Genomic DNA, 57082 nt, shown 5'->3' on the forward strand with positions numbered 1-57082 from the left:
TTCGAAACCATTTCACCGGTTTCTCCGGGCGCTTCCCTTCGGTGTTTCCAACCTTACCAGATCCGTTTTCCAGTCCGTTTCCGAACCGAATTCCGATTCCGGCCCCCTGTTGGAGCGGGGTTCCGCGCCTTCCGGCGTGATCACTACTTTAGCGGATTCCCCCCGATGCTCATAATCAAGCTTTCGAACCGAATTTCGGCATGCCGAAATCCATCCCGATCAGGGGCCGTGCAGTAGTGGTTTGCCGCCGGTGCGGCGCAAGTGCGTACCGGAGAACCGTTACGGCTCCGTGGCAGCTCGGAGAACATTACGGATCGGCCTGGGCAGTGTCAACCTCCGTCAGCCGAATGCCTCAGCCGAGGTCGTTGAGCCGTCCACCGGCGTCGGGTTGGTCCTCCTCCACCCGGCGGAGCACCCGCGTGAGCATCTCGCCGAGGGCGCCGCGCTCCGCGCTGGAGAGGTCCTGGAGCAGGTCCTCCTCGAAGACCGTGGCGCGGCGCATCGCTTCGAGCCACTTCTCCCGGCCGTCGTCGGTCAGCTCGACGATGACCCGGACCCGATTGGTCTCATCACGCTCACGGGTGACGAGCCCTTCGTTCACCATGCGGTCGATCCGGTGGGTCATGGCGGCGGGGGTGAGGCCGAGCCGCTTGGCCAGGTCGCCGGGGCCGAGTTGGTAGGGGGAGCCGGAGAGCACGAGGGCCTTCAGGACCTCCCACTCGGCGCTGGTCAGGCCGAGGGTCGCGGACTGACGGCCGTAGGCCACGTTCATCCGCCGGGTGAGCCGACTGAGGGCGCTGACCACCTGCTCGACCTGGGGGTCCAGGTCCTGGAATTCGCGCTGGTAGGCCGCGATCTGCTCATCGAGGCTCAGCAGGTCGTCCTGGTCAGGGGTCTCAGCCATGCCGCGCAGTATGGCACGAAACTCATTGGCCTCGAAGTCCTTCGATGTGTACTCTTAATCATCGAAGTTTAGCTTCGAAGTCTTCATGCTTCGACTGTCCGGGCTTCCTCCCTGTTCATCCGTCATCCCTGGGGCCCCCGTGGGCCCTCTTCGACCTAGGTAGGTGAGTGTGACCACCGCGATGGGCGCCGCGCTGCGCCGGATCCAGCTGGGCAACGCGCTGAGCGCGTTCGGCAATGGCTTCACTGTTCCGTTCCTCTTCGTCTATGTGGCACAGGTGCGGGACCTTGGTGCGAATACGGCGGGCCTGGTGCTCGCCACGTTCGCGGTGGCCGCGCTCGTCGTGCTGCCCTTCACCGGTCGGGTGATCGACCGGCGGGGGCCGCTGCCCGTCGCCGTCGCGGGTGCGGTCGCCGCCGCCTTGGGATCGATGGGGCTCGGGCTCGCGCAGAGCGAGCCGCTGGTCATCGCGGCGGCCGGAGTGCTCGGTGCGGGGATGGCGGTGATCCAGCCCGCGCTGGCCACGCTGATCGTGTGGTGCTCGACCCCGGCCACCCGGTCGCGCGCGTTCGCCATGCAGTTCTTCCTCAGCAACCTCGGCCTCGGCGTCGGCGGGCTCTTCGGCGGACTGCTGGTGGACACCTCCGCGCCGTCCAGCTTCGTCCGGCTCTTCGCGATCGACGCGGCGATGTTCCTGGTGCTGGGCGCGGCGGTGGCCACGGTGCGGCTGGCGAAGGGGCCGGTGTTCGAGGACGCGGTGCCGACGGACGAGAGTCCGGCCGCCAAGGGCGGCTGGCGCGCCCTGTTCCGCGACCGCGCCATGGTGCAGCTCTCTGTGCTGGGCTTCGTGATGTTCTTCGCCTGCTACGGGCAGTTCGAGTCCGGGCTGTCGGCGTTCGCGGTCGAGGTCGCGCATGTCTCGCCCGCCCTGCTGGGTGTGGCCCTGGCCGCGAACACGGCCGTCATCGTGGTGGCGCAGTTCGTGGTGCTCAAGCTGGTCGAGCGGCGCCGCCGCAGCCGGGTGATCGCGCTGGTCGGTCTGGTGTGGACGGCCGCGTGGGTGGTCGCCGGGGTCGCCGGGCTGGTGCCGGGGAGCCAGGTGCTGGGCACCGCCGCGATCATCTCGGCGTACGCGCTCTTCGGGCTCGGCGAGTCGATGCTGTCGCCCACGGTCGCCCCGCTGGTCGCGGATCTGGCGCCGCCGTCCCTGCTCGGGCAGTACAACTCGGCGTTCTCGCTGGTGAAGCAGTTGGCGCTGGCGGTCGGCCCGGCGGTCGGCGGGCTGATGGCCGGGGCCGGTCTGTACGGCACGTACATCGCGTCGCTGATCGTCTGCTCGCTCGGCGTGACGGCGCTGGGGCTGCGATTGGGCCGTGGGCTCACGGCCAGGCAGGACAATCCGCTGCGGACCCCCGCCGGTGTCCCGGTACCCGCGCCCCGTAAGGCCGAGACGGCGGAGCCGTCCGAGACGGTGACCGCCGCGGTCTGAGGCGCTCGGCCACGGGCCGCGGCCCGGATATCGCCCTGGTGGGAGTGGTGTTGCTCCCCACCAGGGCGATGTCATGCGCCGTACCGCCCGCCCTTGTGGTGGGCTAACCCGCCGGAAGGGCGAATTCGCACCACACCGCCTTACCGCCGCCCGGTGTACGGCGGCAGCCCCAGGACGAGGCGATGGTCGCCACGATCGAGATACCGCGCCCGGCCTCGTCCACCGGCTCGGCCCGGCGGCGGCGCGGCAGATGCTCATCGCCGTCCGTCACCTCGATGATCAGGCGGCGGTCGGTACGGCGCAGCCGCAGCCGCATCGGGGGTGTGCCGTGCTGGAGGGAGTTGGCGACCAGCTCACTGGCGGCCAGCACACCCAGATCGCGCAGCTCGGTGGGGAAGCGCCAGCTCGCCAGAACGCCCGAGGCGAAGGCGCGGGCGCGGGGCGCGGCTTCCACCCCGCCGAGCAGCTCCAGCGCCGCGTTGTGGAAGAGCTCCGCGTCATGGCCGGTGCGGGCCGGGTGCTGGAGGACCAGCACCGCCACATCGTCATCGTGCTCCGCGGTGATGCCCAGCGCCCGGATCAGGCGGTCGCACATCACCTGGGGTGAGCCGGTCGCCCCCGCGAAGACCCGCTCGAGCGCGGCCACACCGTCGTAGATGTCCTTGTCGCGGCGCTCGACCAGGCCGTCGGTATAGAGGACGGCGCTGGCGCCGGGGCCGAACGGGACGGATCCCGAGGTGTGCAGCCAGCCTCCCGTGCCGAGCGGTGGACCGGTCGGTTCGGCCGCGCGGCGCACCGTGCCGTCCTCATCGCGGACCAGGATCGGCAGATGCCCCGCGGAGGCGTAGACGAGGCGGCCCTCGTTGGGGTCGTGGACGGCGTAGACGCAGGTGGCGATCTGGTTGGCGTCGATCTCGGCGGCCAGGCCGTCGAGCAGTTGCAGCACCTCGTGCGGGGGCAGGTCCAGCCGGGCGTAGGCCCGGACGGCGGTGCGCAGCTGGCCCATGACGGCGGCGGCCCGCACACCGCGGCCCATGACATCGCCGATGACCAGGGCGGTGCGCCCGGCGCCGAGGGTGATGACGTCATACCAGTCGCCGCCGACGGCGGCTTCGGTGCCGCCCGGCTGGTAGGTGGCGGCGATCCTGAGGTCGTCGGGCTGCTCCAGCTCCTGGGGCAGCAGGCTGCGTTGGAGGGTGACGGCGGCCTCACGCTGGAGCCGCTCGCTGGCGCGCAGCCGCTCTGCGGCCTCGACCTGGTCGGTGACGTCCGCGCCGAAGACGAGGACTCCGCGGACGGGGGCGCCTGCTGTCTCTGCCACGGCGGTGGTGTCGGAGGAGACGGCTACCGCCGTGCCGTCGGCCGGGACGGGCGCGGTCGGCTGGGCGACGGGCTCCCGGTCGGGGGTGGCGGGCTCCCGGTCGGGGGTGGCGGCGGCCGGGAGCGCCATCTCGATCGGCGAGCAGGTGAAGGTGTAGTAGCCGTGGCGGGACCGTCCGCCCGCGGGCGCCGCTTCCGCCTCGGGGCCGCCCGGCGCGGCGCCGGACCCGGCCGCGGACACCCGTCGGGACTTGACCGTCCGTGGCTTACCGCTGCGCAGGACCTGGTCCATCAGCGGCAGCAGCCCCAGCTCCCGCAGCTCGGGCAGGGCCTGCCGGGCGGGCGCGCCGGGCGCGCGGCGGCCGAAGAGGTCGGCATAGGCGTCATTGGTGTACGCGATGCGGTGGTCGGGGCCGTAGACGACCGCGACCAGGGCCGGGACCTGGCCGAGGATGTCGTGGACGGACAGCCCGTCGAGGGTCGGGACGGCGGTGGGGGCCCCGGCCTCCGGCGCGGACACCGCCGCCGGGGCCGGTGCGCCGCGACCCGCGGGGTCGGCGCGCTCGCCCCGGGCCGCGGGAACGGACCCGCCGCCCGGTGTGGGCGCGGGCTGCGGGCGCCGCGCGCCGCGGTCGGCACGCGACCCGGTGCGTCGCTGGGTTCGGGGGAGCCGGGCGCTCCAGCGCGTGAAGTTCACTGCGGATTACCTCGCGGGGTGGGGGCTGAGCAGCGCGCCGGCGCGGGATCGGGGAGATGGGTGCGGAGACGGGGGACGGCCCCCGGGGGAATGCAGCAAACTTCCAAATCCTCGCGATTGTCACTCTTTGCAGATACGAGCCCACCCATGGTCACACGTCCAGTGTGACCGACCGGACTGACATCCGTCAGACGCTGATCGTGGGAGGGGAGTTCCCGGACCCGCCGACGGGATCAACTGGCTTCGGGATGGCGACCGGTGTCCGCGGCGAGTTTGAACTCGGCGCGCGGGTTCTCCAGCGACCCGAGCGAGACGATCTCGCGCTTGAACAGCCCCGACAGGATCCACTCGGCCAGGACGCGCGCCTTACGGTTGAAGGTCGGCACCCGGCTGAGGTGATAGGCACGGTGCATGAACCAGGCCGGATAGCCCTTCAGCTTCCGTCCGTAGACATGCGCGACACCTCTGTGGAGACCCAGGGACGCCACCGAGCCGACGTACTTGTGCTCGTAGTCCTGGAGCGGTCGGCCGTGCATCGAGGCGATGAGGTTCTCGGCGAGCGCCTTGGCCTGGCGGACGGCGTGCTGCGCGTTGGGCGCGCACTCGGTGCCGGGCTCCTGCGCCGTACGGTCCGGGACGGCCGCGGCGTCCCCGGCCGCCCAGGCGTGCTCCACTCCGTCCACCTGGAGCGTCGGGGTGCACTTGAGGCGGCCGCGCATGTTCCGCGGCAGGTCGGTGGAGGCCAGGATCGGGTGGGGTTTGACGCCCGCGGTCCACACCAGGGTGCGGGTGGGGAAACGGGAGCCGTCGCTGAGGGCCGCGACACGGTTCTCGCACGAGTCGAGCCGGGTCTCCAGGCGTACGTCGATATTGCGGCCGCGCAGCTCGCGTACGGCGTACTGGCCCATCTCCTCACCGACCTCGGGGAGGATCCGCCCGGTGGCCTCGACGAGGATCCACTTCAGGTCCTCGGGCTCGATGTTGTGGTAATAGCGGACGGCGAACCGGGCCATGTCCTCCAGCTCGCCGAGCGCCTCGACGCCCGCGTACCCGCCGCCGACGAATACGAAGGTCAGCGCCGCGTCGCGGACGTCGGGATCCCGGGTCGAGGAGGCGATGTCCAGCTGCCCCAGCACATGGTTGCGCAGGCCGATGGCCTCCTCGACGGTCTTGAAGCCGATGCCGAACTCGGCGAGGCCGGGGACCGGGAGGGTGCGGGAGACGGATCCGGGGGCGAGGACCAGCTCGTCGTAGTGGATCTCGATCGAGCCGGTGCCCTCCTCCTCGGTGGCGAGGGTTCTGACGGTCGCCGTGCGTTTGCCGTGATGGATCATGGTGGCCTCGCCGATGACGACCTTGCACTCGGGGAGGATGCGCCGCAACGGCACCACCACATGGCGAGGGGAGATCGACCCGGCCGCCGCTTCGGGGAGGAACGGCTGATAGGTCATATACGGCTCGGGGTCGACCACGATGACCTGTACGTCGCCTTGCCTCAGCTCTCGCTTCAGCTTCCGCTGGAGGCGCAGCGCGGTGTACATCCCGACGTAGCCACCGCCGACAACGAGAATGCGCGCAGGTTCCTTCACCCTCCCATGAGGCACGCACAGCCGCAGTTTGTCCACAGCCCCGACGAATTGTGTGACCGGAGGGCGTGGCGCGGCCGCAGGCCGGAATTCGGCTTGGCGTGCGAAAGGTACGCAGGTCAGCCTGGGGGCGCGCGGCGGGAGGCGCACGGAGTGGCAGGAAATGGCGGTTCGTTGCTCCGACCGGGGGGCGGTCTGTCCGGACCTACCCCCTTCTTTCTTGACCGGGGCTCAACTATGTTCGTACTTCGTCGGGGTTGTGACTGCCCCGGCAGTCTGGGCGGGGAGTCTCCGGGGGGAGACGTCATTACCGGGGGATCACTTATGCACCTTCAGGGTTCGTCATGGTCCGCAGCCGTCGCTTCTACCGACGGCAATGGGGGCCGGAGTACACCGCTGCGCGTGGACGCGCAGCGCAATCTCGAGCATGTTCTACGCGCGGCACGCGAAGTCTTCGGGGAGCTGGGGTACGGGGCTCCCATGGAGGACGTGGCGCGCCGGGCGCGGGTCGGAGTGGGCACCGTCTACCGGCGGTTCCCCAGCAAGGACGTCCTGGTGCGTCGGATAGCCGAGGAGGAGACGGCCCGGCTGACGGACCAGGCTCGCTCGGCGCTGGGGCAGGAGAACGAACCGTGGTCCGCGCTGGCCCGGTTCCTGCGCACCTCGGTGGCGTCCGGCGCGGGCCGGCTGCTGCCGCCGCAGGTGCTGCGGGTCGGGGTCGACGCGGAGACCGAGATCCGGGTGCCGCAGCAGCGGCAGGCGGCCTTAGCCGCTACGACCACCACGGCCACCACCGCAGCCATCCCCTCGCAGCCGGATCTCCGGCTGGTCGAGGAGCCGTCCGCACCACAGGACGGGCCGGACGACGCCGGGGCGGCGACGCTGCTCGAGGTCGTCGGGCAGCTGGTGGAGCGGGCGCGGGCCGCGGGCGAGCTGCGCCCGGATGTGACGGTCGCGGATGTGCTGTTGGTCATCGCCACGGCGGCGCCTTCGCTGCCGGACGCGGCACACCAGGCCGCGGCGTCGGCACGGCTGCTGGACATCCTGCTGGACGGGCTGCGGTCGCGTCCCGTCAGGTGACCGGTTGACCAGGTGACAGGTGGATTGACGGGTCAGGTGGCACCGCGGCACGCCGTGACATGACCCGTTGCCGGGCCGTCCCGTGTACGCGCGGGACGGCCGTGCCGTGCGGTGTGTGGTGCGGCGGTTCGGTCAGGTGCGGGTCTCTTCATGGCTGATGACGGCCGGGCGAGTGGTTCCCGGCCGTCGTGCCGCGATGCCTCTCCTGGCGCTGCGCCGTTCCGCGCTCCTGCCTGTGCGTACTGCTGGGTGCCGGGTGTGGTGTGGTCTCACCGCGTCCGGCGGGGGCGTCGCGGTTCCGGCGGTCGGGGGCCCGCACGGTTTCGCGTTCGCCCGTAGGTTTCGGGTTCGTGGGCCACGCCTTCCCCGTACGGGTGAAGGTACGCCTGGCCCATCCCGGGAAATTCCGAGCGCACGGGGACGCCGGAGGCCGGTGGTGTTCCGGCCGGTGGCCGGGGGCCGGTCAGCCGGTGGCGGAGCTCCGGCCCGGGGCGTCGGCCGGGGTGTCGGAGGGGCTGGTGTCGGCCGGGTGGCCCAGGTCGCTCAGGGCGTCGTCGAGCAGGGCGATGGCCTGCTCGACGGCCAGGGCCGCGCCCTCCGCGCGCAGTTCCCCGGCCACCCGCTGTCCCAGCGCCTCGGCGACCCGTGCCGCGGTCCGGTCGGTCTCCTCCAGGGCCAGCGGTGAGCGCGGCAGCCTGCCGCGCCAGCTGTCGGCCGCGCCCAGCAGCCGTGCGGCCGGGCGTTCCTGGCCACAGCCGGTGAGGAGATCCGCCGCGCACTCGGCCTGCTGGGCCATCAGCGCCTCCGTGCAGCCCACCTCGGCGCCATGCGCCAGGGTGTCGCGCAGCACCCGCAGTCCGGCGGGCAGATCGCCCTCCGCCGCGAGGATCCGGCCGCCCAGACCGCGGGCGACGACCCAGAACTGCGGTGGCGGGCTGCGACGCTCGGCCCAGGCCGTCGACTTGTCGTAGTACGCCCTGGCCTCGGCCGCATCACCGCGGGTCAGATGGATGAGGCCGCGCAGCAGCTGGTTGATGGCCCGCACGTCCAGCCCGCCGCGGCGCTCGGCCTCCTCCTCGGAGCGGTCGAGCAGTTTGGTGGCGGTGTCGAGGTCGCTCTCGTGCATGCAGACCTCGGCGAGGCGGGTGTAGAGGAAGGGCACCTCGGTGTGCGCGCCGATCTCCCGCGCGAGCCGCTGCGCCTCCTCGTAGGCGGCCCGTGCCTCGGCGAACCGGCCGCGCATCGTGGCGATCTCGCCGTAGGCGCCCTCCACCTGGGCGAGCATCCAGCGGTCGCCGACGCGTGCGCTCAGCTCGCGCAGCTCGGCCCAGTGGCCATCGGCGTTCTCTATACCGCCGGGCATGTCGATCGCCACATGGGTGCGGAACATGAGCGTCACGCCGAGCGCCCAGTCGTCGCCGTGCTCCCGGCAGTTGGACACCACCCGGTCCATCAGCGGCATCACTCCGGCGTGGCCGTCGATGAAAAAACCGACGAACGGCCAGAGCATCGCGGGGAAGCGGGCGCTCCGGGGGCTGGGATGGGTGCTGTAGGCGTCGCGTATCCGCTCGGCACCGCGCCGTGCCTGCTCGTCGTCCATATCGGGTCCGACATGCTCGTCGAGCAGGAAGAAGTGGAGCAGCCGCAGATCCATGAACTGCCAGTACCGCGTGGCGACGGGGTCGACGCCGTCGGTGCCGTCGGGGACGGCGGCGGGGACGGGGCTCGGCCCGCCGGTCGGAGCCGATCCGTCCGCGTCGTCCCGGGGGTTCCCGTCCTCCGGGAGATTCGCGTCGTCCGGGGAATTCGCGTCGTCCGGGGGGTTCTCCAGGGTCAGCGCGGCCCTGGTCCAGGCGGCGCCCTCGTCACGGTAGTTGCGCAGCCACCAGAACCAGCCGAGGCCAAAGATGAGCGCGAGGAGGGTGTCCTCGTCACGCGCGGTCAGGGAACGCTGAAGAGCGGCCCGGATGTTGTCGAGATCGGTCTCGACATGGCGCAGCCACGGCAGCTGTTCGGCCGAGCGCAGACGTGGTTCGGCGGCGCGGACGAAGTCCCGGAACCAGGCGGTGTGGCGGCCGAGGGCGGCGGTGTGGTCGGCACGGGCCGCCGCGTCCTCAGCGGCACGTTCCGTCGCGTATTCGTGGATCGTCTCCAGCATGCGGTAGCGGGCCTCGCCCGTCGGGCCGGACGGATCGGCGGCCGGGGGCGCTGTCGGGTGGTCGACGGCCAGAAGCGACTTGTCGGCCAGCGCCCCGAGCAGCTCCAGGACATCGTGGGGCGCGATCTCCGCGCCGGGGGGTGTCCGGGGGCTCGAGGGAGCGTGCGCGTCGGCGCACACCACCTCCGCCGCCGCCAGGCCCCATCCACCCGCGAACACCGACGCCCGGCGCAGCACGGTGCGTTCGCGCTCGTCGAGGAGGTCCCAGGACCAGTCGACGACCGCTCTCAGGGTCTGCTGGCGCGGCAGGACGGTTCTGCTGCCGCTGGTGAGCAGCCGAAAGCGGTCGTCGAGCCGGTCGGCGATCTGGCGCGGGGTGAGCAGCCGCAGCCGGGCCGCGGCCAGTTCGATCGCCAGCGGCAGACCGTCCAGGCGGCGGCAGATCTCCGCGACCGCCTCCGCCGTCGCCGGGTCGGCGGCCGGGTCGAAGCCGGGACGTACGCTTCCGGCGCGCTCCACGAACAGCTGGTGGGCGGGGACCGGCGGCAGCGGTTCCAGCGGCCGTACCGCCTCGCCGGGCACCCCCAGCGGCTCACGGCTGGTGGCGAGCACGGTCACGCCCGGACAGTGCGCGAGCAGGGTCTCGGTGAGCCGCGCGGCGGTGTCGATGACGTGCTCGCAGTTGTCGAGCAGGAGCAGCAGGGTGCGGTCGGCGCAGTACTCGACCAGCCGACCGGTCGGGTCCACGGCGTCCGCACCGCTCGTACGGCTCTCGAGACCGGAGGCGAGCAGCGCGGTCTCGCGGCGGCCGACCGCGCTCAGCACGGCGCCGGGGACGGCGGCGGGGTGGTCGAGCGGAGCGAGTTCGGCGACCCACACCCCGTCCGGATAGCCGTCCGTCACGGACGCGGCGATCTCCTCGGACAGCCGGGTCTTACCGGACCCGCCCGGGCCGGTGAGGGTGACCAGCCGCGCGCCGCCCAGGTCCCGGCGCAGCGCGCCGATCTCGCTCTGACGGCCGACGAAGCTGGTGAGACGGGCCCGGATGTTGCTGTGCGGGGGCGGCGGGGCGGCTCCCGGTGCCTCTCCCGGTGCCGGTGCCCCTCCCGGGGGCGGTATCGGTCGCCGGGGCGGAAGCGGAACGTGTCGCGGGCCCTCGTGCTGGCCGTCGGCGCGTGGCGCGCCCTCGACGGCGGGTGTGGCGGCGCCCACGGCTTCGGGCTCCCAGGCGCCGGGCGCCGCGTCCGCGAGCAGCATCCGCCGGTGGAGTTCCTTCAGCTCGGCGCCCGGATCCGTACCGAGCCGGTCGGCGAGGGCCACGCGCACCTGCTCATACGCGGCGAGGGCGTCGGCGTGGTGACCTGCCGCGCGCAGCGCCCGGATCAGTTGAGCGTGGAACGTCTCGTCCAGCGGGTGGTCCGCGACCAGCTCCCGCAACTCGGGTATCAGGTCCACGGCGCGGCCGAGCGCGAGGTCGGCGTCGATCCGGCGGCGCAGGGCGGTCAGCCGCAGCGCCTGGGGGCGGGCGGCGGCCGCGTCCCGGTCCGGGAGGTCCGCAAGGGCGGGGCCGCGCCACAGGGCGAGCGCCTGACGGAGGGCGGTGGCGGCCGTCGCGGGGTCGCCCGCGTCCTGGGCCCGCTTGCCGTCCTGGGTCAGCCGCTCGAAGCGGAGCAGGTCGACGTCGTCGTGGGGGGCGGCCGTGGCGAGGCGGTAGCCGCCGGGCGAGGAGAGCACGGCGTCCTTGCCGATGGCCCGGCGCAGTCGGCCGACGAGCGCCTGGAGCGCGGCGGGTGCGTCGTGCGGGGGCTCGTCGGCCCACACCTCGTCGATGAGCACGTCGACGGGGACCGGCGCGGTGCGTGCGGCGCGGAGGGCGAGCGCGGCGAGCAGCGCGCGGATCCGGGGGCCGCCGAGGGACAGGGCGTTCCCCTGCGCGTCGCGCGCTTCGCTGGTGCCGAGGATCAGATACCGCACGGGGGCCATTCTCCTAGGTTGCCGGTCGCGGAGCGGGGTGACGGGGCGGGCGGGAGCGGGCCCGGCACTGTGGGGCGCGCCACATGGCCGTGCGCCAGGTGGCCGCGTCCACCGCCGGTGGGCGTGGGCCGTGGGCTGTCGGCCATGGACCGTGGGCCAGTGGGCCGGGTGGCCCTGGACCGCGGACTCGTGGCCGATGACCTGTGGGCGGTGGCCTGCGGACCGTGGCCCGATAAGCCCCTGGCCCGTTGGCCGTAGACCTGTGGCCCGTCGCCGATCGCCCGCGCCGTCCGCGGACCGCAGGCCCGTCGCCCGTAGGCCGGTATCCGCAGGACCTGTGGGCCGTGACTCACGGAACGATCCCCTTCGGCGGCTGGACCGGACGTACGGCGACCGGAGCATCGCGTCGCACTGCCGGTCTGCCCCTTTCGAGCAGCCCACCGGGACGGCCATCGCCCGCGCGTCCCGCCCCCCGAACCCAACCAGCCAACACCCGGCGGCGCACGCCCGCACCCCAATTACCCACGGGCGAGGAGAGGCCGTCGGCCGTGGCGCCGCGGGCCCCGGTGGGTGGCCCCTGCCGCGGAGCCGCCGTGGAGAGCCGCTCGGAGCCGGTCCGTCCGAGGGGAGCCACCCTCACAGGCTCGGGCGCGGCACCCCTCCCGCCACCGCGCGCTGGCGTGGGGCCGCCGTACCCGTCCAGCAGGTGCCGCGCCGGGACACCAGCCGCCGCAGCCACACCTCCGTGGAGACGAGCTCGGCCAGCCCGTCCAAGGGCAGCCGCTCGCCCTGGGATGCCGCGCGCAGGGCCTTGCGGACGACGTGGGCCTCGATCAGACCCGCGTCGGCCAGGAGTGGGGCGTCGAAGAGGGCCAGCAGATCACCGACCCAGGCGCGCATTCCGGTCCGTACGGCGGCGGTGTGGGCGGCGTGGGAGGTGGCGCCCCATCCGGCGGGGAGGTCCCGGATACCTGTTCCGGCGAGGACCGCGCGCAGGACGGCGGCGCGCGCCCCCGGTTGCACCCGAAGCGCTTCGGGGAGCGCGCGGCAGGCCCGTACGACCTGGTTGTCGAGGAAGGGTGCGTGCAGGCGCTGGCTGCGGACCTCCACCGCCTGCTCGAAGACGCGGTGGTCCGAGGCGTAACGGGCGAGGGCGGCGTCGGCGCGGCGCTCCCCGGGGCGGCGCAGCAGGACGGGGCGCACGGCGGCTTCCACCAGCCGGACGGAGACTTCCGCCAGCGCCTCTCCGGTCATCCAGCGGGCGGCGGGGCCGGGGCGGCACCAGGTCAGGGCGGCGAGGGAGGCGGACACCGCGCCGGGGCCGCCGGCCGCCTGGTCGTCGGTGAAGTGCCGCTCCAGCAGGCGCGCGGCGGCCTCCTCGACGCCGTCCCTATAGGACGTACGGGCCAGCCTGCGCGCCGCGCGGTAGACGGTGAACGGTACGAAGAAGGAGTGCGCGGAGGGCCCGTCGGCCTTGGCGAGCGCGGTCGCCGGACGCAGCAGATGGCGTCTGCGGCGGTCGAGCAGCAGGTCGGCGAGGCGTGCGGGATGGGCGTCGAGCACCTGGCGGGCCCCATGGCCGACGAAGTGGTCGGCGCTGCCCGCGGCGAGGCGGCGCCGGTGGCGTTCGGCGATGACGAGGGAGGGGCCGGGCTCGTCGGTGAGCGCGCCGCTGTCGAGCGCGGCGTAGGGCAGGGCCTCCTCCCCCGCGGCGACGACCACATGGTGCAGCCGCGGGTTGGCGGCGATGGTTCCGGCGCGCTCCAGCTCGGCCTCGCGGACCCGGGCCCCGCCCGCCGTGGCGAGGTCGTTGAAGGTGACGGCCAGGAGGCGTTCGCCCGCTTCGGTGCCGTGACCGAGGAGGGTGCCGGGCATCCCGGGGAGTCCGGCGGCGAGCAGGGCGAGGGTGGCGGAGGCGCTGCCGCCGGAGAGATCGGCGCCGATGCCGGGGGCCGGGGCGCCGCGTGCGGCACGGCGCTCGGCCGGGCCCATACCGGGGACGGGGCCGGGGTCGAGGCCGCCGCTCTCGGGGGCGTGGCGCGGTGCGGTGAGCCGGGCCCGTACGGCGTCCACCAGGGCGTCCCGTACGCCGTCCACGGCCTTTTCCTGGTCGAGTTGGGGCGCGGCGACGACGAGCGAGGCGGTGGGCTCGTAGCCGGTGACGTCGCGGGCGCCGTCGCGCAGGATCAGCGCATGGCCGGGCGGGACGCGTCTGACGCCTCGGTAGGGCGTGCTGTCGCCGACGGCTTCCGGGGAGTCGGGGCAGGCCAGGAGGGCGCCGAGGTGGCTGACGTCGAGCTGCGCCTCGATGAGGTCGGCGAGCGGGAGGGCGGCGGTGGCGTAGGCGGTGCCGCCCGCCCAGTCGGTGTGGAAGACCGACCGGGCGCCCGCCAGATCACCGGCGATGGTGACGCGGCGGCCGACCTGGGCGACGGCGGTGTAGCTGCCGGGCCAGGCGGTGAGATGGCGCAGGGCGCCGCCGCGGGCGGCGAAGAGACCCACCCTCAGCGCCTCGTCGGAGGCGCCGCAGCAGCCGAAGACGGCGAGCCGGGTGAAGGGGTCGGCCTGGACGACGCGCACCTCGTCGGGGCGCCAGTCACCCACCGCCCAGAGCGGATCGGGGTCGGCCCACAGGAGTTGGGCGCCGACCGGTTGGATCGCACGGCCTTCCGGGGGGACCGGGCCGGATGCGGTACTGCTCCACCCCACCAACCACCGCATCGCCGCCTCCACAGGCTGTGGGCATCCAGGGCAACCAAGAAGTAGGTGCCATCATGCACAGCATGTTGACGGTTTCGGCATCGAACCGGACAACTACGTGGACCTCCTGGATGTCCAGTGACCACGGATGACCGCCGGAATCGCCAGGGTTGATCACACCTCGTGTGCTTCCCGCGTCGGGGCCTCCCCCGGCTCCCTTGGAGGAGTCCAGGAGGGAACACCGCCGGTCGCGACGCACCGTTCCGCCGTGGCCCATGCTGCCACGGTTGAGGCGTACTGGAGCGCAAGGACGCCGACGAGTGTGCGAAGGCACGCGAGCGCGAGCGGGCGCCCCACCGCGGCCAGGACCCACCCCCGGGGGCGCCGGACCGCCCCAACTCCCCCGAGTGGAAGCGGGCTTCCGGCATCCGGGAGCCCGCGGAATGGGGGCGTCCCGTGTCGGGCCTCCCCCTCCGCGGCCCGACACGGGAAACCCCGGCCATGGTGGATGACGGTGACGGTGACGCGCGTTGGCGCGCGTTGACGGATCGCGGCGGTGCCGGACGGATGCCGCTGGACATCGAAGGCATCACCGGCAACGAGGGGCGCTATTCAGCCAAAGTTGCGATAGCTTTCTCAACGCCCTTGCGGATGCCCTGTACTGACCCGGCCCTTCGCCGCCCGCCCTCCGCTCGCCCGCCTCGCCCTCGGTCAACACGACAGTCCGGGAGGCGCTGTTCGCCTCCCGGACCGTTCCGCCACCCGCGGGGAATGAGGCGGCGGCGTCCCCCAGCCCACTGGATCCAGTACAGCGGGCCGACCCACGCAGGATCCATCGAAACGTCCTGGCCGCAACTGAGACAGAGCGCACACACGGGCGCACGGCCACACACAGCCGGAGCACACGTACCGCCCCGCACGCCCGTTCGTACAAGAATCTCGCCATCCGGCACACCACCTCTTAACGGTCGGGATGCGGCGAACTACGCTGGGTTTACGAATGCCCCGCGCCTATGCCGGGGCGGCCGTCGGTGCTGTCGAGGGGTGCGCATGTCCAGGGAGCCACGCGGGCCGAACGAGAAGCTCGGCACCGTTCTCGCCCTCGCTGGGATCAGCAATGCCGGGCTCGCGCGCAGAGTCAACGACCTCGGCGCCCAGCGGGGCCTGACGCTTCGCTACGACAAGACGTCCGTGGCGCGCTGGGTGTCCAAGGGGATGGTTCCCCAGGGCGCGGCGCCCCATCTGATTGCTGCTGCGATCGGCAGCAAACTCGGCCGCCCGGTCCCGCTGCACGAGATCGGTCTGGCCGATGCCGATCCGGCTCCCGAAGTGGGGCTCGCCTTTCCGCGCGACATCGGCCAGGCGGTCCGTTCCGCGACCGAGTTGTACCGGCTGGATCTCGCGGGTCGCCGCGGAGGTGTCGGTATCTGGCAGAGTCTGGCCGGTTCCTTCGCCGTCAGCGCCTATGCCACTCCCGCGTCCCGCTGGCTCATATCTCCCGCCGACAGCTCGGTGGCGCGTGAGCCCGAGGACGCCGAGACCACGGCGAGCGCCGCCAACGGCGGGAGCGCCGAGGCCCTACCGCAGCGCGTCGGTCACAGTGACGTCACCAAGCTGCGCGAGGCCGCCGAGGACGCGCGCCGCTGGGACTCCAAGTACGGCGGTGGCGACTGGCGTTCGTCGATGGTTCCCGAGTGTCTGCGGGTGGACGCGGCCCCGCTGCTGCTCGGCTCCTACAGCGACGAGGTCGGCCGCTCGCTCTTCGGCGCCACCGCCGAACTGACCAGGCTCGCCGGGTGGATGGCCTTCGACACCGGGCAACAGGAGGCCGCGCAGCGCTACTACATCCAGGCGCTGCGCCTGGCGCGCGCCGCCGCCGACGTCCCCCTGGGCGGCTACGTCCTGGCGTCCATGAGCCTCCAGGCCACCTACCGGGGCTTCGCCGACGAGGGCGTGGACCTCGCCCAGGCCGCCCTGGAGCGCAACCGCGGCCTGGCCACCGCCCGCACCATGAGCTTCTTCCGGCTGGTGGAGGCCCGCGCCCAGGCCAAGTCCGGCGACGGCCCCGCGTGCGGGGCGGCGCTGAAGTCCGCCGAGGGCTGGCTGGAGCGGGCCCGCGCGGGCGATCCCGATCCCTCCTGGCTCGACTTCTACAGCCAGGAGCGGTTCGCCGCCGACGCCGCCGAGTGCTACCGCGACCTCCGGCTGCCGCGCCAGGTGCGGCGCTTCACCGAGCAGGCGCTCGCCCGGCCGACGGAGGAGTTCGTACGCTCCCATGGGCTCCGGCTCGTCGTCTCCGCCGTGGCCGAACTGGAGTCCGGCAACCTGGACGCGGCCTGCGCCGCGGGGGCCCGCGCCGTGGAGGTCGCCAACCGCATCTCCTCCGCCCGCACCACGGAGTACGTACGCGACCTGATGAACCGCCTCGAGGCATACCGGGACGAGCCCCGCGTCGCCGAGCTGCGGGAGCAGGCCCGTCCGCTGCTGGTGGCACCCGCGTGACCTGGGCCGGGCCCCTCCACAGGCGTCCGGCCGGTGTCGGTGGCGAAGGTCATGATAGGGATCGACGGTCGGGCGACTGGACAGTGCTGCGGGTGGGGAGGTGTATGACGTGACGGCGTTGGACTGCGACGTGCTGGTGATCGGGGGCGGCATCGTCGGCCTGTCGACGGCGTACGCGCTCACGCGTGCCGCACCCGGCACCCGGGTGACCGTCCTGGAGAAGGAGGCCGGTCCGGCCCGCCACCAGACCGGGCGGAACAGCGGCGTGATCCACAGCGGGATCTACTACCGCCCGGGATCGCTGAAGGCGCGGTTCGCGGTGCGCGGCGCGACGGAGATGGTGAAGTTCTGCGCCGAGCACGGCATCGCCCATGAGGTGACCGGCAAGCTGATCGTCGCCACCGAGCGGTCGGAGCTGCCCCGGCTGCACTCCCTGGTCCAGCGCGGCCGGGAGAACGGCATTCCGGTCCGCGAGCTGGGCCCCGCCCAGATCTCGGAGTACGAGCCCTCGGTGCGGGGCCTCGCGGCGATCCATGTGGGCTCCACGGGCATCTGCGACTTCGGCGCGGTGGCGGCCCGGCTGGCCGCCCTCGCGCGGGACGCGGGCGCCTCGGTGCGGTACGGGGCCGAGGTGCGCACCATCGGGCGACGCCCCTCGGCGGTCGCGGTGCGCACCGCGGACGGCACGGTGCTGCGCGCCCGCGCCCTGGTCAACTGCGCGGGGCTGCACTGCGACCGGATGGCCCGGCTGGCCGGTGATGACCCCGGGATGCGGATCGTGCCCTTCCGCGGTGAGTACTACGAGCTGGTGCCCGACCGCGCCTCCCTGGTCAACGGGCTGGTGTACCCCGTGCCCGACCCGGCGTTCCCGTTCCTCGGCGTCCATCTGACCCGCGGCATCGACGGCGGGGTCCACGTCGGGCCCAACGCGGTGCCCGCGCTCGCCCGCGAGGGCTACGCCTGGCATACGGTCCGCCCGGGCGAGCTGGCGGCCACGCTGGCGTTCCCGGGCTCCTGGCGGATAGCCCGCCGCCACTGGCGGTACGGGGCCGGTGAGCTGCACCGCTCCCTGTCCAAGCGCGCCTTCACCGACGCCGTGCGCCGACTGCTGCCGGAGGTGTCCGCCGACGATCTGACGGCGGCCCCGGCGGGAGTGCGCGCCCAGGCGGTGCTGCGCGACGGCACTCTGGTGGACGACTTCCTGATCTCGGAATCGCCCCGTGTCGTCCATGTGCTCAACGCGCCCTCACCGGCGGCCACGGCCTCGCTGCCGATCGGCCGCGAGGTGGCGCGGCGGGTGCTGGACACCCTCCGGGTGGGGTGACCGGAGCGGAGCGGAGCGGGGCCGGGGTGTGGCGGGGTGTGGCGGGGTGTGGTCCTCCTCACGGCCCGGTCGGCGTGATGCGGCGCACCTGCCGTTCGGGCCTGGTGAGGGGCCTGGTGGGGGCGACGCTCGGGCCCTCCCCCGGCGTGCCCCGTGTTCCCCGCCGGTGGAAGTCCCGCCCGTAGAATCGGAAGCACTGTGTCCGAGAACCCCACTGCCCCCGAGTCCCCGGCGGAGCCGCGCCTCCTGCCGACGCCCCGCGACCGCGGCGAGCCGATGTTCCCCGGCGGCCCCGTCGCCGATCCGGCGGGCTCGCACCACGAGCGCCGGATCCGTTCCTTCCGCCCGCGCCGCGGCCGTGTCACCGTCGGCCAGGGCGAGGCACTGCGCCGTCTGTGGCCGCAGTGGGGCCTGGACATCGACGGGCTGCGCCGTATCGACCTCGGTGAGCTGTTCCGTACCGAGGAGACCGGAGGCGGCGGAACCGGGGCGACCGGCGGAACCGGGAACGGCGGAACCGGGGGCGCCGAAGAGGGCGCCACGGGGGCGCCGCGCCCCGACCTCCCCGTCGTACTGGAGATCGGCTTCGGCATGGGCGAGGCCACCGTGCAGATGGCCGCCGCCGACCCCGGCACCGGCATCCTCGCCGCCGATGTCCACACCCCCGGCCAGGGCAATCTGCTCGCGCTCGCGGAGCGGAACGGGCTGACCAACATCCGGGTGGCCAATGGCGACGCGATCATCCTGCTGCGCGAGATGCTGGCGCCCGCCGCCCTCTCCGGACTGCGGATCTTCTTCCCCGACCCCTGGCCGAAGAAGCGCCACCACAAGCGCCGGCTGATCCAGCCCGAGTTCATCGAGCTCGTCGCCACCCGGCTGAGGCCCGGCGCGCTGCTGCACTGCGCGACCGACTGGGAGCCGTACGCCGAGCAGATGCTCGAGGTCCTCACCGCGAGCACCGCCTTCGACAACACCCGGCCCGACGGCGGCTACAGCCCCCGCCCGGACTTCCGGCCGCTCACCAAGTTCGAGAGCCAGGGGCTGGACAAGGGCCATCTCGTCCACGACCTGATCTTCCGTCGCAACGACACATAACGACCCCACGGGGTTGGGCATAATCCCTCAGTCCGCCACTCCCCCTTTCGTTAGGGTCGGTTGAGTGCATCAGTCTCCGTCCCCTCAGCAGCCGCCCGAGCCGCCCCCGGCCGCACCGTCGGCGCCGCCGACGGAGCCGCCGACGGAGCCGCCGTCCGACGGCGCGTACGACGCGGCCTACGGCACGGCGTACGGCCAGCAGCCCTGGTTCCACGGAGCGACCGCTCCGGAGGGGTGGCCGCATCCACAGCGCCGTCGGCTGTGGGGCAGGCACGGCCGCCTCGGCGGCCTCTGGGACAACAGGCAGCTGCGCGCCACCGCGCTGGTGCTGCTGCTCTCCGTCTCCGGCCTGGTCATCCTGGCGCTGGTGCGTGAGCAGACCGGCACCAAGGGGTTCCTGGTGGGGCTCGGCCTCGCCGTACTGCCCGTACCGCTGATCGTCGCGGCGTTCCGCTGGGTGGACCGCGTCGAGCCGAAACCCTGGCGGAACCTCCTCTTCGCCTTCGCCTGGGGCGCGTGCGCCGCGACGCTGGTCGCCCTGATCGCCAACGGCTTCGCGACCGAGTGGCTGATGACCACCATCGACTCCTCGTCCGCCTCCCGCCGGGCCGACGCGGACGCCTGGGGGGCCACCCTCGTCGCGCCGTTCGTGGAGGAGAGCGCCAAGGCCGCCGCCGTGCTGCTGCTCTTCCTCTTCCGCCGCCGTGACTTCAACGGGATCGTGGACGGCGTCGTCATCGCCGGAATCACCGCCACCGGTTTCGCCTTCACCGAGAACATCCTCTATCTCGGCTCAGCCTTCGTCAGCGACCAGGAGTTCGGCTACTCCGGCATACGGTCCACCACCGCGGCGACCTTCTTCATCCGCGGCGTGGTCTCCCCCTTCGCGCACCCGCTCTTCACCGCCATGACCGGGGTGGGCTTCGGTATCGCCGCGGCGGCCGCACGCCGTCAGCGCGCCCGCCGCGCCCTGGTGCCGATCGCGGCGCTGCTGGCGGCGATGGTGCTGCACGGCATGTGGAACGGTTCGGCGACGCTCGGCGGATACGGCTTCATCACCGTCTACGCCCTGTTCATGGTCCCGGTCTTCGGGCTGCTGACCTGGCTCACCATCTGGTCCCGCGGCAAGGAGCTGCGCGACGTACGGGAACAGCTCTGCGCGTACCAGGCGACGGGCTGGCTCACCCCGCCCGAGCCGGTCGCCCTGGGGTCGATGCGGGCCCGCGGCATAGCGCGGGACCTCGCTCGGCGCACCCGTGGCACGGCGGCGGCCCGTACGGTCGCCGAGTACACCGCCTACGCGACCTCCCTGGCCTTCCTGCGGCGGCGTGCCCACCGGGGCCTGGCGGGGCCGGACTTCACGGCCCAGGAGAAGGAGCTGCTGGACCGGCTGTGGGAGCGGCGTGAGGTGGCGCAGCCCGCGCTGGCGCACGCGGCGCTGGCCGTGCCGATCCGGCGGCCGCGCCCGGTGCACCGGCCGGTGCCGGGTGCGGTGCCCCCGCCGTTCTGGCCCGCGTCGGCGCCGTACGGCGGGTACGGGGCCGCGGGATATGGGGCCGCGGGATATGGGGGTCCCGGCTACGCCTACGGGCCGGGATACGGCTACGGGGGCTACGGGCAGGGGGCGCGGCAGACGTACGCGGGGCAGCCGCAGCCCGGCACACCGCGGAACGCCCCTCCGCCGTACGTTCCGCAGGGGCGTCCGACCTGGTCGATTCCCTATGGATCCGGCGGTCCGCAAAGTCAGGTGTAACCTTCCGCCCCTTTTTGACGTGCTTCTAAGTAGAAACGGGGAGCACGCGGGGGGCGCGGGGGACATATGTCGGCACCGACACAGCGATCACGACCAGCACATCCACCGATACACGCGGACGTGGACCAGTTCCGCGCGGCGCAGGATGCGTATGCCCGCGCCCGGCGGCGCCGGGACCGTCTGACCGCCGACGGCGCTCTGCCCCTTGAGCAGCCTGAGCAGCTTGAGCAGGTGACCGCCCGGCGCTCCGGATCCCCACAGCGGCACGCGCGGATCGTCCTGATGCGCCCACTCGTCCTGATGCGCCCAGGTGCCGATGTCGCCGTCCTCCGGACCAAGGGTCCGGGCAGTCCGGCCGCTCGTCGCCCCGACGGCCCGTCGACCCACCGCATCTCGGTCCCGCTTCGGCGGCTCGCCCCGCCCGCGGCCACTTCTCCACGTCCCTATGAGCAGAACCCCGAGGAAGCGCAGCGGCGTTGCTGACTCACCCTCCCCACCACACCCATAAGAGGTTTGTCTTGAACTCCGTACGCATACTCCGCAACGTCGCGGTGCCGTCGCTCGCCGTCGCGCTCCTCGCCGCCTGCCAGGCCAGTTCGTCCGAAACGGTGGACCCGGCCAAGGCCAAGCCCGCCCGCATATCCATCACCCCGGGCAGCGACTCCGCCGCGATAGCCCCGGACGCCAAGGTCAAGGTGACCGCCTCCCACGGCACCCTCACCAAGGTCCGCATCACCCCGGACGGCGCGGGCTCCAAGGCCGTCGCGGTGACCGGCTCGCTCTCCTCCGGCAAGGACACGTGGGGCTCCAACCGCACCATGACGCCGGGCACCACCTACACGGTGGAGGCCACCGCCACCAACGACGCGGGCCGCACCGCCACCAAGCGCTCCACCTTCCGCACCCGCGCCGCCCAGCAGGTCAACGGGGTCACCGTCACCCCCTCCAACAACACCACGGTCGGTGTGGGCCAGCCGGTCTCCGTGGCCTTCGACCACCCGGTCACCGACAAGGCCGCGGTCGAGCGTCAGCTCTCCGTCTCCACCTCGCCCAAGACCGAGGGCTCCTGGGGCTGGACGAAGGACCCGCTCACCGGCACCGAGCGCGTCGACTGGCGCCCCAAGTCCTACTGGCAGAAGGGCACCAAGGTGAGCCTCCGCGCCCGCCTCAGCGGTGTGAACACCGGTGACTCCCGCTACCTCCGCCGCGATGTCTCCAGCACCTTCACCATCGGCACGGCCCGCGTCTCCAAGGTCGACCTCAACAAGCACACCATGACCGTCAGCGAGGACGGCAAGCAGCAGAAGTCCATCCCCATCTCCGCCGGCCAGCCCTCCTACCCCACCTGGAACGGCAAGATGGTCGTCCTGGACAAGGCCCCCATGGTCCATATGACCAGCGACTCCGTCGGCATAGCCGACCCCTACAACAAGGACGTCCCCTGGGCCGTCCACCTCACCACCTCCGGCACCTACGCCCACGCCGCCCCCTGGAACGAGGGCCTCGGCTACTTCGGCCGCACCAACATGTCCCACGGCTGCGTCGGCATGTCCGAAGCCGACGGCAAGTGGTTCTACGACCGCGCCACCCGCGGCGACATCGTCGAGGTCACCGGCTCCACCCGCGACACCGTCGCCACGGGCAACGGCATCGGCGACTGGAACCTCTCCTACGACGCCTGGCAGAAGCTGAGCGCTCTGCGCTGAGCTCCGCCGACACCTGTAGCTGAGCGAGGTGCCTAGCCATTGAGGCCAGTCACCTCGCTCAGTCACATAACCTTTGTTACATCCACGAAGGCACTCTCGAGTCAACCGTCATTCATATGGAGTCTGGCGGCAGCCTGGGATATATGTTCTGCCGATGGGAGATGCACCCGCCCAAATTTTGCCGCCGGAGCAAGTTCGATCGTGCTGAAATCGAATCCGGGAACCACATCTGCGAGAAGCTGTTCGGCAGGCGTCTTACGTCCGGAACTACTTCCTTGGCGGAATTTTTTGTTCCCGACGCGCAAACTCACTACCTTACGCCCTGTCCACGCATCCACGCGGAAGAGGGCATCCGCTAGCGGATGGACCAGGAGGTCAATAGCCATCGCCCTCAGCCTCACGACCGTATAGATCTCCCGGAGAAAACTGTAGTACGCGTTTCCGACTCTCCAACGCACGGCATCCCGGACGATATTTTCTGGAATCCCGGAACTCACTACTTCCCGGACCTTAGCCCTGGCCGGCTCCCCCAACATTCTCAGACCCAGCTGATCATGATAACAATATGCGCGAAAATCCTGGTATGACGGAAGACGGCCTATCTGCTCCATGCATATGTGGAAAATATGGGTAAAGGCAAAGTCGGGATGCCAGTCAACGATGGCAGCCACCCGCTCGCCGTCCGCACGCTTCACCTCGCCCAAAGCATGTTCGGTCTGACAGCAGACCTCCTCGACATCCTCGGCAGTCAGCTCGTATACCAACCTCACCCGGTGGTTCGCGACAGCCGGCACCACGTTCTTGCGGCGAGGATCATTCTTCCATCGCGCGTATAACTGTCCGGTGTGCAGAGACGTGCAGAACTTGCGCAGCACATCTTCTGACGAGGTCTCAGTCATGTCATCTCCGTCCCGTGCCAACCACACAAATGACCGCAGGCGCAGGTTAGTTGGCCAACCGCCGGTCTATGAAGGTATTTTCAGTCACCCGGTGAAGTAAGGGAGTCATGCGCCTGGCGAGCAGACAGGCTTGTCCACCCCGGCAGACCCAGGACCGACGCCTTCCTGCCTAACAGCGCCCGGTACACAACTAGAGGTGATATGCAACTCTTCGACCTGCCCGGCCCCCAGCCCGGTGTCTGCGATGACCCTGAACTGATGCTTGTCCGACAACGACTGCTGGCACTCGACCCGCACGGAGAAAGGTTCGCGAGGGTGTTGCGGGACACCATCGACCAGCTCCTGGATGGCGAGCACACGGGCCGCTTCGACTGGCGTGACCTGCACAAGACCGAGAAGACTCACGCCGGCACTCTCGTAGAGATCAATCTGCAGCGCGAGTTCAACTTCAGCGGCGGCCAGGACATGGACTATCTCATCGAAGGGGTCGAGGTTGACTGCAAGTTCTCGCAGAAGCTGTACGGCTGGATGATCCCCCCGGAGGCTCTGGGCGAGGTCTGCCTGGTCGTCTGGGCAGACGACCAGCAGAGCCAGTGGAGCGCAGGACTCTTCCGGGCCGACCGGACTAAGCTCACGACGAGCGGAACGATCACAAAGAAGGGGAACCGCGACGGGAAGTTCAGCCTGACCAAGCAACATCACTCACTGGTCAGCTGGCTATGGCACAAGCAGCCGCTCCAGGAAAATCTGCTGCTCCACATCCCGGCCGAAACCCAGAAAGCTATCCTCAGCGCTGCCACCAGGTCACATAGGAGTTCAGGTCAGGCGAGAGTCTCCGAGCTCTTCCGACGTGTGCAGAGGCGCCCCGTAAGCCGAACCGTGGTGCGCACCCTCGCGCAGCAGAAGGACTACATGAAGCGGGTCCGCTACAACGGTGGGGCCCGAGCCATACTTCGCCTCGAAGGCATCGTGATCTTCGGGGACTACCCCAACCATCAAGCTGCGGCACACCAGCTCGAAATCCCGCCCCCGCAAGAGGGGGAGTTCGTCAGCGCCCGGCTGGCGAGGGCTCAGCCTCACCACGGTGACCAACCGCGTGCGTTCATGGATGGCGCCTACTGGGTGGTTGCTGATGGCAACGACCCAGTAGAGACAGCACCCCTGCTCCCCGAAACGAAGAAAGCTCAGGCCTGAGTAGAGTCGGGACCGGAGGCATGTAGTGGCAACGCAGACACCTTGGACCCCTCCGGACGGCTCATGGGCATCGACTGAAGCCAGACGCCGGAACATGCAGGCGATCCGGAGCCGTGACACAAAGCCGGAGAAGCTCATCCGGCGACTCGTGCATGCGCAGGGGCTCCGCTACCGGGTGTCGGCAAGGCCTCTCCCCGACCTTCGCCGGACGGCCGACATGGTCTTCCGTCCGGCAAAGGTCGCGGTATTCATCGACGGCTGCTACTGGCACGGCTGCCCCCAGCACTACGTGCCGCCCAGAACCAATCCTGGCTACTGGTCTGGCAAGGTGGCAGGGAACATCGACCGTGACCGCGACACCGATCGCCGCCTGGCGGAAGCTGGCTGGACGGTACTGCGGTTCTGGGAGCACGAGTCAGCTGACAGCTGCGCGCTCGCGATCGCCACTACGGTCACCAAGCTCCGACCTGAGCGGGCCTGACGGAGCCGGGATCTCGAACAGGGTGTCGCTCTGGGCCGCTGCCAGGGCTTTGGTGCCCTTCTCAAGTGCAGCGATGATCTGTTCGCCCACTGCCTGAGCAACGGGCGGCGGAAAAGCGTTGCCCACCTGACGGTAGGCAGCCGTTTTGCGGCCCGCGAACTTCCAGTTCGCCGGAAATCCCTGGATGATCGCGGCTTGCCTCACCGTGAGCTTGGGGCCCCGCTCCCCGAAGAGATCACGGTCGGGATCCCTAAGGTCTTCGGGCTCGTTGGCAACGCCCATGCCGCACACCCCGAGCTTGCGCCATGCCTCCTTGGCGCGGGTCGGCCCGAGATCAGCACCGCCATGCTTCTTGGATCCGCCCACGAGTGTCGGGGCGACGGCCCCCTTCTGGGCCTCCTTGAGCCAGCGCTTGTAGAAGGTCTCCCAGCGGGGGTCGCCGCTGTCCTTGTAGCGCTTACGCATGGACGGCGCGAGGGCCTTTGCCATTGTGAGGAGCGGACGCGTCTCCGGCTCGGTCCACTCGAAGTGTTCCGCGTACTCCTTGCGCATCGCGACAAGGATGGCGCGAGGACGGAGCTGCGGTACGCCGTAGTCGCAGGCCTCCAAGATCTTCCAGTAGCACTTCACGTAGTCTGCCTCGCGCAGACGGCGCTCGATGTCATCGCGATAGCGGCTGAACTTCTCGGGAGGTTCCAGCAGACCCCGGACGTTCTCGATCATCACAGCCTTGGGGCGCAAGGTCTCCACCATGTGCAGCATTTGAGGGAACAAGTCACGCTCGTCGTCCTCCCCCAGCTGCTTGCCTGCCGCAGAAAACGGCGGGCAGGGCACGCCTCCCGCCAGGAGGTCCAGCTCACCCTTCTTCAGACCCAGCTCGTCTACCCCGAACTTCGTAAGGTCTCGCTTGAGAACCTTGCAGCCGTCCCACTCCGGGTTGCCCGTCACGTTCAACTCGAGGGTGGCGCAGGCGTAGCCATCGATCTCGATCAAGGCCAGGTGCTGGAACCCAGCCTTGTGCAGACCGACCGCCTGGCCTCCAGCACCGGCGCAGATCTCCACTGAGGTGAACTTTGACTCAGCGCGAGTCATGCACCCTCCTTCCAAAGATTGCAGCGACAGGCACTGCATGCAACCTGTCCAATACAGAGAGTGACAGACCCCACTGACACTGTGACTCGCCAAGTGTGCCGGACAACCTCGCCCCACTCCGTCCGCCCCAAAAACATCACAGCGAACACTCATACGATATTGCCTATGCGCCCTATGCGAAGCCCTGCATGGACCCGGGACGAACTGCTTCTGGCCTGCGTACTCGTCGTCGAGAACGACTGGCGCGAGCTGCGCGAAAGCGACCCACGGACACAGGAGCTGTCGAGGCTGCTCCGCTCGCTCCCCCTGCACGGCGACGCGGTCAAGAGGGTGCCCACCTTCCGATCTGTCGGCAGCGTCAGCCGCAAGACCAGCGACCTGGCTACGAACCACCCCGCATACCAGGGGAAGCCCACCAGGTGTGGGCGCCTGGACCGGGAGGTGATCGCCAACTTCGTCTCCCAGCCTTCGAGAATGGCCAACGCAGCCAGGGCAATCGCAACCGGCATCCGCTCTGGCGAACTCCAGCGGATACCCGAGCAGCCGGACGAGATTGCCGAGGACGGTGTCACCGGCGTCGAAGGCCGCCTCCTCGCGCGCTGGACAATCTCGCGTGAGCGGGATCCCAAGCTGCGGCAGCGCAAGATCGACAGCGTGCGAAGCCTTGGCCGACCGTTGACGTGCGAAGTCTGCGACTTCCACTTCGGCCGCTTCTACGGAGCGATCGGCGAAGGCTACATAGAAGTGCACCACCTGCTGCCCCTCCACCTATCCGGGCCGCGCGAAACCAAGCTGGACGACCTCGCCCTCCTGTGCTCCAACTGTCATCGCATGTGCCACAGGGGCCGACCCGGCGAATCGTGGCGCACCCCCACCGCCCTTCGCACCGAGATCCGGAAGGCAGCAGGGTAAGCATGCTCCGTCGGCCCCGCGGCTTTCATACCTAGGCCACCTGTGCCCCAGCCTCAAAGTGGATCTGGGCCCGGTCGAGGATGTCGTCGGGGTCGAGGTCGTGTGCTGTGAGCCAGTGGAGCAGGTCCAGGATCAGGCTGGTCGCCGACTCTTCCAGAACCGGGCGATGGGTGAGCCTTGCGGTCGGGCTGCCGACCGCAAGGCCATAGTTCTCCATCACGGTCGTCGCGCGCTGGATGCGGCGGCGGGTTTCGTCCGGGGTCAGCGGTAGCTCGCACCAGACCGCTTTGCCGGCCGCTGTGCGGATCGTGCCCCATGAGGGGGACAGGGCGGATAGGAGTTGCAGGCCGCGGCCGGACTCTTCGTCGCACGTCGGGTTGAGGCGCTGAGGCACCTTGTCGCTCTTGTCGTGCACCTCCACGCGGAGCTGATCCGAGCCGGCGTCGAGGACGAGGGTGGCCGCGGAACCCTGGCCGACGTGGTTGATCACGTTCGACGCCAGCTCCGCAGTGATCAGCTCCGCCTCGTCGGCCAGCGCCGACATGCCCCAGACGGCGAGCTCGGCTCTGACGGCCCGGCGGAGGCCCGCCAGTTGCGGAGCGTCGGCTATCAAGGGGAGGACGCATCGGCGTGGTGGGGACTCGATGACTGAGTAGCGGTACATGGCCACACTCCCTTGGGCGCTACGACAGTACTGCGCCCAGCCGTGTCCGTACGACTGCACTGCGTAGCCTCACTACTGCGAGTATGGCAGCGAGAAGTCTCGCCATGTAACTTCTCACGGAATCTCGAACGGGTGATTCGGTACTTCGCCAACTTCGCCCGGTCCTAGCCTTGTTGCAGCTGGCCTCGTCCTTCGCCGCCAGCCCCACAGGAAGAGGTAGCCGCCATGCCAGCGCGGGCCACTACTCGCCGACGCCAGCTCGGCGTCATGATGCGCAAGTTCCGGGCCCGCAAGGGGATGACGCTGGAGGAGGCCGGTCGGCTCGTCGGCGTCTCGAAGGCGACCGTCAGCCGGTACGAGACTCAGGAGGGGCCCGTGCGGTGGCCCATCGTGGACGCGCTCTGCTGCGAGTACGGGGCGAGTGAGGCCGAGCGCAGCGCCGTTGTGGCCCTCGCCAAGGACGCGAAGCAGCAAGGCTGGTGGAACTCCTTCGCGGATTCCCTTCCGGAGAGCATGAACCTGCTGTTCACTCTTGAGGACGAGGCCGTCCGCGAGGATCACTTCGCCTGTCTCTATGTGCCGGGGCTTCTGCAGACGCGCGGCTACACGGAAGCGATGCAGCACGCGTCCGAGATGCGGTTGTCCGCGGAGGAGATCGAGCGCCTTGTTGACCTCCGCATGAAGCGGCAAGAGATTCTGAATCGGCCGAAGCCGCCCCATCTGTGGGCCATCCTCGACGAGTCGGTGATCCGGCGCGGGATCGGTTCACGTGAGGTGATGAGGGAGCAACTGGAGCACTTGCTGCGCGCCAACGAGTCGCCAGACATCACACTCCAGGTGCTGCCCTTCGCCAAGGGCGCGCACTCCGCCGCCATGGGCAGCTTTGTGATCCTCGGCGGCGCCGAGCCCTCGCTGGACGTCGTGTACGTCGACATCCATGTCGGCTCGCTCTTCATGGAGAAGGATGAGGAACTGGAGCGCTACCGGCTCGCGTTCGACTACCTTCGCGCCCAGGCGCTGGACATGGCCTCGTCCTCCGCACTCATCGAACGCGTCCGTGAGGAGATCTGATGCGCGAGCCCTGTATATCCGAGAGAGATGGCGCCTGGTTCACATCCTCATACAGCGGCCCCGGGAACACTGAATGCGTCGAGGTCACCTTCCGGACGGGCACGACCGCCGTGCGGGACTCGAAGGACCGGGGTGGGCCCATGCTCGGGTTCTCGCTCCGCGCCTGGGGGAACTTCGTCGCGGCTGTACGTCGGGATCAGCTGAGCTGAGGAGCCACCTGGCCCCCTGTCCCTTGGACAGGGCCCGTTGAAGAGTGCCTCATACGTAGGGTCGGTGAAGGAGACCCTTTAAGTGGAGGTATCGGGATGGCTGGTGTTCCGGCGGGTGTGGTGGCCGCGGGTGGGTTGGTCGGGGGGTACGGGGTGGCCCGGTGGACCAAGAAGCGGCCCCTGGGCGGCGTGGCGCTGGCCGCCGCCGGGGCGGTGGCTGCCCGGGGGTGGCGGGAGAAGGCCGGGAACGGGACGGCAGCCGCGCTGAGCGGGATGTACATCGCCGCGTTCGCCGGGTCGCATCCCCTCGCCAGGAAGGTCGGGGCCTGGCCGTCGGTGTTCGCGGTCGCCGGTGGGGTCGCGCTTGCCTCCTGGGCCCTCGCCGATCGGCGTTCGTAGGGGTCGATGTGTCGACCGCGGCGGGCGGAGGGGGTTTCGCCCGCCGCGTTCGGCTCAGGCCGAGGCCCTCGTCAGCAGGTCCAGGTCCCGCTGGGTCAGGCTGAGGTCCGCCGCCGCCAGGAGGGGCGGGAGCTGGGCGAGGTTGCGGGCGCTGGCGATCGGGGCGGCCACCGTGGGCTGGGCGGTGAGCCAGGCCAGGGCGACTGTGGCGTGCTCGACGCCGTGGTGCGCGGCGATCTCGTCGAGGGCGGCGAGGACTTTCCGCCCGCGCGCTGTCTCCAGGTGCCTGGCCGCACTTGAGGAGCGGGGGCTCTCGACCGCGGTGCCGGGGCGGTACTTGCCGGTGAGGAAGCCGGCGGCGAGCGCGTAATAGGGGACAGTCGCCACACCGTGGCGAGTGGCCACGTCGGCCAGCCCGCCTTCGAAGGTGGCACGGGAGACGAGGTTGTAGTGGGGCTGGAGGGCGGCGTAGCGGGCCAGCCCCTCCCGGGTGGAGAAGGTCAGGAAGGCGTCGAGCCGTTCGGCGCTGATGTTGGAGGCCCCGATCTCGCGGACCTTGCCCTCCCGGACCAGTGCGTCCAGGGTGGTGGCGATCTCCTCCACCGACACCGACTCGTCGTCATAGTGGGTGTAGTAGAGGTCGATGTAGTCGGTGCGCAGCCGCCGCAGGGAGTCCTCGATGCCGGACCTGATGGCGGCCGGGGAGAGCCCGCGGCGCTCCGGGGAGCCGGCGCCGACCTTGGTGGCGAGGACGATGTCCGAGCGGTTGCCGCGGGAGGCGAACCAGTTGCCCAGGACGGTCTCGGACTCACCGCCCTGATTGCCGGGCGCCCAGGCCGAGTAGACGTCGGCCGTGTCGATGAAGTTGCCGCCCGCGGCGGCGTAGGCGTCGAGCACCGTGAAGGACTCGGTCTCGTCCGCGGTCCAGCCGAAGACGTTCCCGCCGAGGGAGAGGGGGGAGACGGAAAGGTCGCCGATCTTCTGCCTGTTGTCAGCCATGGGTTGCTTCAACGCCCCCGCGGATGACCTTGTTCCGGGGAACGGGCTCCCGCGCCCTCCGCGCCGTCCGCGGCTCCCGCACCGTACGCGGCTCCCGCACTGTCCGCGGCTCCCGCGCCTCCGCGCAGAAAACCGGCGGCCCTGGCGTCAAGGGGGGAGAGAGCGCCAGAGCCGCCGGAGTATCGGGGGTCAGGGAGATCGGGGAGGTATCAGGGGTTCTGGCCGTGCTCGCGCAGCCAGGGCATCGGGTCGATCGGGGAACCGCCGCCGGGACGTACCTCGAGGTGGAGGTGCGGGCCGGTGACATTGCCGGTGGCGCCGACGCGGCCGATCACATCGCCGGTGGTCACCTTGCCCGAGGTGGCCACCATGGACGACAGGTGGCAGTACCAGACCTCGGTGCCGTCATCGAGCTTGAGCACGATGCGGTAGCCGTATGAACCGGCCCAGCCCGCCTGGGTGATGGTGCCGCCGTGCACCGCCTTGACGGGGGTGCCGGTCGGGGCGGCGAAGTCCTGGCCGGTGTGGTCGGCGGACCACATGTCACCGGCCTGGCCGAACCCCGCGGTCAGCGTGTACGAGGCGACGGGGAGGGTGTACGCGGTGGCCAGCTTGGCGCGGCGCTCGGCCTCGGCCTTGCGCTCGGCGGCCTCCTTGGCCTTCCGCTCGGCCGCCTTCTTCGCGGCCGCGGCTTCGGCCTTACGGTCGGCCGCCTCGTCGGCGGCCTTGTTCTCGGCCTTCTGGGCGGCGGCCTTGGCCGCGGCGGTCCGCTCGTCCTCGTCGGCCGCGTTCTGCTGGCTCTCGGCCTGCTGGAGGATCCGGGCGCGCAGCGCCTCACCGGCGTCGGTGGTGCCGCTCGCCTCGTCCTGCGTGGTCAGCCCGGCCCGGGAGAGGGGGGCGGCGTTGGCCGTCGTCGCGGAGCCGCCGTCGGAGACCATCGAGCCGATGCCGGGGAGCTCATCGGCGTCCGGGAGGCGGTCCTTGACCTCGTCGGCGACATGGGAGAGGTCGGGCATCGATATGGGCGCCGCCGGACGGTCCTTGGCGCTCGCCATCCCGCCCGCGCCGACCGCCGCGATGACACCGACGCCGAGGACGGCGCCACTGCGCGCCATGGTCCCGCCGCGCTGCTTGGCCACGCGGTGCCGGCCGCGTACGGAGATGGACTCCTCGGTGGGATTCCATTCCTCCCAGGTCTCGCTGTCGGGCCCGGGGCCCGCCGGACCGTCGGCGGCGTCCGCCGCGTACGCCCCGTGGTCCCCCTCAGCGGCGATGTCAGCGTCGGGCTCGGTGCCGATTCCGCCACCGGCCCGTATGCCTCCACTGGTGGCGTCGAAACCGGGGCCGAAGGCGGTGGCCGTGCCGGGACCGCCGCCCGATGCGCGGTATGGAGCCTCGTCCAGGAGAGACCTGTTGGACGCCACTGGGGCGCACTCCTTTCCTTCCCTCTCGCCTACCGGGTTAGCTGACGGGTTCGGAGCAGGAAGGTCTCCTACGGGTCAGGTTCGACCCGATTCACCCCAAGGTGGTGGTTCCCCGGTTCCCTTGGTGCTGCTGTGGTGCGGTGTTGCTACTGCCGCTGTGCGTGACGGGATTCGGCGACGGCGCACGGTGCCGCCCTTGCGACGGTTGTGACGACCGCGCTGCGTTATCGAACGTTAATAGAGAGCGCTGTGTGATTCCAAGCTGTTCTGAGGAATCAGCGCAGCATTGGCATGAACTTAGCGGCCAAGTACGGACATACAGGGGCGAGTTACCACCACGGGAAAGGGTTGGCAAAACCCTGGAACCGCTGATCGTGCATCAATCGTTATGCGTAGAGGGCATGGTCGGCTACGGACCGTGGCCGGATCCCTTCACGAGTCCCTCACCGTCGCCGTTGCCGTTCCCTTCGGCGTCGCCGTTGCCGTTCCCCCGGCCCGGCCCCGCGGACCGGCGGCGGAGCGCGAGCAGCGCCATATCGTCGGACGTCCCGCCACCCGTATGCAGCTCGACATCGGTCACCAGCGCGTCCAGCAGCTCCCCCGGACCGCCGAAGCAGTGACCGCGCAACCGGTCCTCCGGGTCGTAGAACGCGCCCTCCCGGTCGCGCGCCTCGGTGACCCCGTCGGTGAAGAGCAGCAGGGTGGCGCCCTCGGCGAAGGCCAGCTCCGTCACCCGGTCCGGCCAGCCGCCCAGTTCCCCCATCCCCAACGGCAGCGCCGACGCCTCGGGGTCCACCCGGCGCACCGTGCAGCCGTCCCGGTCCGCCCGGCCGCCCTCGCCGCCCCCCTCCAGCAGCAGCGGCGGCGGATGGCCGCGGTTGATCACCCGCAGGGTCGTATCACCGCGCGGGATCTCGGCCAGTACGGCCGTGGTGAACCCCTCGAACCCCTCGAGGTCGACCCGCCGCGCACCCTCCCGCTGCAACGCCCGCTCCAGCCGCCCCGCCAGCCCCTCCAGCGTCGTCTCCTGCTCCGCCGCCTCCCGGAACGAGCCGATGAGGATCGCCACCGTCTCCACGGCCTGGAGCCCCTTGCCGCGCACATCGCCGACGACCAGGCGTACGCCGTGCGGGGTGTCCTGCACCGCGTACAGGTCACCGCCGATCGCGGCGTACTTCTCCGCCGCCACATAGCGCGCCGCGACATCCAGCCCGGCCAGCCGGGCGGGCGGTACGGGCAGAACGGCCCGCTGGGCCGCCTCGGCCACACCGCGCGCCGAGGCCAGCCGCCGGTCGCTGCGGCGTACCAGCCGGTTGATGAGGAGCGCGAGCAGGGTGACGGTCGCGACGGTGATGATCTCGGACAGGGCCTGACTGGGGTCCTTCACACCGTGGAACTCGGCCAGCGTGACCGCCGCGGCGAGGGCGAAGACCGCCGTGGTGGCGGTCGCCCACAGGTTGAGCAGCGGAGCGGCGACGAGCGGGGCGGCGGCGAGGAAGGGGCCCGCCGTGTAGTTGGCGGGGGAGCTGAGGTCGAAGATGATGCCGCCGACGATCAGGAGTCCGGGGATCCAGCGCGCCAGCCGCCGGCCCGACCCGCCAATGAGCGACTCGTCGGCCGGGCCGCCGCCCGCCGTGGCCCCGGCGGGCGCGCTCGGGGCGCTGGTGTCGACAAGCATATGGAGACGGGTCCGGGGGCGGCTGCGCGTACGGGTCCGGGCACGGCGCGGCCAGCTCGCACCCCGCTCCGTACGGGCGCTCGTACGAGCCCCGTTCCCTCGCACCCGCACCGGTCTCTCCCGCTTTCCCTGGTCCGCAGCCGGAGCGCGCCGGTCCTCGCGGCCGCCGCCCGTCACCCCAGGCTTCCGGCTGACGGGCCACCAGGCGAATCGGTGGCGCCCATGTGGGTGGGGCGGGGTGGCACGGCGGACTACGGGCGCCTGGACGGGCCTCTACGGCGTCCGTGGACGCGGAAGGCGCCGGGGGGCGCCGGGGGCGCGGCGGACGTCAGAGGTCGACGCCGAGCGCCCGCGCGTGGCGGTCCGCCGCCAGCTCGGCGGAGACCTCGTCGAGATAGACCTCGCACACCAGCCGGCCGTCGTGGGTCAGATTGTGCTCCAGCTCCCACAGCACGATCTCGTCCCCACCGGCCAGCAGGAAGGCGTGCTCGTAGAAGCGGCACCAGGTGGTGTCGGGCCCACCGGAGCGGCGGCGCGGCTTGGGGGCCAGCGCGATGTCATGCGCGAACGCGGCCTCCAGCAGACGCTCGGTCTCCTCGCCCGGCCGGTCGGGGTTCTCGGCGCGGCGCAGCACCCGGCGGGCGTGATCGGCCGAATTGTCGGCCACATAGGTGCGGGGCGACTCCACCGGCTCGGTGGCCTGGTGCAGCAACTGCTCCGGCAGCCAGAGCGGTAAGCCGTCCAGCTCCTCCCACCGGGCACCGCCGACCCGCTCGTACACCCGCCGCTCGGCTAACGCGAGGGCGTCCTCGTCGCCATAGAGCTCGTGGTGGCGGCCGTCCTCCGGGCCGGTGCTGTGCTCCAGCTCCCACAGCAGCAGGCTGCTGCCGTCGGGGAGCAGGAAGACATGGCGGTACGTGCTGTAGCCCAGCGCACCGGACGGGTCGTTGCACTGGCGGCAGGACCGCAGCTCGGACTGGTGCATCAGGGCGCCGCGCGCCCGGGTCAGCACCGCTTCACCGATCTCGAACCCGTTCTCCGCGCGGGCGAGCAGCCCGTCCATCAGCTCGGCGGGGGTCCCGCCCCCTCGTGAGTGCCCCATGTCCGTCCTCCCGCCTCCCGGCCTTGATGCGCCGCGCCCCCCGGGCGACTGCTTCGCGCACTTAGCGTAGCGGCGTGAACACGGGCCGCGCTGCGGTTCGGCGAAGCTGCCGATGTGACTGTGCCTCACATAGTTCTGCGCCGACGAACCCGGATGTATCACTCACCCGGTCCGGCCGCCGCGCCGTGGGCCCCGTTGGCCGATCCGTCGGTACGCGGTCCGGTACGCGGTCCGGACGGCGGCGGTGATCCGGACGGACCCCCTCCGGACCGCCTCTTCCAGCCCCCTCAGTTTTGTCGGAAGCGCTCCCGGAAGCGCCAGGCCCCTTACTGCCTCCTTACTGCTCCAAATGCCACTTCTTCCGGTATCGATTGCGGGAATCGCGGAGAACACGCGTCAGAGAAGTCGCGTTCTGCCGGACGGGTGAAGCTGAGTGGTGAACCGAAGCCTTAACTGATGAGCTTCGTTGAGTCAGACGTCCGTGAATTCGCGGCGCAACCCAGACGGAGGAATTAAGTGAACATCGGCAAGAAGGCAATTCTCCTGACCGCTGCTGCTGGTGCCCTGGTCATCGGCGGTGCTGGCAGCGCCCTCGCCCACAACGGCGGCGACGGCTTCGTTGCCCAGCTGAACCACTGCGACACCGCGACCGGCACCATCGCCACGGTCGGTGGGGCCGCCCCGACCGGCGACATCAACGTCGGCGCCGACTGCATCAACTTCACCAACAGCTCCGGCAACGTCTTCCAGAGCAACGAGTGTGACACCGCGACCGGCACCATCGCCCCGGTCGCCGGCCTCGCGCCGGTCGGTGACGTGAACATCGGCAGCAACTGCACCAACATCGCCGTCGACGAGGACTGAGTGCGTCGCTGAGTCGCTTGACCAGCTCACGGTGTTCCCGCATCCAGCCGGAACACCGTGAAACTTCCCCCCGTTGGGACCTGCGGCCCTGGAAGTTCCGCTTCCAGGGCCGTTTCCACGTAAAAGGCTTTCAGCGACCGCCGTCGTTCGTCAGATGCTCGCTGAGATCAGCCAAGAATCCACTTGGAGGTTCTTTATGCACATGCGCAAGAGGACGGCGCTTCTTGTAGCGGCCATGGGTGTGCTGCTCATCGGCGGCGCGGGGGGAGCCGACGCTGCCGACAACAGCGCCGCTCGCCAGGCCGCCCCCAATGGCGGAGGCAGTCAGAAGAACCGCTGCGACACAAGTTCCGTCATCGGCGGAGTCGAACTGGTGACGTCGGACGTCACGACCGAGACCAATTGTGTCAACTACGCCGAGTCCGGCGTCTCCGAGCAGAGCAATCGCTGCCGGACCCATTCCGTCATCGGTCCCGTCACCGTCAACCTGAGCGGTTCCGACGTCACGCAGCGGACCAACTGCGTCAACATCAGCAAGTCGGGCGAGGTGACCAAGCAGTCCAACGACTGCAAGACGACCTCGGTCCTCGGTCCGATCTCGATCGGCACCGGAGAGGTCACCCACGAGACGACCTGCACCAACATCGCCGGGGCCGACCCCACGAACGGCGCGGCGAAGCAGAAGGCGAGCACCGCCAAGACGGCGAGCGGCACCCAGGGCCGTTGACGAGAAGCCGTCGGCTCCCGTTGGACCACGGCTCTTCGGATCGGGCTTCTCGCCCCGCCCTCCCCGTTCGCTCCGTTCGCTCCGCTCGCTCTTCCGGTCATGAACGCGACCTCCGGGATCACCTTTCCCGGGGGTCGCGTTCGCATATTTATCTGATCCCGGCGACGGGAAATGTGAATTTCAACCTGCCGCGCCGACTGAATATACCTTTACTGTGGCGTATGGGTGACGCGCCCGTATACCCCGGATCCTGCTGAGCGCAAACTTCGTTGAGGTGGTGTCTGCGGATCATTCGCGGAGAACCTGATATGGAGGCACCAGCACAATGCAGATCAGCAAGAAGGTAGCTCTCATGGCCGCGGCGGCCGCGGGCACGATGGTCGTCGGTGGCGCAGGTAGCGCGAGTGCGTACGGTCTGTTCCCGCAGAGCGATGGCGTCAGGCAGTCCAACAAGTGCGACCTCAACCTCGGCACCGAGGCCGAGGTGCCCCTGCTCTCGGGCACCGGGGACTTCGACCCCAACCCGGACTGTGTCAACTTCACCACCGGTGACCACGTGTCGCAGAGCAACGAGTGCGAGACCAACACCGGCCTGGGTGCCGAGGCCGCGGTCCTGGCTCCGACCGGCGACGTCGACCTTGGCCCGAACTGCACCAACATCGCGGTCGACCCGCCGGTGGTGCACAAGGACAAGAAGGTGAAGGCCAAGAAGGAGACCAAGGCCACCGCCAAGAAGCATGTGAAGGCCACCGCCAAGAAGCACGCCAAGGTCACGGCCAAGAAGCATGTGAAGGCCAAGGCCAAGGTGGTCAAGGTCAAGGCGAAGACCAAGCACCACAAGGACTGCTGACCCTCCGCCTCTCATCGAGAGCGCCGCGGCCCTGGAAGCGATGCTTCCAGGGTCGCCCGGCTTTCGAGGGGGTCGCGGGCCGTGGGTCAGGTCGTGCACATACCGATGGCCGGCTGGCAGTTCGCGGGGTTGTTGGCGAGCACCATCGTCGCGTTGAGCGTCACCGTGCCGCCGTCGGTGAAGATGCCGCCGCCCGTGTTCCCCGGGCCGCCGTTGGCCGTGTTCCTCGTGATGAAGTCCCCGGTCAGCTGGGCGGTACCCGCGTGGTTGAACAGCCCGCCGCCGTTCAGGGCGGCGGTGTTGTCGGCCACCAAGGTGCCCGACACGGTCAGCGTGCTGCCGAGGTTGGCGATTCCGCCGCCGAAACTCCCGGCCGTGTTCTGCTGAATCGTGCTCCCGCTGATAATCAGGGGCCCGCCGGAAGTGACGACTCCGCCGCCTTCGAAGTTGGTCGTCCGGTTCCTCTTCACCGAGACACTGCTCAGCGTTGTCGTGCCGAAGTTCCCGACACCGCCACCGGTGTTCACCGCGGTGTTGTCGGAAATGTTGCCGCCGCTGATAACGGCATTGGCCGCCGTATTGATGTGAATACCGCCGCCGTCTCCGGCCGTATTGTGCGTCACATCCGTGCTCGAGAGTTTCGCGGTGGCACCCGAGGCGACCTCGATACCTCCGCCGACATTGCTCGCGGTATTGCCGGTGACGGTCGCCCGGCTCATCGTCAGACTGCCGAACGTGAGGATGCCTCCGCCGTCGATGGCGCCCCCGGCGGTGGCGTCGCCGTTGGCCAGCGTGACGTTGTTGACGGTGAGCCTGCCCCCGGCGGCCACCTCGGCGATACGGAATTCCGGAGCCGACGCACTGCGCTGGATGGTCGCGCCGAGGCCGGTGAGGGTCACGTTCCCGGTGATGATGGGCAGTCCGTCGGGGCCGTTGGCACCGGTCGCCGCCGCGGACGTCAGCGGGTACACGCACCCCGTGGCCAGCGCTACGGTGCCGCCCGAGGGTTGGTTGTTGGCGGCGGTCACCGCGGCGACCAGCGCCGCCTCATCCCCACAGGGGACAGGGGCCTGACCCGATCCATGGCCGCCGCCCCCTCCCCCGCCCCGGAGCTCCGCGGCGGAGGCGGGGACGGAAAGCGCCCACGCCGATACCGCCAGTGCGATGACGGGGATGAAACCGCGGGTCGTTGTCGCGAGTCGCACGAGGTGTCTCCTTAAGCGTTCTGAGCGAGCCGAGCAAGCAGAGATCAGCAGCATCAGACTGTGCGGAAGATCGACGTTCGGCATCCGCGCGGGCGCTGGACGAGCGGTCGCGACGTGCGGCGATGTCGGGTCCGCAGCCCCTCCGACGGTTCTCCGGAGCCCCCTCTCGCCGCTCTCTGCGGCATGAGAAAACCACAGGTCATCGGCGGATCTCGACAGGGCTTCGGACGGGTCGTCAGTTGTCCGGAGCACACTTCGGGAGATTCGCACGTCCACGATGGGCCGATCGTGTGCCCCGTTTCGGAATATGCGTCAGTTTCCGCTCATGGCTGGGGGATGGGCCGCCCGGCCCGGCCAAGGCGGCGTAGGGCGTACCGCCTTCCGCGGGGCTGGCGCCCGGTCCAGTCGTCCGGGTCGTCCGAGTCATCCGGGTACACGATGGTCGGGCGGAAATGCGCCGGTCACCGCCGTCCGGCCGCGCCGGCGGCCGACGGTACAGCTGAGGCCCGCGCCGGAATCGCCCGGCACGGGCCTCGTCGGTGGGTCATCAGGGGCTCGAACCCTGAACCAATGGATTAAAAGTCCACTGCTCTGCCAATTGAGCTAATGACCCGCACCCCCGCAGCATAGCTCGACCGCGGGCCAAGACCCGAGCCAATACCCTCCAGGAGCGAAAGGCCGTGCAACAGCGCGGTGTTGCACGGCCCTCATCGCTCCGGGCGAGCGCCCGGGTCAGCGGCTTCAGCCGCTGCGGTCAGTCGCCGCGGTCAGCCGTTCCGGTCAGCCGTTGCGCTTCCAGCGCGGCTTGTCGGCACGGCGGTCGAAGGAACGGTCGTGCGACCGGCCGCCGGTGCCGCCGCCGCGGTGGTCGTCACGGCGGGCCGGACGCTCGTCACGGCGGTCACGGTTGAACGGCCGGTCCCCGCCGCGGTGGGCGTGGTCACGGCGCTCGAAGGGGCGGCCGGCCGGACGGTCGTCACGGCGGTCGTCACGGCGGTTGAAGCCGCCCCGGTCGTCACGGCGCTCGAAGGAACGGCCGCCACGGTCGTCACGGCGGTTGAAGCCACCGCGGTCGTCACGGCGGTCACGGTTGAACGGACGCTCATCGCGCCGGTCGCGGTTGAAGCCGCCCCGGTCACCGCGGTCGCCCCGGTCGTCACGGCGCTCGAAGGAACGGCCACCGCGGTCGTCACGGCGGTCGTCGCGGCGGTCACGGCTGAATCCGCGGTCGCCACGGTCGTCACGGCGGTTGAAGCCACCGCGGTCGTCACGGCGGTCACGGTTGAAGCCACCACGGTCGCCCCGGTCGCCACGCTCGTCACGACGGTCACGGTTGAACGGACGCTCGTCGCGCCGGTCCCGGCGGTCGAAGTTGCCCCGGTCGTCACGGCGGTCGTACGAGGGACGGCGCGACGCGTCGTCGCCGCCCACGGCCTCGGCGGCGGGGACGGCCGCGGACTCGCCCGTACGCTGCGCCGGAACCGTCGTGGTGGTCTCCGCGGCCTCGCCGGACGCCTGGGCCGGCTGCGTCGCCTGGGCCGTGTCGGCACCGGTCGTGGCCTCGGGAGTGAAGGTCTCGCCGCGCTCGCGCGCCGCGCGCGCCGCGCGCGCCGCCAGCCGGTCGGACTCCTCGCGCAGCTCGGTCGCCCGCCGCTGGACCCGCTCCAGCTCCCGGGTGAGGTCCTGGACCTCACGCTCGGCCTGCTTGGCGGAGTTGGCGGCCGCCTCGGCCTGCACCTCGGTGAGCGAACGGGCGCCGGTGATCCGCGCCACGTCCTCGTCGAAGGCGCCCGCCCCGCCCACGATGTGGCGGGAGGCGTCCACGCCCGCGTCCTCCATCAGCCGGAAGATCTGGCGGCGCTGGTGCGGCAGGGCGAGCGAGACGACCGTGCCGCTCTGGCCCGCGCGGGCCGTACGGCCGGAGCGGTGCAGATAGTCCTTGTGGTCACCGGCCGGGTCCACGTTCAGCACCAGGTCGATGCCGTCCACGTGGATGCCCCGCGCGGCGACGTCGGTCGCGACCAGGACGTTGACGTAGCCGTCCTTGAAGTCGGCCAGGGTGCGGGTACGGGCGCCCTGGGTCATACCGCCGTGCAGCGCGTCGGCCCGAACGCCCGCGTCGCACAGCTGCTCGGCGACGCGGTCGGCGCCCAGCTGGGTCCGCACGAAGATGATGGTGCGGCCCTTGCGCGCCGCGATGGCGGCGGTGACCGGCGCCTTGTCCTTCGGCTTCACCACGAGCACGTGGTGGGTCATCGTGGTCACCGCGCCCTGCGCCGCGTCCACCTCGTGGGTGACCGGGTCGACGAGGTAGCGCTTGACGAGGGTGTCGATCTCGTTCTCGAGGGTCGCGGAGAACAGCAGCCGCTGACCGCCGGCCGGCACCAGGTCGAGGATCTCGGTGACCTCGGGCAGGAAGCCCATGTCGGCCATCTGGTCGGCCTCGTCGAGGACGGCGACCTGGACCTTGTCGAGGGTCGCGGCACCGCGGTCGATGATGTCGCGCAGTCGGCCCGGGGTGGCGACGAGGATGTCGACGCCGCGCTCCAGGGCGTAGATCTGATTGCCCATCGAGGTGCCGCCGCAGACGACCTTGAGCTTGAGGCCCAGCACATCGCCGTAAGGCTGGAGCGCGTCGCTCACCTGCATCGCGAGCTCGCGGGTCGGGGTGAGGATGAGGCCGCGGGGACGCTTCTTCTCGGTGTGGCCGCCGGCCAGCGTGGTCAGCAGCGGAAGGCCGAAGGAGAGGGTCTTGCCGGAGCCGGTACGGCCGCGGCCGAGGATGTCCTTGCCGGCCATGGCGTCGGGGATGGTCGCGGCCTGGATCGGGAAGGGCGTGGTCACGCCGTTCTGCGCCAGCTTGCGGACGATCTGCTCGGGAAGCCCGAGGTCGCCGAAGGTGATCTCGGGGGTCTTCTGGTCCTGCGAGTCCTGCGGCTGGTCCTGCTGGTCCTGCGGCTGGTCCTGCGGCTGGTCCTGGTGAGCCTGCTCGGGCTGCTGCTCATCGAGCGCGGGCATGACGGCGTGATCAGTGGAAACGGACATGCGAAATGCGAAACCTTCCGGAGTCTCGGCACGCGCCCAAACTCCGTGTGAGTCGCAAACAACCGCCTCAATGCGGTCAGCCACAGGATGGGAAGGAACGCGCCTCGCGACGCACTTCAATGAGGCGCCGGGCAAATGGGATCAAACGATCTACCACCATACGCACTCCCACCCCTCAAGAGCAAATTCGCTCCAGCCGGGGTGGATCAGCTCTCCGTGGGTCAGCCCGCGGGCGCGTCGGTGGAGGCGGGCGGGGACGTGGGCTCGGGCGGGGTGGGCTTCGGGTCGGGGGCGGTCGGCGCCGCGGTGGTGGGGTGGGGCTCGGGGGCCGGAGCGGAGGGCTCACCGCCGCCCGGCTGCGGCGGCGCGGAGGGGGCCGGACGGTCCTGTGCCGAGCCGTGCTTCTTCCCGGACGACGGTGTGGGCGACTCCTCGGGGTCCGACGCGCTGGCCGACGGCGTCCCGCGTTCGTGGCCCTTCCGCCGCTCGCCCTTCTTCCCGCCCTTCCCGTCCCGCTCGTGGCCGGTGTACGGGTGGCCCTTGCCGCCCGACCGCACCACCGAACCGCCGGAGTCGTCCGTCCCGCCCTTCTCCTGGGAGCTGCGGTGCTTGTCCGGCCGCTCGGGGTCGTCCGAGATGCTCATACAGCCGCCCAGGGCCATCGCCGCCACCACGAGGCTCACGACCGCCGCGCCGCGCGCCGTCATGCGCGGCGCACGCCGCGTACGGGAAGACGCATCCGGTCCGGCGGGCGCCGGACGGTCGGTCCGGGGGGACCGGTGGGACGGGTCGTCGGTGCGTGGAGCGGGGGATCCGGGCATGCGCGGGACACCTCCAGGCCGCAGGGCTGTGACGCACTGCCCAACTGGCCCCGCCCCGCCCAGGACACGCGTCCGCCGCGGCCGGTACGCGAGTGATACCCGATGAGCACCGACACCGACCGACGGCGGCACGCGCCCCGGCCGCCATGCCTGGCCCGGCCAGCCGGGCGGTCGCGGGCGCGGCCCGGTGATGGGCGGGGCCCGGCCTGGGCGTAGGCATGGCGTGGGCGTCGCCCGGGCGCGGGCGTAGGCGAGGTCAAGGCGTGGGCGTGGCGTGGGCGCGGTGGCCCGGGCGCGGCGGGGCGGAGCCCTTCAGACGCCCGCCCTGGCAGCCGGGCTCGGGGTAGGCGTGGGCCTGGGCGTGGCCTGGGCGTGGGCAGGGCGCGGAGCCCGGTCATGGAGGGGCGGAGGCGCCCTTCAGACGCCCGGCCCGGGCGTAGGCGTGACGTGGCTCAGGCGCGGCCCGGTCGCGGGCGTAGGCGGGGGCCGCGGCGCAGGCCTCGGCCTGACCGCCCGGCCTCGGTCTGGGCGCGGGCGCAGGCGTGGGGCCCGTCGTGGGCGTGGCTTGGTCGCGGGCGTGGCCGGTCGCGGGCACGGGCGTGGCCTGAGCGTGTGCGGGGCCCGGGCACGGCGGGGCCGGGACAGTCGCGGGCGGGGGCCAGTCGCGGACGTGGTCGCGGCCCGGTCGCGGGCATAGACGAGAGCCAAGGCGTAGGCCCGGCCTGGGCTTGGCCGGTCGCGGGCACGCGCGTGGCCTGAGCGTGGGCGGGGCGCGGGGCCCAGGCACGGCGGGACCGGGTCGGTCGCGGGCGGGGGCTAGTCGCGGACGTGGGCGCGGCCCGGTCGCGGGCATGGGCGGGAGCCAAGGCGTAGGCCCGGCCTGGGCGTGGGCGCGGTGGCGCGGTGGCCCGGGCACGGCGGGGCGGAAGCGCCCTTCGGACGCCCGCCCCGGCCGCCGGGCCGAGCCCGGGGGCCAGGGGTGGGCGCGGTAGGCGACCACCGCACCCCGCCCGCTCAGCCGTAGCCGAGGGCGTGCAGCCGTTCGTCGTCGATCCCGAAGTGGTGGGCGATCTCATGCACGACGGTCACCTCCGTCTCCTGGACCACTTCCTCCCGCGTCTCGCTCATACGCAGCGTCGGCCCCCGGTAGATGGTGATCCGGTCCGGCAGTACGCCCGCGTACCACTCGCCCCGGTCCGTGAGCGGCGTCCCCTCGTACAACCCGAGCAGCTCGGGATCGTCGGCCGGTGGCTCGTCCTCCACGAACACGGCGACGTTGTCCATCAGCCGGGTCAGCTCCGGCGGAATCCGGTCCAGCGCCTCGGCGACCAGTTCCTCGAACTCCTCGCGCGTCATCTCCAACACGTGGCCATTGTCGGGCAGCGGGGCCCGGAAAGGCGCGGTGCGTGGCCCACTTCGTCGAAAGGCGAACGTTCCTGTTCGCCGAACGGACCCGGCCGTGGCTCCAGGTATGCGGCACCGGACGGCAGGGCATACGGGCCCAATGGCCCGCGAAACGCTCCGGCTGCTCCGCGCCACCGCTCAGCGCGCACGGGCTGCGGCCGCCTCCCTACGCACCATTCGCCGCGACCACCCCAACCGCTCCACCCACCGCTCCACCAGCCACTCCCCCAGCCGCCTCACCGCCCTGGTCCCGGCCCCACACCCCCGGCCGCTGGTCCGGGCCGCCGGGCTGGCCGTCGTGACCGTCCTCGGGGCGTGGATGGGGCTGCTGGTCGTCGGCAGCGTCCACACCTCCGTGGGCCCCATGGACACCCGGATGGCGCTGCGGCCGTCGTTCGTCGGCGGCACCAAGATCAATGTGTCTCCGCTCGGCGCGCTGGAGCTCGACAGCCATCACGCGCCGGTCCGGCTGGACGTCGATGTGGACCGGCTCGATCCGGTGCGTTCCGAGGCGCTCGTCGATCACCCCGAACGGCTCTCCGGCCTTCAGGAGGAGGTCGCGAGCGATGTCGCCCACGGCACCCTCGACCTCGCGGTGCGCTCCTGCGTCGCCGTCGTCTTCGGCGCCACCGCGCTGGGCCTGGCCGTCTACCGCCGCCCGCGCCGGGCGCTGGCCGCCGGGGGGCTGGCGCTGTCGCTGCTCGCCGCGTCGGGCGCCGCCGCGTACGCGACCTGGAACCCGAAGTCGGTGCTGGAGCCGCGCTACTCCGGGCTGCTCTCCAGCGCTCCGTCGGTGGTCGGCAACGCGCGCAGCATCGTCACGGAATTCGATGTCTACCAGCAGGAGTTGGCCAGGCTGGTGACCAATGTGACCCAGCTGTACGAGGTCACCTCGACCCTTCCCGCGTATCAGCCCGACCCGACGACGATGCGGGTGCTGCATGTCTCGGACGTCCATCTGAACCCGGCCGCCTGGCACATCGTCGAATCGCTGGTCCGGCAGTACAAGATCAACGTGATCGTGGACACGGGCGACACGATGGACCATGGCACCGCCGCCGAGAACGGCTTCCTGGACCCGGTCTCGACGCTCGGCGCGCCGTATGTGTGGGTACGCGGCAACCACGACTCGGCGACCACCCAGCGCTATATCGCCGCCCGTAAGAACGTCCATGTCGTCGACGACGGCACGGTGGCCACCGTCGGCGGACTGCGGATCGCGGGTATCGGCGACCCGCAGTTCACCCCGGACCGCTCCGTCGCCGCCTCCGGCGACCCGGCCGAGCACCGCGCGGGCCGACGGCTGGCCGACGCGATCCGGGCCCGGAAGGCGGCCGGTGACCCACCCGTGGACGTCGCCCTCGCCCATAACCCGGTCGCGGCCCGGGAGACCGACGGCACCGTCCCGCTCGCCCTCACCGGCCATGTCCACCACCGCCGTACGGAAGTCCTCCCGGGCGGCACCCGGCTGATGACGGAGGGCTCCACGGGCGGCAGCGGACTGCGCGCGGTGGACGACGGCGACCCCGACAAGGTCCAGGCGTCGGTCCTCTACCTGGACCGGGACACCCACCGGCTCCAGGCGTGGGACGAGATCGACCTCGGCGGTCTGGGCCTTTCGAAGGCCGAGGTCAGCCGCCATCTCCCGGCCGAGAACACCCCGGGGGCGACGTCGACACCCGGCACCGGGTAAACCGTTTTGGCGAACTTCCCCGGCATCCCATATGCTTCTCGCGTCCCCGAAAGCGCCGCCAGGCGCCCAGGTGAGCCATCGGCCCTCATCGTCTAGTGGCCCAGGACGCCGCCCTTTCAAGGCGGTAGCACGGGTTCGAATCCCGTTGGGGGCACAGATTCTCTATATCGCCGCAGGTCAGATACCCCATCGGGGCGACCTGCGGCGTTTTGTGTACCCGCTCCCGCACGGCCTCGTGAGCGGTCAGAACACGCTCCGAGGTCTGATACGCTGATCCAGCGACATCGACTCGGCGGAGCCCGGAAGAGCCCCTCCTGCGAAGGTCGCGGGGAATGCGAATCCACCGAGAGAAATCCCGTTGGGAACGCACGCCATCTTGTGCGAGACTCGTGCTCGTACACGCAAGGTCCTGTGGAGCAGTTTGGAGTGCTCGCCACCCTGTCAAGGTGGAGGCCGCGGGTTCAAATCCCGTCAGGACCGCTGCGGCTGGGTAGCTCAGTTGGTACGAGCGTCCGCCTGAAAAGCGGAAGGTCGCCGGTTCGACCCCGGCCCCAGCCACTGCCGTTGAACAGCAAAAAGGCCCCGACGGGTTCGCCCGTCGGGGCCTTTTGCGTGCTCACTACGCCAACGCGTACGCCAACGGTGTCAGGAGAGCCTGTCTCCGAGACTCCCGAGCGCCTTCCGCTGCTCGTCCAGCGAGGCATGGGCGTAGACCTTCATCGTCACCCCGATATCGCTGTGTCCAGCGATCTGCCGCACCACGTGCGGGGGCACGCCGAGGTCGAGCAGCAGGGTCACGCAGGTGTGGCGGAGGTCATGGAAACGCATCTCCAGCCCGAGGCGGCGGCGGAGCGGGTCCCAGCTCCGCCGGATGTTGTCCGGCTCGATGGGTGTGCCCACGCGGGAGGTGAAGACGAGCCCGGTTTCCTTCCACCGGATCCCGGCCGCCGCCCGCTCCTGCTTCTGCCGCTCCTGGTGCGCGATGAGCGCCTTGGTGACGAGCGCGGGCAAGGGAATCGTCCGGATCGATGAGTCGGTCTTGGGCATCACCAGCGTCAGCTCACCGTCCACCCGCTGAAGCGACCGTTCCACGATCAGCGATCCCCGGTCGAGGTCGACGGCATCCCACCGCAGCCCCAGCAGCTCGCCGCGCCGCATGCCCATGGCGAGGGCGACGACGTAGAGCGCGTGCAGCCGGTCGTCCTGGGACTCCTTGAGCAGTAGGCGAGCCTCAGCGACGCTGAGACCCTTCCCCGTCCCATAGGAGGGAGTGGGGACCTGTACGAGCTGGGCAACATTCCGCACGATCAATTCCTCCCGGACGGCGTTCTGGAGAGCGTTCCTCAGCACCGCATGGATCGACTGGACCATTCGGCGCGAGAGGTACGAGCCACAGCACTCCCCCGCCGCACAGCACACGGCCTTGTCGCGCGTCTCGTCCCAACCGTTCTTGCAGCACTGGCACTCAGTGGCCACGCGCCGGAGCCACACGCGAACCTCGGCGGCCCGAAGCGTCCGGATCTTCTTACGGCCAAGGCCCGGTGTCAGGTGGACGCGTACGACGCTCTCGTAGCCCTGGTACGTCTTCGGACGCCGCTGAGGCTTGACCACGGTGGCCAGCCAGTACGTCAGGTACTCCGCCATCTTCATGTTGGTGTCGGGGGTGGGAACCCCCTTGAGGTCCTGTGCCTGAAGCTCCGTGATCTTCGCGTGAACCTCCTCACGCGTCTTGCCATAGGCGGAGACCCGCTTGCGGATCCCGCTCGTCGTCATCACGTACGCGCGACCGTGATAGAGCCCGTCCTTGCGTTGCGTGATGCTGCCTTCGCCGTTGGCACGCTTGGCCACTTAGGCGGCCTCCTCGATCTGGTTGTGGATGAAGGTGCGGAGAGAGTCAGCGGGGATGCGGCGGGCCCGACCGACGGTGAAGCTCCGAAGCTGCCCGGAGCGAATGAGGTCGTAGACCTTGCTGCGGCTCAGCCGCAGGGCCGCCATAACCTCGGGGACGGTCACGGCCTCATAGGTAGAGGGGAGGGACATCGTCAGTTCCCTTCGTGCGCCCTGGCGGGCACAAAGGGCGCGAAGGGCGGAAAGCCTTCCGACCTGCGGGTTTGCCCGGCACTAAGTGGGGCGGGAAGTCGGGCGCTAAGTCCCTCCCCCACACTCCCCGGAGGTTCGCGCCCCACTTAGTGCCAGGCTTCGCGACTCGTGTTCTCACAGGTCACGGGGCTTATCGCCCTTCGCGCCCTTTGCGCCTCAGCCCGTGTAGGCGAGGACGGTGGTCGGGCGGCCACCCGTGGCTCGCTGGCTGCGGGAATAGCCGGGCTGGTCGAGCAGTGCGGCGGCGATGCGATCGCGCTCGGCCTTGCCCGCGTTCTTGAACAACCTGTGGATCTCCCTGCCGGTCAGACCGTCGGCTCCGGCAGCGCGGACGGCGGTGGCGAGTTTGTCCACCTTGGGGTCACCCGAGACGTTGCCGAGGAGGTGGACGGCGGACGCCCGGGCGTAGTCGAGGAGGTGCCAGGCGGCGCGCATGTGGTGCTCGGCGATGGTGTCGGTGTGGTCGCACAGGGCGTAGACCATCGCGACCCGCTGGACGTACGGGGCGGCGCGGGCGGTGAACTGGGCGATCACCCCGCCCACCGCATCGTCGTCACTGAGTGCCGGATACACCTCGTCGCAGTACATAGCCCACGCGTCCGGGCTGAACTTGACCTCTTCGACCCGGGCAGCGTCCGCGAGCACCGTGCGCCAGCCAGCGGCGAGGTTGGCCACCAGCTCCGGGCTGGCGCCGCGTGAGCCCGGCAGGATGAGGTTGCGTTGGCAGAAGATCGGCAGGAAGCGGTTGTAGGTGCCGCCCGCCATCTCGGAGTCCTGCATCTTGGCCCGGAACTCCTCGGGGGTGATGTGGCCGAGGATCGCGATGTGCGGGTCCGTGGCCTTGAGGGAGTCGCGAACCATCGAGCCGAGTGAGTCCCCGTCCCATGCCTGCCGCAGCACGCCCGGCAGGCTGCTGCCCTCGCGTCGCCCACGGCTCATGGTCACCGCGTACTCCGATTCCAGGACCCACAGCCGCTTGTCGACGCTGGCGTGGGACGCGTCCTCGCTGTCGTCGTCCTTGACGTACTCGATCAGCCCTTCCCCAGAGTTCAGACCGCGTGGGGTGTGATCAGGGCCGAAGAAATCCGGCAGGGCCTCGGCGAGCACCCGCCGAGCAGTCGACGTCGCCGACCCCTTCCGGCCCGAAGATGTGGGGCCGATCGTCAACGCCCAGATCAGGCACGGGTGCCGGTCGTTGCCCACCATCAGGTGCGGGCGGCGGCCGATGACCGCTCCGGCCGCTGACAGCAGGTTCACCAGCACCGCGACCGGGTCCGCCTCGCTCGTGGGATCCAGCTCGCGCACTGTCTCGCCAACCCACCCGCAGAACACATCCGGATGTGGCGTCGGCCCCGGCCGATGCGGACGACGGATCCCCTGGCGCGCGTCGTAGAGCGGGTTCGGGGGTCCCGTCGGAGTGCCGGCACTACCGTCCTCCTGCGCTGCCGGGCTGACGGTGAGTTCAGTGACTTCGGCCAGCACAGCGGCCCGGACGTGCTCCGCGTCCGAGCCAGGCTCAGCCGCCATCTGCACGATGCGGGTACCGGCCTCGATGAGGCGGCGGCGGTCGGCCTTGTCCCGCACGATCTCGGCGTAGTACTCGGCGTTGGCGGCGGTCGGCACAGCCTGCACGAGGGTGTGCAGGTAGCTCGCGCCACCGACGCGGGCCAGATCGCCACGCTTGTCGAGGTGGTGCGTGAGGGTGATGGGATCGACGGGCTGGCCCTGGTCGTGCAGCTCGCGAATGGCGCAGTGAATCGTCTCGTGCGCGGGCCGGTAGTGGTCGGCAGCGTCCATTGCTGCGGCCACATCATCGATGGCGGCAGCGGACAGCAGCATGGCGCCCAGAACGGATTGCTCGGCATCGAGATCCTGCGGGGGCATCCGGTCACTGCGAGGCTCGGCGCCACCGTGCAGCGCGCGCACGTTGTCGTACGGCGACGGGGCGGGCTCGGGTGCCATTATTGAGTCCTCCTGTCTGTCTTCGGACGGGCGGGGAGAACCGGGGCGGCGGGCTGTCCTTGGCTGGGAGGCCGCCGCCCCGGTGCGTCACTTCTTGGTCTTGGGGTGGAAGAGCTTGATGGACAAGCCCACGCCGACCGGACCGGCGGCCGAGCCGATGAGAGCGGCGGTGCGCGCGGCGAACTCGAAGAGCGCGAGGGCAGCGGCGACCGTGCCCATGACCCCGAACGCCCCGGCGAGCCCGACGGCGATCGGCATCACGTAGGCCCGTGCAGGTCGACGCGGCGCGGCGGTGGTCTGGACGATGACGAAGGGCTGACCCTCGGCCTGTCGGTAGAGGTCGGCAGGGATGTGCGGGGCCATCGGCCCTAGGGTGACGTTCGGCGGTTCCTGGCGGCGCATGGCTGCCTCCCTTAGTTGCCGATGTCGGTGAGTGCGTCGGTGATGGACGTGACGGTCTTGGTCACGGTGGGAGCGGCGTCGGTGTTGGCGAGGTAGAAGCCGAACAGCACGGCGACGACGGCAGCGCCGGTGCGCAGGTGCCCGCCCTTGAGCAGGACACCCAGGCCGAGGGCGAGCAGCAGCACCAGGGAGACGGTGACGGTCATGGTGGGGCTCCTTTCTGGGAGCGGGTCAGCGAGTGCCGTCGCGGTGGATGCGGGCGGCGCGGTTGTAGAGCCAGCGACCGGCGCGTATGCGCTTGCCGGTGGTCTTGCAGCGGCGGCAGGTCTTGCCGGGCTTCGGGCGTCCCTTGCGGTCGGTGGTGATGGCGCGGCCAAAGCCGTTGCACTTGCGGCAGGTGCCGAACGGGCTCGCCGCACACACCGCCGCGTAACCGAGTGTGACGAGCAGCAGGCAGGCGATAGCAAGGAGCGTGAGGGTCATCGGGAGCCTTCCCGGGCCGTTTTCGGGGTTTCCGCTGGTGGGGTGCTATGCGCTAGATTCCTGGTGGGAGCCGATGCGGGGTGCTAGCGGGGGTGCTACCGGTAGCAGGTGCCCCCGCTACCGGTAGCGGGCCCCGGGGGCTAGGCCGCGCCCCGGTTTTCGTCACGCTCCGCGATCGCCTTCATGAGGTCTTCGCGGACGATGCCGCGCCGGGTGGTGCGGGCGCCGTCGTCCGTCGTCCCGGCGATACCGGTGGTCTTGATGCCGTGCGGCTTGAGCGCGCTGGTGACGTTCTCGCCCTTCCAACCGCCGTAGACCTCCGGTCGCAGCTCCGCCAGCCGGGCCGCAATCCGCTCGTTCCACACCCGCTCTTCGCTGACCGGCACGACGGCGGCGACGTCGGCGAGCAGGTCATACGACGGCCCGGCGGTGGTCTCGTCGTCCTCGCCGAGGGCGAAGCCGGACAGGGTGTTCTCGGCCTTGCGCAGCGCGTGGGCGCGCTGGGCGATGGCGTGGGTGGCGTTGTCGTCCAGGTAGGCGGTGCGGACCACGACCGGGAGCGGGGCGGCGCCGCCGAGGTAGCCGTTGCCCGCGTCGATCTCGGGGCGGAAGGCGGTGGCGCGCACGCCGTTCTTGTACGCGCTGGTGCCCAGGATCATGTCGTTCTCGACCTGACCGGCGACCCGCAGGCAGAAGCGAATGGAGACGTTGCCGCTGATGCCGGTGGGCAGCGAGTCCTTGTCCGGCCGCTGCGTGGCCAGCACGAGGATGACGCCCAGCGCGCGCCCGAGCTTGATGATGAACTCGGCGTCCTCGCCTGCCTGCTTGCCGTACTTGGCGTGGGCGAACAGGTTCTGGCACTCGTCGAAGACAGCGAGCAGCGGCCACAGCTTCAGCGACCGCTTGTTGGCGATCTCACGGGTGATGCGCTTGTCCGGGCACAGGTCCCGGGGCAGCTTCTTGATGGCGGCGGCGCGGCGCATGACTTCCTCGCGCAGCAGCTTCAGGGAGTCGGCCGCGTACTTGATCGAGTCGTCATCGATACCGGAGACGAACCGGTGGGAGACGCAGGCAAGGGAGTCCAGGTCTCCGGTGCCCTTGTTCTCGTGCAGCCACAGTTCCACCGACGGGTCCAGCGCCGCGCCGCAGGCCAGCACGCGCACCGAGGCGGTCTTGCCCTGGCCAGGCTGGGAGCCGATCAGGACGTTGTGCTGGATCAGCGGCACCGACTGGGCCCGGCCGCGCGGGTCCAGACCGAACGGCACCCGCTTGAACACGTCATGACGGCGGGCGCTGGCAAGCTGCCACTTGACGATGCCGGTCTTGGACAGGTCCCGGTCACCCACCCACAGGATCAGCCGCCCCTCGTGCTCGTTGGGGTCAGCGTCCGGCCACACACACCCCAGCGGGCGCCGCAGACCGGAAGCGAGCCGTGCCCGGCGGTCGGCCACGTCCGCCACCGTCACACCCAGCGGCAGATCAATGTCCGCACGCCAGCCCGGCCCCTCACGGGTGATCGGGGAGACGAACTTGATCCCGTCCCCGCCCTTGGCCACCGCCGAAGCGATCTGGCCGATGCCGATGGACGCCATGGCCTTGACCACGATGTCGCTGGTCAGCTTCTGCACCTCGGTCTTGATGACCGCCCGCGTCCCCAAGGGCGCATCCGCCGGAGCCCCGAGCCAGCCCAGCCCCAGCATCGCCACAGCCGCCGCAATGAACTGCGTGCCCGGCTCGGCACCGTAGACCAGGAACAAGGCCGTGCCCCCGGTGACCAGGGCGCCCAGCAGCGTGACGAGCATGCGCAGCCGTACCCGGCGGTCGCGCTGCCGGGACAGTTTCAGGTACAGCTCGGAGTTCTCCCGCCGCGCCTCGGCCTGCCGCAGCGGCTCGCCCTCGGCGTCCACCGACCATCGGCCGACCCTGGCCAGGGCGTTGATCAGTCCGCGCGGGGAGCGCCAGATGAGCTTGGGCACGTACAGGAACGGCACCCGCACCGCGTGGAAGGCGATGGTGTGCCCGACGTGGCCCGCCAGCCACTTCATCGCGTCCTTGAACTCCGCCCCCGACTTCACCCACGCGGGGAGCACGTCGAGCCGCTTGGAGTCGCGGATACGGTCGATCACCCCAGGGCCCGACCGAGTCGGCGCCCGACGGTCCACCAGAGTCGGGGCCGAGTCGTCCGACTCCCCCGCCCCGGGGTCGGCCGACTCGGTCGGCTGGGAGTCGGCCGACCGGTCGGCGTTGAGGTCGGCCGACTCGGCACGAGCCGATCGGGCCTTGTTCAGGTCGACCACGTCACTGGTGGAGTCGGCCGCAATCTCGGCCTCAAGCCGGTTGAAGAGTTCGTTGTCGTCGTCGGGGTGCTTCACTGGGATTCCTTCCATTGGGAGGAGAGGCGGGGCCCGGCCGTCGCTTTGGTCGGTTGAGACCGGGCCCCGTCGGTTACAGGTCGAACAGTCCGCCCTGACCGAAGTCAGGGCCGGTACGGGCCGCGCGCTGGGCGGCGCGGCGGGTGGCGTCGTGGCAGTCCGGGCACCACGCGCGCAGATCGGTCGCCGGGATCCCGGCCGCCACACGCGCGGGAGTGAGCGGATTGGCAGGGGCGGCGAGCAGCCGCACCGGGCCCCGGTGCTTGCTGGCGTGCTGGTCGTGCTCGCGCGGGCAGCGCCCCTTGGCCTTGGTGTGCGGGTTGCCGCACTGGCCGGTGCACTGGCAGCGGTATCCCGCGGTTTCCATCACCGGTCGCCACGCGGCCGCGTACACGATCGGCTCAGTCATGCCGCCACCCCCTCAGCGACACCAGCCGCCTCAGCCCGCTCGGTCAGCAACGCGTCCCGCAGCACACGGGAGTTAGCGGCCGAGCAGCGCAGCGCGGTCCGGATCGCCTCCGCATTGATCGCGTCATCCGCCCAATCGGCCGTGACCTCACGCGCCTCGGCCAGCAGCTCCGCCGGGGTCCGCTGCGCCTTCGCCTTGGCCTTACTGGGGCGCTTCCGCGACGGCTTGGGGGTCTCAGCCTTCGGCAGCTCGGGCGGCTGCGGAGCGGCGGGCGGCGGTTCCTCGCTCGCCGGGCTCAGCTCGCCGAGCTTGAGTAGGACCCGTTCCCGACGCGGGGTCTTCGACCGCCACCGCCGACCGTGCCGCTCGCGCAGATCCGCACGGGCCAACTGCCGCTCACGCTCCCGCCCCAGCGCCTCGGAGTAGGAGGTGATCTCCCACAGCGTCATCCGGCGCCACAGGGCGAAGGTGGAGGGGAAGGCCAGCAGCCAGCGGGAGCGGCGGATCTTCTCCATTCGGCGGCCGGTCACCGCGCCGATCCGGGAGGCGTATACGTGGGCGGCCACCTCGGAGAGCACCACCCACAGCAGCGGCATCGTGCCGTGCGCGAGCTTCGCCGACAGTGAGTGCCCGGCAGCGACGTTGAGCCAGCACGTCACCCCAGTCAGCCCCCACGGCACGAACCGCACCCAGCCCAACGGCATGTCCGTGCGGATCAGCAGCAGGAACGCGGCGGTGAACACCGGGATCGCGGTGTCGATGCCGACCGGCAGCATCCATGGGGAAGCAAAGCCCCAGCGGGCCCCGGCGTCGGATACAGCCTCGAACGAGGAAGCCAGCCCCAGACCGCCCACACCGGCCGCCAAGACGGCCACGGCGCCCAACAGGACCCGCTCACCCTTGCTCAGCGGCGGCACATCGGGCCGCCCGTCGGTGGTCGTCAGGGGGCTCACAGCGCACCCCCCACAGCGATACCAGCGGCCACGATGAACAGGGCACCGGCCATGAGCGTCAGGTCCACCGCGCGCCGCAGGCGGCCGAACTTGGCCACCGCGATCCGGGACAGTACGGCGATGTGCTCCGGGCGCCTGTCCTGCCCAAGCTCCGCACGGATCTGTTCCGAGGTGAGCCCCGCCCAGCGCGGGAAACCAACCGGCCGCGTGCCACCCAGGTTCGGGCGAACCGTGCCCAGCAGCACCGCCGCAGCAGCAACCAGGAGGGCGGCACCCACGCCCCCGGACACCAGGGCAGCCACCGGGAGGCGCAGGCTCGTCGCGACCGACCACACGCCTGCCAGCAGCGCGCCGATGAAGGCGAGCAACAACGATGCTTTGTTGTCCGTGCGCGAGATCTCCGCCTTCACCTCCGCGTGGGCGGCGGTCAGGTTGGCGTCCGTCCGGTCTACCGGCGCGGCGGCCGTCGTCTGCTCGCTCATGCCGCTTCCCCCGTCCCCGAAGAACGGCCGGCACGGGCAGCGGACCGCAGCAGCGGCACCGTCTGCGTCAGTTGCTCCGCGTACAGCGCGTCCCACCCAGCGACGTCATCGCCAGCGGCCGCAGCCTCACGCAGGTCCTCAAGAACCTCTCGCGCCACGTCCAGGCGCGCCGCTCGCTCCTCGTCTGTCTCGGGCCACATCGGGCCCACGAACAGCTCGCGGTCGATGCCGACGGGCCCGTCATCGAACCCGAAGGCCAACTCAACGAATTCGGCGGTCGTTGCCGCCTCCTGATCGCCTACGTAGGTACGCATTGAAGATCTCCAGATCTTTGGTTGAGCAGGGAGACCCCGAAGCGGCGGGACTGTCCTTGGCTGGGAGGCCGCCGCATGGAGGAGACACGGTCCGGCGGACCGTGCTGAGCACTCGTTTGGAGACGAGTGGTCATGGCCCTCGGCGCCTCCCCAGATGGGGAGGCGCCGGGGACCAAAAGCACTCGTTTGATCAGCACTCTGTTGAGCTCTCAAGGAACGGACGCTGCCTTTGGGCCCCTGTCACAGGACCCTCCGGGCGTTCGATGACGCGGTCATGCAGGAGCGACCGGCTCCCGTTTCCGGGCGCTGCGCTCTTGAACTAGCTTGCACTAGCTCAAGCTAGTACACAACCCCGACGTGCCATCGGCCCATAGCGCGGGCCGGTCGATACCCTCGAAGCCATGAGCGGTGTGGCGAGCGACCCAAGACCCAAGCCGGTGAAGGTGGCCGACGCGATGCGCGGCCGGATCAAGGACCACAGGTTCCCGGACGGCAAGCTGCCGACCGTCAAGGAGCTGGCCGAAGAATTCGGATATGCCACGCAGACCGTGCGGGACGGCATGCTCATCCTCATCGAAGAGGGTCTAGTTGTCTCTGCGGGAAATCGCGGATATTTCATCGCAGAGGCCAACCAAGAGTTTTCAGCTCCTAAGCGAGACGTGGGAGAAGAACTCAAGGAAATGCGCCTCCAGATTCAGGCATTGACTGAGCGAGTAGCGGAACTCGAAGAGCGCGCCGACTCGGCTGGTGCGTGATCTGGAATAACCATGCAGGACGCGAGCCTGTGAAATAAGTGACAACAGGGGGTCGGCAAGATCGGACAGGGGACACCAGAGGTGTCACCGCTCTGTCCTCTTGCCTGTCCCCCTGTCCGATGGGAAGACTCGCGGTAGGTACTCGGAGGAGGGTGAGATGAGCGACGGCAGGCCCGCATGGGCGCAGCGCATCGCAGCCGAACGTACGGCGCGCGACTGGTCCCAGCTCGACGCGGTGAAGGCGCTGCGTGCCCACGCGCCATCGGAGCTGCCAGCCGACGACAGCATGGTGCGGCAGTGGAAGCGCTGGGAGGCCGGTGCCATGCCGGGCGAGTTCTACCGCCCCATCATCGCGGCCACGTTCGGGACCGTCACGCACGCGCTTTTCCCCGCACCATCTCGCAGGAATGGCGACGAAGAAATCCTTGTTGCGAGCGGCATGGAGACGCTCGAAATCGTCGGACGGCTCAATAGGTCCGACGTCGACAACGCCACCCTAGACGCACTCCGGATCACCACAGACCGCCTTTGCTCGGAATACCCGCACTTGCCGAGCGAACAGCTCCTCATCGAGGGTCGGCAATGGCTTAAGCGGGTTGTTGACCTCGCCTCGAAGAACCTCACACTCGCGCAGCACCGCGAAGTACTCGCGCTGTCCGGCTGGCTGGCGCTCCTCGTGGGTTGCGTGGAGTACGACACCGGGAATCGCCACGCGGCGGAGTCCACCCGCCGTGCCGCCCTGTCACTGGCCACGGAATCTGACCACGCCGAGGTGGCGGGCTGGGCCCATGAGATGCGCGCGTGGTTCGCGCTCACCACGGGCGACTACAAGGGGGTCATCGCGGCGGCCCAGGCCGGGGCGGAGCAAGCAGCGCACCACGGCGTGGCCGTGCAGCTCGCCGGACAGGAGGCAAAAGCGTGGGCCCGGCTCGGCGACCGCCGACAGGTCGAGGTCGCCCTCGATCGCGGGCGGCGCCTGCTTGAAGGCATGCCACACCCGGACAACCTCGATCACCACTTCGTGGTGGACCCAGCGAAGTTCGACTTCTACGCGATGGACTGTTACCGGCTCGTCGGCGAGGACAAGCTAGCTCGGACCCTGGCCGATGAGGTGCTGCGGGTCGGTACGGACTTCGACGGCATGGAACGCTCGCCGATGCGGAACGCCGAAGCGCGGGTCACGCTGGGCGTGACGGCGGCCCGTGAGGGCGATCTCGAACAGGCGCTCATCCACGGCGAACGGGCACTGCAAGGTGACCGGCAGTCCGTCCCATCGCTCATCATGACCAGCCGGGAACTGGCGGCCGTGCTCCGGCAGCGGTACGCCACGGAGCCCGCCGCCCAGGAGTACCTGACTCACCTGCGAGACCTCGGCCAGGCCAAGCCCGGCTTCCTCCCCTCGTAGACCAGCAAGGACAGTCTCAGGCCAGCCTGTCCGGCACAATGCACGCCATGGATGCGGGGGGTGTGGCGCTTGTAGGCGCCATCGCGGCTGTTCTAGGAGCAATCGTGGGCGCTGGGGGCGCGATTTACGCGGCTCGCCTGACGGGGCGCTACCAGACGAAGTCTCAGCACACCCACTGGCGGCGTCAGGGCCAACGAGACGCCTACATGGCGTTTCTCACCGCCGTAAGTGAGTTCTACGACCTGGGTCGCGCCGCAGCGGAGAGGGCACTGCTTGACCAAGCGATACCGCCCGGATCCGCAGACCGATTCAGGTCGTTGATCAGCAACATCGAAAAGGCTCTGTTGCTTGTCGAGATGGAGGGACCGGGCAAAGCCGCTGAGGCTGCGGCACGGGTAGTCCGCTGCATCGCACTCTGGCAGAC

General features: G+C 70.5%; 47 protein-coding genes, 4 tRNA genes, 1 pseudogene and 1 riboswitch (1 of these 53 cut by a window edge). Of the genes and pseudogenes, 23 read left to right on the forward strand and 29 right to left on the reverse strand.

The window, feature by feature from the left end; genetic code table 11:
- Positions 1–352: 352 nt before the first annotated feature.
- A complete protein-coding gene (locus AB0C66_RS20075) occupies positions 353–904 on the reverse strand; it encodes a MarR family transcriptional regulator (protein WP_362440001.1) in 552 nt (183 codons plus the stop codon).
- Positions 905–1073: 169 nt separating this feature from the next.
- Between AB0C66_RS20075 and AB0C66_RS20080 the strand changes: the two genes are divergently transcribed.
- Positions 1074–2393 carry an MFS transporter gene (locus AB0C66_RS20080; protein ID WP_362440004.1) on the forward strand — a complete coding sequence of 440 codons (1320 nt, stop codon included), beginning with the start codon at positions 1074–1076 and terminating at the stop codon, positions 2391–2393.
- A gap of 103 nt (positions 2394–2496) precedes the next feature.
- Here AB0C66_RS20080 and AB0C66_RS20085 read toward each other — a convergent pair whose 3' ends face one another.
- Both AB0C66_RS20085 and AB0C66_RS20090 read right to left on the reverse strand, forming a co-directional pair.
- Positions 2497–4410, reverse strand: a complete 1914-nt coding sequence (locus AB0C66_RS20085; RefSeq protein ID WP_362440008.1) for an ATP-binding SpoIIE family protein phosphatase — start codon at positions 4408–4410, stop codon at positions 2497–2499.
- Positions 4411–4643: 233 nt separating this feature from the next.
- Entirely contained in the window at positions 4644–5999 is a 1356-nt protein-coding gene (locus AB0C66_RS20090) for an NAD(P)/FAD-dependent oxidoreductase (protein WP_362440011.1), read from the reverse strand.
- Between the two features lie 321 nt (positions 6000–6320).
- Between AB0C66_RS20090 and AB0C66_RS20095 the strand changes: the two genes are divergently transcribed.
- Positions 6321–7076, forward strand: coding sequence for a helix-turn-helix domain-containing protein (locus AB0C66_RS20095; RefSeq protein WP_362440014.1), 756 nt, complete (start codon positions 6321–6323; stop codon positions 7074–7076).
- A 463-nt stretch (positions 7077–7539) separates the two neighbouring features.
- Here the strand turns inward: AB0C66_RS20095 and AB0C66_RS20100 are convergent, their stop codons facing one another.
- Entirely contained in the window at positions 7540–11208 is a 3669-nt protein-coding gene (locus AB0C66_RS20100) for a BTAD domain-containing putative transcriptional regulator (RefSeq protein WP_362441069.1), read from the reverse strand.
- 636 nt (positions 11209–11844) lie between these two features.
- Complete coding sequence (locus tag AB0C66_RS20105; protein ID WP_362440017.1) at positions 11845–13929, reverse strand: asparagine synthase-related protein; 2085 nt, start codon at positions 13927–13929, stop codon at positions 11845–11847.
- A gap of 1029 nt (positions 13930–14958) precedes the next feature.
- Here AB0C66_RS20105 and AB0C66_RS20110 point away from each other — a divergent pair.
- The 4 genes from AB0C66_RS20110 to AB0C66_RS20125 all read left to right on the forward strand — a co-directional run bounded on the left by AB0C66_RS20110 (position 14959) and on the right by AB0C66_RS20125 (position 20582).
- Entirely contained in the window at positions 14959–16410 is a 1452-nt protein-coding gene (locus AB0C66_RS20110; protein ID WP_362440020.1) for an MFS transporter, read from the forward strand.
- A gap of 109 nt (positions 16411–16519) precedes the next feature.
- Positions 16520–17734 carry an L-2-hydroxyglutarate oxidase gene (lhgO, locus tag AB0C66_RS20115; RefSeq protein WP_362440023.1) on the forward strand — a complete coding sequence of 405 codons (1215 nt, stop codon included), beginning with the start codon at positions 16520–16522 and terminating at the stop codon, positions 17732–17734.
- Positions 17735–18010: 276 nt separating this feature from the next.
- On the forward strand, positions 18011–18829 hold the full coding sequence (gene trmB / locus AB0C66_RS20120; protein WP_362441071.1) for a tRNA (guanosine(46)-N7)-methyltransferase TrmB: 819 nt from the start codon (positions 18011–18013) through the stop codon (positions 18827–18829).
- A 259-nt stretch (positions 18830–19088) separates the two neighbouring features.
- Positions 19089–20582 (forward strand): PrsW family intramembrane metalloprotease, encoded by a 1494-nt coding sequence (locus AB0C66_RS20125; protein ID WP_362441073.1) that lies wholly within the window; start codon positions 19089–19091, stop codon positions 20580–20582.
- An 87-nt stretch (positions 20583–20669) separates the two neighbouring features.
- On the opposite strand, the gene AB0C66_RS20130 is transcribed toward AB0C66_RS20125, so the two are convergent.
- Positions 20670–20849: a hypothetical protein gene (locus AB0C66_RS20130; protein ID WP_362440026.1), complete on the reverse strand. Its 180-nt coding sequence runs from the start codon at positions 20847–20849 to the stop codon at positions 20670–20672.
- Positions 20850–21100: 251 nt separating this feature from the next.
- Between AB0C66_RS20130 and AB0C66_RS20135 the strand changes: the two genes are divergently transcribed.
- The gene (locus AB0C66_RS20135) at positions 21101–22288 is read left to right on the forward strand and encodes an Ig-like domain-containing protein (RefSeq protein WP_362440029.1); all 1188 of its coding nucleotides are present in this window, start codon (positions 21101–21103) and stop codon (positions 22286–22288) included.
- Between the two features lie 101 nt (positions 22289–22389).
- Here the strand turns inward: AB0C66_RS20135 and AB0C66_RS20140 are convergent, their stop codons facing one another.
- Positions 22390–23187 (reverse strand): hypothetical protein, encoded by a 798-nt coding sequence (locus AB0C66_RS20140; protein ID WP_362440032.1) that lies wholly within the window; start codon positions 23185–23187, stop codon positions 22390–22392.
- A 201-nt stretch (positions 23188–23388) separates the two neighbouring features.
- On the opposite strand from AB0C66_RS20140, the gene AB0C66_RS20145 reads away from it, so the two are divergent.
- Positions 23389–24381 carry a NaeI family type II restriction endonuclease gene (locus AB0C66_RS20145; protein ID WP_362440035.1) on the forward strand — a complete coding sequence of 331 codons (993 nt, stop codon included), beginning with the start codon at positions 23389–23391 and terminating at the stop codon, positions 24379–24381.
- Positions 24382–24406: 25 nt separating this feature from the next.
- A complete protein-coding gene (locus tag AB0C66_RS20150; protein ID WP_362440038.1) occupies positions 24407–24862 on the forward strand; it encodes a very short patch repair endonuclease in 456 nt (151 codons plus the stop codon).
- On the opposite strand, the gene dcm is transcribed toward AB0C66_RS20150, so the two are convergent.
- Positions 24797–25954 carry a DNA (cytosine-5-)-methyltransferase gene (gene dcm, locus AB0C66_RS20155; protein WP_362440041.1) on the reverse strand — a complete coding sequence of 386 codons (1158 nt, stop codon included), beginning with the start codon at positions 25952–25954 and terminating at the stop codon, positions 24797–24799. The two genes, AB0C66_RS20150 and dcm, sit on opposite strands and share 66 nt — an antisense overlap.
- 165 nt (positions 25955–26119) lie before the next feature.
- On the opposite strand from dcm, the gene AB0C66_RS20160 reads away from it, so the two are divergent.
- Positions 26120–26866 carry an HNH endonuclease gene (locus AB0C66_RS20160; protein WP_362440044.1) on the forward strand — a complete coding sequence of 249 codons (747 nt, stop codon included), beginning with the start codon at positions 26120–26122 and terminating at the stop codon, positions 26864–26866.
- Positions 26867–26897: 31 nt separating this feature from the next.
- Here AB0C66_RS20160 and AB0C66_RS20165 read toward each other — a convergent pair whose 3' ends face one another.
- The gene (locus AB0C66_RS20165) at positions 26898–27530 is read right to left on the reverse strand and encodes an ATP-binding protein (RefSeq protein ID WP_362440047.1); all 633 of its coding nucleotides are present in this window, start codon (positions 27528–27530) and stop codon (positions 26898–26900) included.
- Positions 27531–27755: 225 nt separating this feature from the next.
- Between AB0C66_RS20165 and AB0C66_RS20170 the strand changes: the two genes are divergently transcribed.
- The 3 genes from AB0C66_RS20170 to AB0C66_RS20180 all read left to right on the forward strand — a co-directional run bounded on the left by AB0C66_RS20170 (position 27756) and on the right by AB0C66_RS20180 (position 29209).
- Complete coding sequence (locus AB0C66_RS20170; RefSeq protein WP_362440050.1) at positions 27756–28601, forward strand: helix-turn-helix transcriptional regulator; 846 nt, start codon at positions 27756–27758, stop codon at positions 28599–28601.
- The gene (locus tag AB0C66_RS20175) at positions 28601–28810 is read left to right on the forward strand and encodes a DUF397 domain-containing protein (RefSeq protein WP_362440052.1); all 210 of its coding nucleotides are present in this window, start codon (positions 28601–28603) and stop codon (positions 28808–28810) included. Before AB0C66_RS20170 ends, AB0C66_RS20175 begins: the two co-directional genes overlap by 1 nt.
- Positions 28811–28906: 96 nt before the next feature.
- Positions 28907–29209, forward strand: a complete 303-nt coding sequence (locus AB0C66_RS20180; RefSeq protein WP_362440055.1) for a hypothetical protein — start codon at positions 28907–28909, stop codon at positions 29207–29209.
- A gap of 54 nt (positions 29210–29263) precedes the next feature.
- Here the strand turns inward: AB0C66_RS20180 and AB0C66_RS20185 are convergent, their stop codons facing one another.
- The 4 genes from AB0C66_RS20185 to AB0C66_RS20200 all read right to left on the reverse strand — a co-directional run bounded on the left by AB0C66_RS20185 (position 29264) and on the right by AB0C66_RS20200 (position 34412).
- Positions 29264–30208 (reverse strand): aldo/keto reductase, encoded by a 945-nt coding sequence (locus AB0C66_RS20185; RefSeq protein WP_362440058.1) that lies wholly within the window; start codon positions 30206–30208, stop codon positions 29264–29266.
- Positions 30209–30417: 209 nt separating this feature from the next.
- The gene (locus AB0C66_RS20190) at positions 30418–31632 is read right to left on the reverse strand and encodes a M23 family metallopeptidase (RefSeq protein ID WP_362440061.1); all 1215 of its coding nucleotides are present in this window, start codon (positions 31630–31632) and stop codon (positions 30418–30420) included.
- 11 nt (positions 31633–31643) lie between these two features.
- Positions 31644–31819, reverse strand: a riboswitch (cyclic di-AMP (ydaO/yuaA leader).
- A 222-nt stretch (positions 31820–32041) separates the two neighbouring features.
- Positions 32042–33310 carry a PP2C family protein-serine/threonine phosphatase gene (locus AB0C66_RS20195; protein WP_362440064.1) on the reverse strand — a complete coding sequence of 423 codons (1269 nt, stop codon included), beginning with the start codon at positions 33308–33310 and terminating at the stop codon, positions 32042–32044.
- 328 nt (positions 33311–33638) lie between these two features.
- Positions 33639–34412, reverse strand: a complete 774-nt coding sequence (locus AB0C66_RS20200; protein WP_362440067.1) for a DUF6227 family protein — start codon at positions 34410–34412, stop codon at positions 33639–33641.
- 516 nt (positions 34413–34928) lie between these two features.
- On the opposite strand from AB0C66_RS20200, the gene AB0C66_RS20205 reads away from it, so the two are divergent.
- The 3 genes from AB0C66_RS20205 (at position 34929) to AB0C66_RS20215 (ending at position 36853) form a co-directional block, all read left to right on the forward strand.
- Positions 34929–35276 (forward strand): hypothetical protein, encoded by a 348-nt coding sequence (locus AB0C66_RS20205; protein ID WP_362440070.1) that lies wholly within the window; start codon positions 34929–34931, stop codon positions 35274–35276.
- Between the two features lie 202 nt (positions 35277–35478).
- The gene (locus AB0C66_RS20210; protein ID WP_362440072.1) at positions 35479–36003 is read left to right on the forward strand and encodes a hypothetical protein; all 525 of its coding nucleotides are present in this window, start codon (positions 35479–35481) and stop codon (positions 36001–36003) included.
- 325 nt (positions 36004–36328) lie between these two features.
- Positions 36329–36853 (forward strand): hypothetical protein, encoded by a 525-nt coding sequence (locus AB0C66_RS20215; RefSeq protein WP_362440075.1) that lies wholly within the window; start codon positions 36329–36331, stop codon positions 36851–36853.
- A gap of 86 nt (positions 36854–36939) precedes the next feature.
- On the opposite strand, the gene AB0C66_RS20220 is transcribed toward AB0C66_RS20215, so the two are convergent.
- From AB0C66_RS20220 to AB0C66_RS20240, 5 genes are all read right to left on the reverse strand, one after another.
- A complete protein-coding gene (locus AB0C66_RS20220) occupies positions 36940–37881 on the reverse strand; it encodes a right-handed parallel beta-helix repeat-containing protein (RefSeq protein ID WP_362440078.1) in 942 nt (313 codons plus the stop codon).
- Positions 37882–38598: 717 nt separating this feature from the next.
- Positions 38599–38671: transfer RNA gene (locus tag AB0C66_RS20225), tRNA-Lys, on the reverse strand.
- Positions 38672–38838: 167 nt separating this feature from the next.
- Positions 38839–41103 (reverse strand): DEAD/DEAH box helicase, encoded by a 2265-nt coding sequence (locus AB0C66_RS20230; RefSeq protein ID WP_362440081.1) that lies wholly within the window; start codon positions 41101–41103, stop codon positions 38839–38841.
- 221 nt (positions 41104–41324) lie between these two features.
- Positions 41325–41810, reverse strand: coding sequence for a hypothetical protein (locus AB0C66_RS20235; RefSeq protein WP_362440084.1), 486 nt, complete (start codon positions 41808–41810; stop codon positions 41325–41327).
- 1128 nt (positions 41811–42938) lie between these two features.
- Positions 42939–43289 carry a metallopeptidase family protein gene (locus AB0C66_RS20240; RefSeq protein ID WP_254744832.1) on the reverse strand — a complete coding sequence of 117 codons (351 nt, stop codon included), beginning with the start codon at positions 43287–43289 and terminating at the stop codon, positions 42939–42941.
- A 139-nt stretch (positions 43290–43428) separates the two neighbouring features.
- Here AB0C66_RS20240 and AB0C66_RS20245 point away from each other — a divergent pair, with 139 nt between their 5' ends.
- From AB0C66_RS20245 to AB0C66_RS20260, 4 genes are all read left to right on the forward strand, one after another.
- Positions 43429–45021: a metallophosphoesterase gene (locus tag AB0C66_RS20245; RefSeq protein ID WP_362440087.1), complete on the forward strand. Its 1593-nt coding sequence runs from the start codon at positions 43429–43431 to the stop codon at positions 45019–45021.
- An 81-nt stretch (positions 45022–45102) separates the two neighbouring features.
- Positions 45103–45175 (forward strand) — tRNA-Glu (locus tag AB0C66_RS20250).
- Positions 45176–45426: 251 nt separating this feature from the next.
- A tRNA-Asp gene (locus AB0C66_RS20255) sits at positions 45427–45501 on the forward strand.
- A gap of 4 nt (positions 45502–45505) precedes the next feature.
- Positions 45506–45579, forward strand: a tRNA-Phe gene (locus AB0C66_RS20260).
- An 87-nt stretch (positions 45580–45666) separates the two neighbouring features.
- Here AB0C66_RS20260 and AB0C66_RS20265 read toward each other — a convergent pair.
- The 11 genes and pseudogenes from AB0C66_RS20265 to AB0C66_RS20315 all read right to left on the reverse strand — a co-directional run bounded on the left by AB0C66_RS20265 (position 45667) and on the right by AB0C66_RS20315 (position 54498).
- Positions 45667–46869, reverse strand: a complete 1203-nt coding sequence (locus AB0C66_RS20265; RefSeq protein ID WP_362440090.1) for a tyrosine-type recombinase/integrase — start codon at positions 46867–46869, stop codon at positions 45667–45669.
- Positions 46870–47061, reverse strand: coding sequence for a helix-turn-helix domain-containing protein (locus tag AB0C66_RS20270; protein WP_362440093.1), 192 nt, complete (start codon positions 47059–47061; stop codon positions 46870–46872). It abuts the gene before it with no gap.
- A gap of 450 nt (positions 47062–47511) precedes the next feature.
- Positions 47512–49083, reverse strand: a pseudogene (locus AB0C66_RS20275) (DnaB-like helicase N-terminal domain-containing protein); the annotation flags it as partial.
- A gap of 87 nt (positions 49084–49170) precedes the next feature.
- Entirely contained in the window at positions 49171–49485 is a 315-nt protein-coding gene (locus AB0C66_RS20280) for a hypothetical protein (RefSeq protein ID WP_362440096.1), read from the reverse strand.
- Between the two features lie 11 nt (positions 49486–49496).
- The gene (locus AB0C66_RS20285) at positions 49497–49691 is read right to left on the reverse strand and encodes a hypothetical protein (RefSeq protein WP_362440099.1); all 195 of its coding nucleotides are present in this window, start codon (positions 49689–49691) and stop codon (positions 49497–49499) included.
- 25 nt (positions 49692–49716) lie between these two features.
- Positions 49717–49968 (reverse strand): hypothetical protein, encoded by a 252-nt coding sequence (locus AB0C66_RS20290; RefSeq protein WP_362440102.1) that lies wholly within the window; start codon positions 49966–49968, stop codon positions 49717–49719.
- A gap of 140 nt (positions 49969–50108) precedes the next feature.
- Entirely contained in the window at positions 50109–52340 is a 2232-nt protein-coding gene (locus AB0C66_RS20295) for a cell division protein FtsK (RefSeq protein ID WP_362440105.1), read from the reverse strand.
- A gap of 73 nt (positions 52341–52413) precedes the next feature.
- Positions 52414–52749, reverse strand: coding sequence for a hypothetical protein (locus AB0C66_RS20300; protein ID WP_362440108.1), 336 nt, complete (start codon positions 52747–52749; stop codon positions 52414–52416).
- Complete coding sequence (locus AB0C66_RS20305) at positions 52746–53693, reverse strand: DUF2637 domain-containing protein (protein ID WP_362441075.1); 948 nt, start codon at positions 53691–53693, stop codon at positions 52746–52748. The genes AB0C66_RS20300 and AB0C66_RS20305 overlap by 4 nt, the downstream gene beginning before the upstream one ends.
- A 5-nt stretch (positions 53694–53698) precedes the next feature.
- Positions 53699–54184, reverse strand: coding sequence for a Pycsar system effector family protein (locus AB0C66_RS20310; protein ID WP_362440111.1), 486 nt, complete (start codon positions 54182–54184; stop codon positions 53699–53701).
- Entirely contained in the window at positions 54181–54498 is a 318-nt protein-coding gene (locus AB0C66_RS20315; protein ID WP_362440114.1) for a hypothetical protein, read from the reverse strand. Before AB0C66_RS20315 ends, AB0C66_RS20310 begins: the two co-directional genes overlap by 4 nt.
- A 401-nt stretch (positions 54499–54899) precedes the next feature.
- Between AB0C66_RS20315 and AB0C66_RS20320 the strand changes: the two genes are divergently transcribed.
- The 3 genes from AB0C66_RS20320 to AB0C66_RS20330 all read left to right on the forward strand — a co-directional run.
- Positions 54900–55253, forward strand: coding sequence for a winged helix-turn-helix domain-containing protein (locus AB0C66_RS20320; protein ID WP_362440117.1), 354 nt, complete (start codon positions 54900–54902; stop codon positions 55251–55253).
- 157 nt (positions 55254–55410) lie between these two features.
- A complete protein-coding gene (locus AB0C66_RS20325; RefSeq protein WP_362440120.1) occupies positions 55411–56658 on the forward strand; it encodes an XRE family transcriptional regulator in 1248 nt (415 codons plus the stop codon).
- Positions 56659–56864: 206 nt separating this feature from the next.
- On the forward strand, positions 56865–57082 hold the 5' portion of the coding sequence (locus AB0C66_RS20330) for a hypothetical protein (RefSeq protein WP_362440123.1). 166 nt of this gene lie beyond the right edge of the window; 218 of the gene's 384 nt are visible here — the first part of the coding sequence; the start codon lies at positions 56865–56867; the stop codon falls past the right edge of the window.

The sequence above is a fragment of the Streptomyces sp. NPDC048636 genome (assembly GCF_040650655.1).
In the GTDB taxonomy this organism is placed as follows: domain Bacteria; phylum Actinomycetota; class Actinomycetes; order Streptomycetales; family Streptomycetaceae; genus Streptomyces.

Bases quoted from the DNA above. Each gene is read 5' to 3' on its own strand.
- AB0C66_RS20075 (WP_362440001.1), bottom strand. From the start codon at position 904: ATGGCTGAGACCCCTGACCAGGACGACCTGCTGAGCCTCGATGAGCAG.
- AB0C66_RS20095 (WP_362440014.1), top strand. From the start codon at position 6,321: ATGCACCTTCAGGGTTCGTCATGGTCCGCAGCCGTCGCTTCTACCGAC.
- AB0C66_RS20105 (WP_362440017.1), bottom strand. From the start codon at position 13,929: ATGCGGTGGTTGGTGGGGTGGAGCAGTACCGCATCCGGCCCGGTCCCC.
- AB0C66_RS20110 (WP_362440020.1), top strand. From the start codon at position 14,959: ATGTCCAGGGAGCCACGCGGGCCGAACGAGAAGCTCGGCACCGTTCTC.
- trmB (WP_362441071.1), top strand. From the start codon at position 18,011: ATGTTCCCCGGCGGCCCCGTCGCCGATCCGGCGGGCTCGCACCACGAG.
- AB0C66_RS20140 (WP_362440032.1), bottom strand. From the start codon at position 23,187: ATGACTGAGACCTCGTCAGAAGATGTGCTGCGCAAGTTCTGCACGTCT.
- AB0C66_RS20145 (WP_362440035.1), top strand. From the start codon at position 23,389: ATGCAACTCTTCGACCTGCCCGGCCCCCAGCCCGGTGTCTGCGATGAC.
- dcm (WP_362440041.1), bottom strand. From the start codon at position 25,954: ATGACTCGCGCTGAGTCAAAGTTCACCTCAGTGGAGATCTGCGCCGGT.
- AB0C66_RS20160 (WP_362440044.1), top strand. From the start codon at position 26,120: ATGCGCCCTATGCGAAGCCCTGCATGGACCCGGGACGAACTGCTTCTG.
- AB0C66_RS20165 (WP_362440047.1), bottom strand. From the start codon at position 27,530: ATGTACCGCTACTCAGTCATCGAGTCCCCACCACGCCGATGCGTCCTC.
- AB0C66_RS20170 (WP_362440050.1), top strand. From the start codon at position 27,756: ATGCCAGCGCGGGCCACTACTCGCCGACGCCAGCTCGGCGTCATGATG.
- AB0C66_RS20175 (WP_362440052.1), top strand. From the start codon at position 28,601: ATGCGCGAGCCCTGTATATCCGAGAGAGATGGCGCCTGGTTCACATCC.
- AB0C66_RS20180 (WP_362440055.1), top strand. From the start codon at position 28,907: ATGGCTGGTGTTCCGGCGGGTGTGGTGGCCGCGGGTGGGTTGGTCGGG.
- AB0C66_RS20185 (WP_362440058.1), bottom strand. From the start codon at position 30,208: ATGGCTGACAACAGGCAGAAGATCGGCGACCTTTCCGTCTCCCCCCTC.
- AB0C66_RS20195 (WP_362440064.1), bottom strand. From the start codon at position 33,310: ATGCTTGTCGACACCAGCGCCCCGAGCGCGCCCGCCGGGGCCACGGCG.
- AB0C66_RS20200 (WP_362440067.1), bottom strand. From the start codon at position 34,412: ATGGGGCACTCACGAGGGGGCGGGACCCCCGCCGAGCTGATGGACGGG.
- AB0C66_RS20210 (WP_362440072.1), top strand. From the start codon at position 35,479: ATGCGCAAGAGGACGGCGCTTCTTGTAGCGGCCATGGGTGTGCTGCTC.
- AB0C66_RS20215 (WP_362440075.1), top strand. From the start codon at position 36,329: ATGCAGATCAGCAAGAAGGTAGCTCTCATGGCCGCGGCGGCCGCGGGC.
- AB0C66_RS20230 (WP_362440081.1), bottom strand. From the start codon at position 41,103: ATGTCCGTTTCCACTGATCACGCCGTCATGCCCGCGCTCGATGAGCAG.
- AB0C66_RS20235 (WP_362440084.1), bottom strand. From the start codon at position 41,810: ATGACGGCGCGCGGCGCGGCGGTCGTGAGCCTCGTGGTGGCGGCGATG.
- AB0C66_RS20245 (WP_362440087.1), top strand. From the start codon at position 43,429: ATGGCCCGCGAAACGCTCCGGCTGCTCCGCGCCACCGCTCAGCGCGCA.
- AB0C66_RS20270 (WP_362440093.1), bottom strand. From the start codon at position 47,061: ATGTCCCTCCCCTCTACCTATGAGGCCGTGACCGTCCCCGAGGTTATG.
- AB0C66_RS20280 (WP_362440096.1), bottom strand. From the start codon at position 49,485: ATGCGCCGCCAGGAACCGCCGAACGTCACCCTAGGGCCGATGGCCCCG.
- AB0C66_RS20285 (WP_362440099.1), bottom strand. From the start codon at position 49,691: ATGACCGTCACCGTCTCCCTGGTGCTGCTGCTCGCCCTCGGCCTGGGT.
- AB0C66_RS20290 (WP_362440102.1), bottom strand. From the start codon at position 49,968: ATGACCCTCACGCTCCTTGCTATCGCCTGCCTGCTGCTCGTCACACTC.
- AB0C66_RS20300 (WP_362440108.1), bottom strand. From the start codon at position 52,749: ATGACTGAGCCGATCGTGTACGCGGCCGCGTGGCGACCGGTGATGGAA.
- AB0C66_RS20310 (WP_362440111.1), bottom strand. From the start codon at position 54,184: ATGAGCGAGCAGACGACGGCCGCCGCGCCGGTAGACCGGACGGACGCC.
- AB0C66_RS20315 (WP_362440114.1), bottom strand. From the start codon at position 54,498: ATGCGTACCTACGTAGGCGATCAGGAGGCGGCAACGACCGCCGAATTC.
- AB0C66_RS20320 (WP_362440117.1), top strand. From the start codon at position 54,900: ATGAGCGGTGTGGCGAGCGACCCAAGACCCAAGCCGGTGAAGGTGGCC.
- AB0C66_RS20325 (WP_362440120.1), top strand. From the start codon at position 55,411: ATGAGCGACGGCAGGCCCGCATGGGCGCAGCGCATCGCAGCCGAACGT.